44 protein-coding genes are annotated in these 45,765 nt (G+C 64.9%); 19 read left to right on the forward strand and 25 right to left on the reverse strand.

Features of this window, described 5'->3' with window-relative positions:
• The 7 genes from A8G08_RS07415 to A8G08_RS07445 all read left to right on the forward strand — a co-directional run.
• Nucleotides 1-750: MlaD family protein (locus A8G08_RS07415; protein ID WP_068272181.1), on the forward strand; the 750-nt coding region annotated here is incomplete at its 5' end.
• Nucleotides 751-754: 4 nt separating this feature from the next.
• Complete coding sequence (locus A8G08_RS07420; protein WP_068272184.1) at nt 755-1,768, forward strand: MlaD family protein; 1,014 nt, start codon at nt 755-757, stop codon at nt 1,766-1,768.
• Nucleotides 1,768-2,814, forward strand: coding sequence for an MCE family protein (locus A8G08_RS07425; RefSeq protein WP_068272186.1), 1,047 nt, complete (start codon nt 1,768-1,770; stop codon nt 2,812-2,814). The genes A8G08_RS07420 and A8G08_RS07425 overlap by 1 nt, the downstream gene beginning before the upstream one ends.
• A 26-nt stretch (nt 2,815-2,840) precedes the next feature.
• Entirely contained in the window at nt 2,841-3,863 is a 1,023-nt protein-coding gene (locus tag A8G08_RS07430) for an MlaD family protein (RefSeq protein ID WP_157108454.1), read from the forward strand.
• A complete protein-coding gene (locus A8G08_RS07435; protein ID WP_068272192.1) occupies nt 3,860-4,810 on the forward strand; it encodes an MlaD family protein in 951 nt (316 codons plus the stop codon). The genes A8G08_RS07430 and A8G08_RS07435 overlap by 4 nt, the downstream gene beginning before the upstream one ends.
• 58 nt (nt 4,811-4,868) lie before the next feature.
• A complete protein-coding gene (locus A8G08_RS07440) occupies nt 4,869-5,528 on the forward strand; it encodes a hypothetical protein (protein WP_068272193.1) in 660 nt (219 codons plus the stop codon).
• Nucleotides 5,529-5,558: 30 nt separating this feature from the next.
• Entirely contained in the window at nt 5,559-6,518 is a 960-nt protein-coding gene (locus tag A8G08_RS07445; protein WP_068272195.1) for an oxygenase MpaB family protein, read from the forward strand.
• A gap of 3 nt (nt 6,519-6,521) precedes the next feature.
• Here the strand turns inward: A8G08_RS07445 and A8G08_RS07450 are convergent, their stop codons facing one another.
• Nucleotides 6,522-7,157, reverse strand: a complete 636-nt coding sequence (locus A8G08_RS07450) for a TetR/AcrR family transcriptional regulator (protein WP_084436016.1) — start codon at nt 7,155-7,157, stop codon at nt 6,522-6,524.
• Nucleotides 7,158-7,318: 161 nt separating this feature from the next.
• On the opposite strand from A8G08_RS07450, the gene A8G08_RS07455 reads away from it, so the two are divergent.
• Together A8G08_RS07455 and A8G08_RS07460 are read left to right on the forward strand one after the other, a co-directional pair.
• Nucleotides 7,319-8,287 (forward strand): oxygenase MpaB family protein, encoded by a 969-nt coding sequence (locus tag A8G08_RS07455; protein WP_068272196.1) that lies wholly within the window; start codon nt 7,319-7,321, stop codon nt 8,285-8,287.
• Nucleotides 8,288-8,297: 10 nt separating this feature from the next.
• Nucleotides 8,298-9,146: an oxygenase MpaB family protein gene (locus A8G08_RS07460; protein WP_084436017.1), complete on the forward strand. Its 849-nt coding sequence runs from the start codon at nt 8,298-8,300 to the stop codon at nt 9,144-9,146.
• Between the two features lie 68 nt (nt 9,147-9,214).
• Here the strand turns inward: A8G08_RS07460 and A8G08_RS07465 are convergent, their stop codons facing one another.
• Genes A8G08_RS07465 through A8G08_RS07475 form a run of 3 tightly spaced genes read right to left on the reverse strand, consistent with a single transcriptional unit; the run spans nt 9,215 to nt 14,040 of the window.
• On the reverse strand, nt 9,215-9,943 hold the full coding sequence (locus A8G08_RS07465; RefSeq protein ID WP_068272202.1) for an ABC transporter ATP-binding protein: 729 nt from the start codon (nt 9,941-9,943) through the stop codon (nt 9,215-9,217).
• Nucleotides 9,940-12,744 (reverse strand): branched-chain amino acid ABC transporter permease/ATP-binding protein, encoded by a 2,805-nt coding sequence (locus A8G08_RS07470; RefSeq protein ID WP_068272204.1) that lies wholly within the window; start codon nt 12,742-12,744, stop codon nt 9,940-9,942. Before A8G08_RS07470 ends, A8G08_RS07465 begins: the two co-directional genes overlap by 4 nt.
• A gap of 48 nt (nt 12,745-12,792) precedes the next feature.
• On the reverse strand, nt 12,793-14,040 hold the full coding sequence (locus A8G08_RS07475) for an ABC transporter substrate-binding protein (RefSeq protein ID WP_068272207.1): 1,248 nt from the start codon (nt 14,038-14,040) through the stop codon (nt 12,793-12,795).
• A 333-nt stretch (nt 14,041-14,373) separates the two neighbouring features.
• Between A8G08_RS07475 and A8G08_RS07480 the strand changes: the two genes are divergently transcribed.
• Nucleotides 14,374-15,669, forward strand: a complete 1,296-nt coding sequence (locus A8G08_RS07480; RefSeq protein ID WP_068272210.1) for an amidohydrolase family protein — start codon at nt 14,374-14,376, stop codon at nt 15,667-15,669.
• Between the two features lie 79 nt (nt 15,670-15,748).
• Here the strand turns inward: A8G08_RS07480 and A8G08_RS07485 are convergent, their stop codons facing one another.
• From A8G08_RS07485 to A8G08_RS07500, 4 genes are all read right to left on the reverse strand, one after another.
• Entirely contained in the window at nt 15,749-16,825 is a 1,077-nt protein-coding gene (locus tag A8G08_RS07485) for an NAD(P)H-dependent amine dehydrogenase family protein (RefSeq protein WP_068272213.1), read from the reverse strand.
• A gap of 9 nt (nt 16,826-16,834) precedes the next feature.
• Nucleotides 16,835-17,830, reverse strand: coding sequence for an LLM class flavin-dependent oxidoreductase (locus tag A8G08_RS07490; RefSeq protein WP_068272214.1), 996 nt, complete (start codon nt 17,828-17,830; stop codon nt 16,835-16,837).
• Between the two features lie 73 nt (nt 17,831-17,903).
• Nucleotides 17,904-18,746 (reverse strand): SDR family oxidoreductase, encoded by an 843-nt coding sequence (locus A8G08_RS07495; protein WP_068272215.1) that lies wholly within the window; start codon nt 18,744-18,746, stop codon nt 17,904-17,906.
• Nucleotides 18,747-18,801: 55 nt separating this feature from the next.
• Nucleotides 18,802-19,911 carry an ABC transporter substrate-binding protein gene (locus A8G08_RS07500; protein WP_068272218.1) on the reverse strand — a complete coding sequence of 370 codons (1,110 nt, stop codon included), beginning with the start codon at nt 19,909-19,911 and terminating at the stop codon, nt 18,802-18,804.
• A 267-nt stretch (nt 19,912-20,178) separates the two neighbouring features.
• Here A8G08_RS07500 and A8G08_RS07505 point away from each other — a divergent pair, with 267 nt between their 5' ends.
• From A8G08_RS07505 to A8G08_RS07515, 3 genes are all read left to right on the forward strand, one after another.
• On the forward strand, nt 20,179-21,459 hold the full coding sequence (locus A8G08_RS07505; protein WP_068272286.1) for an amidohydrolase family protein: 1,281 nt from the start codon (nt 20,179-20,181) through the stop codon (nt 21,457-21,459).
• Nucleotides 21,460-21,598: 139 nt separating this feature from the next.
• On the forward strand, nt 21,599-22,876 hold the full coding sequence (locus tag A8G08_RS07510; RefSeq protein ID WP_068272289.1) for a TetR/AcrR family transcriptional regulator: 1,278 nt from the start codon (nt 21,599-21,601) through the stop codon (nt 22,874-22,876).
• 271 nt (nt 22,877-23,147) lie between these two features.
• Nucleotides 23,148-23,939: a lysophospholipid acyltransferase family protein gene (locus tag A8G08_RS07515; protein ID WP_084436018.1), complete on the forward strand. Its 792-nt coding sequence runs from the start codon at nt 23,148-23,150 to the stop codon at nt 23,937-23,939.
• 13 nt (nt 23,940-23,952) lie between these two features.
• On the opposite strand, the gene A8G08_RS07520 is transcribed toward A8G08_RS07515, so the two are convergent.
• The 6 genes from A8G08_RS07520 to A8G08_RS27410 form a co-directional block, all read right to left on the reverse strand.
• The gene (locus A8G08_RS07520) at nt 23,953-25,176 is read right to left on the reverse strand and encodes an alpha/beta hydrolase (protein ID WP_068272220.1); all 1,224 of its coding nucleotides are present in this window, start codon (nt 25,174-25,176) and stop codon (nt 23,953-23,955) included.
• A 137-nt stretch (nt 25,177-25,313) separates the two neighbouring features.
• The gene (locus tag A8G08_RS07525; protein WP_068272224.1) at nt 25,314-26,483 is read right to left on the reverse strand and encodes an RNA polymerase sigma factor; all 1,170 of its coding nucleotides are present in this window, start codon (nt 26,481-26,483) and stop codon (nt 25,314-25,316) included.
• A complete protein-coding gene (locus tag A8G08_RS07530) occupies nt 26,483-26,890 on the reverse strand; it encodes a YciI family protein (RefSeq protein WP_068272227.1) in 408 nt (135 codons plus the stop codon). Before A8G08_RS07530 ends, A8G08_RS07525 begins: the two co-directional genes overlap by 1 nt.
• A 130-nt stretch (nt 26,891-27,020) precedes the next feature.
• On the reverse strand, nt 27,021-28,226 hold the full coding sequence (locus A8G08_RS07535; RefSeq protein ID WP_068272230.1) for a cytochrome P450: 1,206 nt from the start codon (nt 28,224-28,226) through the stop codon (nt 27,021-27,023).
• A 40-nt stretch (nt 28,227-28,266) separates the two neighbouring features.
• Nucleotides 28,267-29,052: a spirocyclase AveC family protein gene (locus tag A8G08_RS07540; RefSeq protein ID WP_068272233.1), complete on the reverse strand. Its 786-nt coding sequence runs from the start codon at nt 29,050-29,052 to the stop codon at nt 28,267-28,269.
• The gene (locus A8G08_RS27410) at nt 29,049-29,186 is read right to left on the reverse strand and encodes a hypothetical protein (RefSeq protein ID WP_169823279.1); all 138 of its coding nucleotides are present in this window, start codon (nt 29,184-29,186) and stop codon (nt 29,049-29,051) included. Before A8G08_RS27410 ends, A8G08_RS07540 begins: the two co-directional genes overlap by 4 nt.
• A 123-nt stretch (nt 29,187-29,309) precedes the next feature.
• Between A8G08_RS27410 and A8G08_RS07550 the strand changes: the two genes are divergently transcribed.
• Nucleotides 29,310-29,972 (forward strand): TetR/AcrR family transcriptional regulator, encoded by a 663-nt coding sequence (locus tag A8G08_RS07550; protein ID WP_068272239.1) that lies wholly within the window; start codon nt 29,310-29,312, stop codon nt 29,970-29,972.
• Nucleotides 29,973-29,984: 12 nt separating this feature from the next.
• Here the strand turns inward: A8G08_RS07550 and A8G08_RS07555 are convergent, their stop codons facing one another.
• From A8G08_RS07555 to A8G08_RS07570, 4 genes are all read right to left on the reverse strand, one after another.
• Nucleotides 29,985-30,803: a mycofactocin-coupled SDR family oxidoreductase gene (locus tag A8G08_RS07555; protein WP_068272241.1), complete on the reverse strand. Its 819-nt coding sequence runs from the start codon at nt 30,801-30,803 to the stop codon at nt 29,985-29,987.
• A 62-nt stretch (nt 30,804-30,865) separates the two neighbouring features.
• Complete coding sequence (locus tag A8G08_RS07560) at nt 30,866-32,113, reverse strand: cytochrome P450 (RefSeq protein WP_222844247.1); 1,248 nt, start codon at nt 32,111-32,113, stop codon at nt 30,866-30,868.
• A gap of 48 nt (nt 32,114-32,161) precedes the next feature.
• Nucleotides 32,162-32,773, reverse strand: coding sequence for a TetR/AcrR family transcriptional regulator (locus A8G08_RS07565; RefSeq protein ID WP_157108455.1), 612 nt, complete (start codon nt 32,771-32,773; stop codon nt 32,162-32,164).
• Nucleotides 32,774-32,875: 102 nt separating this feature from the next.
• Nucleotides 32,876-33,538, reverse strand: coding sequence for a phosphoribosylanthranilate isomerase (locus A8G08_RS07570; protein WP_068272252.1), 663 nt, complete (start codon nt 33,536-33,538; stop codon nt 32,876-32,878).
• A gap of 91 nt (nt 33,539-33,629) precedes the next feature.
• On the opposite strand from A8G08_RS07570, the gene A8G08_RS07575 reads away from it, so the two are divergent.
• The 3 genes from A8G08_RS07575 to A8G08_RS07585 all read left to right on the forward strand — a co-directional run bounded on the left by A8G08_RS07575 (nt 33,630) and on the right by A8G08_RS07585 (nt 36,291).
• Nucleotides 33,630-34,403: an SDR family NAD(P)-dependent oxidoreductase gene (locus A8G08_RS07575; RefSeq protein ID WP_068272254.1), complete on the forward strand. Its 774-nt coding sequence runs from the start codon at nt 33,630-33,632 to the stop codon at nt 34,401-34,403.
• Nucleotides 34,404-34,513: 110 nt separating this feature from the next.
• Nucleotides 34,514-35,224: a TVP38/TMEM64 family protein gene (locus tag A8G08_RS07580; RefSeq protein ID WP_068272257.1), complete on the forward strand. Its 711-nt coding sequence runs from the start codon at nt 34,514-34,516 to the stop codon at nt 35,222-35,224.
• 116 nt (nt 35,225-35,340) lie between these two features.
• Nucleotides 35,341-36,291, forward strand: coding sequence for a DUF808 domain-containing protein (locus A8G08_RS07585; RefSeq protein ID WP_187344441.1), 951 nt, complete (start codon nt 35,341-35,343; stop codon nt 36,289-36,291).
• A gap of 28 nt (nt 36,292-36,319) precedes the next feature.
• On the opposite strand, the gene A8G08_RS07590 is transcribed toward A8G08_RS07585, so the two are convergent.
• From A8G08_RS07590 to rpsF, 7 genes are all read right to left on the reverse strand, one after another.
• Nucleotides 36,320-37,786 (reverse strand): glyceraldehyde-3-phosphate dehydrogenase, encoded by a 1,467-nt coding sequence (locus A8G08_RS07590; protein WP_068272264.1) that lies wholly within the window; start codon nt 37,784-37,786, stop codon nt 36,320-36,322.
• Nucleotides 37,787-38,254: 468 nt separating this feature from the next.
• Nucleotides 38,255-38,383: a hypothetical protein gene (locus A8G08_RS28255; protein WP_281182130.1), complete on the reverse strand. Its 129-nt coding sequence runs from the start codon at nt 38,381-38,383 to the stop codon at nt 38,255-38,257.
• 106 nt (nt 38,384-38,489) lie between these two features.
• Nucleotides 38,490-39,881 carry a replicative DNA helicase gene (gene dnaB, locus A8G08_RS07595; RefSeq protein ID WP_084436020.1) on the reverse strand — a complete coding sequence of 464 codons (1,392 nt, stop codon included), beginning with the start codon at nt 39,879-39,881 and terminating at the stop codon, nt 38,490-38,492.
• A gap of 576 nt (nt 39,882-40,457) precedes the next feature.
• Entirely contained in the window at nt 40,458-40,913 is a 456-nt protein-coding gene (gene rplI, locus A8G08_RS07605; protein WP_068272274.1) for a 50S ribosomal protein L9, read from the reverse strand.
• A 14-nt stretch (nt 40,914-40,927) separates the two neighbouring features.
• Entirely contained in the window at nt 40,928-41,185 is a 258-nt protein-coding gene (gene rpsR, locus A8G08_RS07610; protein ID WP_068272277.1) for a 30S ribosomal protein S18, read from the reverse strand.
• 48 nt (nt 41,186-41,233) lie between these two features.
• Nucleotides 41,234-41,761, reverse strand: coding sequence for a single-stranded DNA-binding protein (locus A8G08_RS07615; protein WP_068272280.1), 528 nt, complete (start codon nt 41,759-41,761; stop codon nt 41,234-41,236).
• A 111-nt stretch (nt 41,762-41,872) separates the two neighbouring features.
• The gene (gene rpsF, locus A8G08_RS07620) at nt 41,873-42,160 is read right to left on the reverse strand and encodes a 30S ribosomal protein S6 (RefSeq protein WP_068272283.1); all 288 of its coding nucleotides are present in this window, start codon (nt 42,158-42,160) and stop codon (nt 41,873-41,875) included.
• Nucleotides 42,161-42,446: 286 nt separating this feature from the next.
• On the opposite strand from rpsF, the gene ptsP reads away from it, so the two are divergent.
• Nucleotides 42,447-45,110 (forward strand): phosphoenolpyruvate--protein phosphotransferase, encoded by a 2,664-nt coding sequence (ptsP, locus tag A8G08_RS07625; protein ID WP_084436021.1) that lies wholly within the window; start codon nt 42,447-42,449, stop codon nt 45,108-45,110.
• A partial coding sequence (locus tag A8G08_RS07630; protein WP_169823280.1) for a PTS transporter subunit EIIC occupies nt 45,107-45,765 on the forward strand: 659 nt, incomplete at its 3' end. The genes ptsP and A8G08_RS07630, both read left to right, overlap by 4 nt.

The raw sequence follows: 45,765 nt of genomic DNA on the forward strand, positions 1-45,765 counted from the left end.
CACCAAGCCGATGTGATCGCGATCAAGTTTGCGAGCCTCACTGGGCAGCGCTACCTCTCCCTGGAGGAGAGCACCGAGCCGAGCCCGGAAATCGCACCGGACGTGGTGGTCACGAACACCGTCGACTCCTTCGACATCACCACTGTGTTCAACGGTCTGCGTCCGCTGCTCTCCGAGGCGGACCCAGCGGTCTACAACCAGCTTTCGCGAAATCTCGTCGCGCTGATCGAAGGCAGCGAGAGCGATATCAACCCCGTCCTCCGCGATATCGCCACACTCAGCCGGTTCGCGAGTGATCGGAGCAAGGTGCTGTCGATCATCTTGGACAACCTGACGTCGGTGTCGCAACAGTTGCGCGGCCGATCGGAGAATCTGGAGTACATCCTGGCCGTCTTCCATTCCACCGCAATGCCGATCGCCAACCGCATGACCGAATTCCTCAGCCTCACGGCCACGGGCTCGATCGAGATGAGCGAGATCGTGCGGACCACCGAAGCGCTTTCCAGGCTGTTTCTCGGCGCGGAGAATGCCCAGGACGATCTGACCCGCCGCATCGATGAGGCGATCCCGGATACCCGCGATCAGGTCCGCTCGCTCTCGATGCTGCCGGGACTCCTCGCCGGATTGAATCGCCTGATCCCGAGTACGGAGCCTGCCAAGGCCTGCCAGCACGGTGCCGTGGTGATTCCAGTCGAGGCGCAGGTGCTGCTCAACGGTCGGGCACTGACTGTGTGCAATGGGGGTGGCTAGCCCAATGCGGTTACAGCGCAAGCATTTCGAACTAGGCCCGGAGGTGCCCGCTCCGAGCACCCAGCGGTGGTGGGCGCTCGCCAGCGTCGTGGTGCTCGGGCTGGTTTTCGCCGTACTCGGCGCGCTCTATCTTCGCCCGCCCGGGTACTCCACGTACCACGCCCAGCTCGTCGAGTCCGGTGGCCTGAAACCAGGTGACGGCGTTCGTATTTCGGGCATTGTCGTCGGCAAAGTGACCGCGCTCGAACTCACCGATGACGCCGTCGACGTCACGTTCATGGTGCAGTCACGGCACCCGCTAGGTGACCAGACCACGATGGACGTCCGGATGTTGACTCCGGTCGGTGGGCTGTATGTGGCGTTGCAACCTGCCGGAAGCGTTCCGCTGGAGGAACCGATCCCCGCGGATCGGGTCACCCTGCCGTTCGTGGTCAACGATCTGGTGCCGAAGGCGAAGGAGCTCACCGACCAGATCGACGTGCCAGCCCTGCGCGCCAGCATCTCCGGCGCCGCCGGTGCGCTGTCGAACGCACCCGATGCGCTGCGCAACTCCGTGGCCGATCTCGAGTCGGTGGTCGGCGTGTTCGCCGAGCAGAAGAACCAGGTCGAGGGTCTGCTCGCGCTGTCGAACGAGTACCTGCAGACCGTGCGGGACAACGAGGACTTGGCCAAGGAATGGCTTCAGGCGTATGCCGTGGTGGGCCCGCAACTGGTCAATTCCCAACAACAGGTTGAGACCTTCGCCGACAAGGTCACCGCGGTCGTCGGATTGCTGTTCGACTTCCTCGCCGGCCCCTACGCCGACAAGGTCGAGCCGCTGCTGCCACCGCTCGAACAGGCGAAGGAGGCGAGTAATGACCTACTCGAGCGGACAAACACGTTGATGGATTCGATGGCCGAATCGGTCACCCGCCTCGCCGCTCTCGCCGGACCCGACGGCCAGGCCCTGGTGGACCAGAGTCGGCTTACCGCGCCCCGAATCGACGTCTGCATGCCGACCCCGGGACTCACATGTTGATGCCACGGGTAGTCCGGAGCAGGCCGCGCATCGTCGCTGTAGGCGCGCTCGCCATCATCGCCCTTATCGTTCCTGCGGCGACCAGCCTGGCGGCGGTGGACGAACCGACCGGTGAACGCCGCGACAGTCTGTGCGCCGACTTCCGCAATACCTTCGGGCTCTATCCCGATGCGACCGTGACGATCCGGGGAATCTCGGTCGGCTCGGTGACCGGTATCGAGCCGGATGGGGACAAGGTCCGCGTCACGATGGACATCGACAAGCGCGCAATTCCGGCCAGTATCGGGGCAGTCGTCGTCAACTCGTCGATTCTCACCGACCGCAGGGTCGAACTGCTCGATGCGGCCTACCGCGGTGGCCCGGAACTGCCAGAGGGACAGTGCATTTCGACCGAGCACACCGCGGTACCGGTGAGCGTGTCGGATGCGCTCGAGTCGTTCTCGAATATCGTTGGCCAGCTTGTCGAGCCCGCTGCAGACGGCACCCTGCCGCTGCAGACGGTGCTCGCCGCTGCCGATCGTGAGTTCGACGGCCTCGGCCCAACCATCAATCGCGAACTTCGTCAGCTGGCCGGACTGATGGCCTCCCCAGACGACTTCATGTCCCAGCTGGGCCAGCTTCTGGATAACTCCGCGGCGCTGAGTCAGTTCGTCACCGATCAATGGGGCGACATCAAAACCACCCTGGTCACGTTCGCCCCCGGCCTCGACCTGCTGCAAAAGATGCTGGTGGTGGTCAAGGTGCTGGTCGAGAAGCTCGCCACCGCGGTCGGCCCGATGGACCGCTTGTTCAACCAGCACTTCCCGTACCTGCTGGAGATGCTCGAGTCATCCGTGCCGGTGACCAAGTTGATCCGCACCCGGCTCGAGGACTCCAGCGATCTGTTGGGGAAGGTGCCCGGGATCGTGCTGATGCTGCGCAACATGATCGAGTCCACCCCCGGAGCGATCACGCTCAACTATCGCCCGCCGCTGCTCACGCAAGACGCAGCCGTCGCCGGGATACCGCTTCCGCAGCAGCTGCTTTCGACGATCGGAGGACGGTGATGAATTCGCGCCTAGCACGAACCGTGATGAGGCTCCGGCGAACGCGAATCGCAGTGCTGGGTGTGGCGGCCGCGGTGACGGTCGCGGGCTGTGGGTTCAATCCCAGCGACTACGCCATGCCTGGCAGCGGGGTCTCCGGGCCGACGTATCGGTTGAATGTCGAGTTCGAGTCGCTACTGAGCCTTCCTGCGGGTGCCGCCGTCCGTAGCGGCGGCACGAAGGTCGGGTCGCTGAGCTCCATCGAACTCGCTCCCCAGGCCGCCATCGCCCACATCGATGTCGGCGACGACGTGCAATTGCCGGTCGGCACCCATGCAGAACTGCGACAGACCACGGTGCTGGGCGACATCTATCTGGCGCTCTTGCCGCCGACGGAGACGTCCGGGGTGCCGCTGCTCGGTGACGGTGACACGATCCCGCTATCGGACACCGACACCGGCCCGCAGATCGAGCAGATCCTGCAGCGAGTTGCGGAATTCGTGAACGGCGGCAGCGTCACCCGGCTGCAGGATGCTGTGGCCCAACTCAACGAAGCGCTCCCGAGCGAGGACAGCGAGCTGCGCACACTCGCTTCCGATGCCACGACCAACCTCCAGGAAACCAGCACGCACATTCCCGATCTCGAACGAATCGTCTCCAGCACCGAGGCGCTGTCGGTGCGGCTCAACGACATGCGCGACCAGATCGGGTTCCTCTTCTCGCCGGTGGCACGCAGCCGGCTCGGGCGCGTTCCGTACTTCATGGATGCCGTGCTCAACGTGGTGATCGACGTCAACACGCTCACCACCGGGCTGGACTGGCTCATTCCTCGGCTGCCGCATATCAACGAGGCGCTGGAGAAGTCGGCGGTGGTGTTGCGCGAGCCGTCGCCGAGCCAGCACGAGATCAGGGGCAACGCCGGCGAGCTGATCAAGATGACCCAGAACGACCTCATCCCGTTCCTGCTCGAACCGGGTATCGATGTCCGGCAGATCAGCATCGCTGGGAACAAAGGCAATTCCACCAGCGATGCGATGGTGCTGCTGCGCATGATCGGAGTGCTGCGATGACCCGCATCCCCGCCTGGTTGTCCGGCCTGACACTGGCCATCGTGCTCATTCTGGGCGGCACTTATCTCACTATGAATGTGCTGCAGATGGATCCGCGCTCCGAGCGCAATCACATCGAAGTCGACCTGCCCGAGTCCGGCGGTCTGCGCGCCGGCTCGGACGTCGTCTACCGCGGCGCGAACATCGGTACCGTCGAGCGAGTCGAGGGCATTCCCGGCGGGGTGCGGGCGCGCATCTCTTACGACTCGAAGTACCAGATTCCCGAGTCGAGCGAGATGAAAGTGGAGAACCTGTCCGCGCTCGGCGAGCCGGTCTTCGCCTTCCTGCCGGCTTCCACCACCGGGCCGTGGTTCGGTGACGGCGCACACGTGAACCGACCGGTCATCGTCCCGGCATCGGTGCCGACACTGCTGGCCGGACAAGCACAGCTGTTGGAGCAAGCGGACCCCGTGGTCGTCGCGCGGATGGTGGATACCTTCCAGACCTCGCTGGCCGACCTCGATACAGCCATTCCGACGATCGGCCGCGGCGCGGAGATGCTGCTGGCGACGCTGATGCGGCACGAGCCCTCGCTGGATGCTGCGCTACGCAACCTCATGCGCGCTATGGCCGACAGCGACTGGATCGAGCCCGTACTCACCGCCGCGCCCCCGCAACTCGACGCATTCGGCGTGACCCTCGGCGCTTCCTTCAAGTACCTGTTCGTGGGCTCGCAGGCGCTGAAGGGAAAGGAAGTGCTGGGCTCCTGGCACGAGGAGGAGGAGCAGTTGGTCTCCTACCTGCAGCGCTCGTCGCCCGACATCGGCGCGATCGGGGTCGCGTTGCGGCCGGTGACAACCTCGGTGGGGCCACTGTTCGGCCTGATCGATTTCGGCGATCTGCTGGAGACGGCCCTACAGACCCTGCCGGGAGATTCGGTTCGGGTGGCGGTGCGAATGCCGAACTGAAGCACGTTGCTGGACAACGTAAACGAGATGTTTCACCGGTTCGACGACAGGACACGCGATGACGGATACCGGCACTCCCGACCAGACCGAGGTCGAGCAGCCCGCAGCAGAATCTTCGACACCTGCCGAACAAGGTCTGCGTCAACGGCTTTCGTCTCGCCCGGTCGTGGCGACGATCGCGGCGGTGAGCACGCTCGCGGCGGTGGTGTTCGCCGCGCTGTGGATTACCGATGATTCGTCGGACGAGCTTGCCGCGCTCCAGGAATCCCAAGCGGTGCAGGAAGCAGCGGAGAATGCCGCGTCGCAGTACGCGCTGGGCGTTTCCCAGGTCAACGCCGCCGACCTGGACACTTGGCGCCGGGCGCTGCAGGCAAATGTCAGCGATCAGCTGAAGCCGAAACTGGATGCGGCTGTCGATGTGGTCGGTCCGTGGCTGAGCGAGATGGACTACACCTCGACCGCGAATCTCCTTGCGGCCGATGTCCAAAAGCAGGATGGCGACACCTTTGTCGTGCAGGTCTTCGTGGACATGAACTCGAAGAGCCGGCAGAGCCCGAGCGGGGTGACCGCGACGGCGAGCTACACCGTGACCCTCGACCGGGCGAGCAACTGGACGATCACCGATGTTGGTGGCGTCGGTGCGGAACTGCCGGTCGATGCCGCACCACCGGCCGATACGGCACCACCCGCACCGGCACCGGCGCCGGCCGGCGGGTAGCAACACGAGAACTGATGATCAGGAGGAACCATGACAAGCACGACCGAACGGCCCTCGGCCGCACCCGCCGAAAGCACACCGGCGCCGGCACCGGAAGAGCCGATTGAGCTCATTGCCCCGGATTCCCTGACCGCCGAAATGGTCGGGCACTGGACCTATCTCATGCTCGAGGGCGCGGCATTCGCCATGCAGGGAATGCACCCGACCATCAAGGCCGTCACCGACGAATACTCGATCGCGAAGACCGACCCGATGGGCCGCGCGATCCGCTCGGTCGACTCGGTGCTGCGCTGGACCTACGGCGGCGAAGAGGCGATCGCCGAGGGCAAGCGGCTGCGGTCACTGCATCAGCCGCTGCAGGTGCGCGATCCCAAGGGAAAGCTGCTCAGCGCCCTCAACCCCGAGGCCTACCAGTGGGTCATCGCGACGGCCTTTGTCACCACCGCCAAGGCCGGACCGCTGTTGATCGGGCGTGAGTTCACGGGCCCTGAACTCGACGAACTGCTCGCGGACAACATCAAGATCGCGAAGATCGTGCGGGTGCCGATGAAGGGTTACCCGCAGACCCGCGCCGAGTTCGACGTGTACTACGAGCACATGGTCGCCGACGTGCTCACCGCCGACGACGAAACGAAGGAGCAGTTCCGTCAGCTCAGGACGGGCGAACTCGAGCAACTGCAATCGAAGCCGCTCGTCGTCCGCAAGGCACTGCAGTTCGCGATGGGCCCGATGCTGCGGTTCAACTACCTGTCCATCGTCGGCCTGCTGGACCCGCGGTTGCGAGACATGATCGGCGCCCCCTGGACCGAGGAAGACCAGAAGCAGCTCGAGAAGACTTACGCCTGGATCCGGCTGGCCTACAAGGTGCTGCCCGACCGGCTGACGTACTTCCCGCTCGCGTACCACGCACGCAAGCACCACCAGTGCATCGCGAAGATGAAGGAACGCGAACTGAAGTCGGCGGCATACAAGGTGCGCCCGAAGCAGTAGCGGTCAGCGCTGGCTGCGGTGGGGGGTAAGCAGGGGCGAAAGGTACTCGTAGGCGAAGTCACGCGCGGCCGTCGGTTCGCGCAGCGGCAGGATGCCGTGCGGGTTGGAGATGAACGACATCACCAGCCGCACGAAAATCTCCGCGACAACATCCGCGTCGAAATCCCCCAACTCGCCGCGGTCCTGCCAGTACCGAATGAAGTGCCCCATGAGGGTCCGGCCCTGCGCGAGGAACGCGTCGTCGCCGAGAAATTGCGCCATCTCGCCGGCGGCAGAGGACTCGCGCAGGTTCCGGACCAGCAACCGCGGCGCGGACGCCTCGGCGACGAACGCGGCGAACGTCTCGGCGAGCGCGCCGATCGGCCCACTGGATTTCGCCATCGCATCGTTCAGGACCATGCCGACCCGGACCGACTCGGCCATGAGCGCGTACCGCACGATCGCAGCTTTCGTCCCGAACCGTCGATAGACGGTGGCCACGCCCACGCCGGCAACATCGGCGATCTTGACCATCGTGGTCTCTTCGAAACCCACTTCGGCGAAACAGGTCCGGGCTGATTCGACGATCTGCCGGGATCTGGAGTCGAGCTGGCTCAGTTCAGCCCACGAGGAGGAAATCAGCTCGGGGTACTTCGTCAATCCAAGGCTCGATCCGGTTGCGGGATGGGCATGCCGTCAGATTCCCAACGCTACACGCCAGTAAACCTAAGAACGCGAGATCTTCTCCGCTCCAGTGGTTCTCTCGAGACCGTCGGATTGATAGTATGAGCCCGTTGAAACTATCACCCGTGGAGCGAAAAATGGCGCTGCCAGCAGAGACGCAGGCTCCGGACTACTCCGATGTCCGCCCTTGGGTCATCACCGAATTCCGTAAGCACACCGCGAGCGCCTTCGGTGGCCTATTCGGCGGTGCCGCATTCGATCAGGTCGCGATGCCGGCTGTGGCCGCGGCTGTCGATCGCACCGGACGATTTGCCGAAAACTTCGCCGACCGCGGGGTCCGTAGCGGCTTCTCGGCGCTGCTCGCGCTGTGGGGCGACGCCGAGGATCGTGCCGCCGAGGGCGAGTGGCTGAAGATGCGGCACCGAGAGGTGCGTGGCAAGGGTCAGGGCGACTTCGACGGCGTCCGATACAGCGCGCTCGATCCGGAGAACTGGGTGTGGATCGGCGTCAGCGGCGTCTTCGTCGCAATGAATTCCTTCACGCCGTGCACCGGCATCGTGCTCCGGCCGGCGGAGAAGGAAGCCGCCTACCAGGTGATGAAAGAAGCGTTCGCCGGCATCGAGTTGCCGGGGCGCTCAGGCAAGTTGCCCGCCACGTTCGTGGAGGCCTCCGCCTACTACGACCGGGTCGTCGAAACGAAACTCGAAGCCAATCCGTTCCTCGTCGAGCAGTTCGCCGGACTGACGAAGCTGCCACTGCCGACGCTACTGCTCCCGGACGGCGCGCGAGTCCTGTTGACGCCGTTCTGGTTTGCGGTGCGCCCGGCCGTCGGACACGTCATTCAGGTGTGTTCGTCGAAGACCATGCACCCCGGCGTGCAGAAGCTCACCGGATTCCGGCTCAAGCCGGGACACGAGGTGGAGTTCCGGATCTACACGCGAGCCATGCAGGTGGCGTGGCGCGTCCTGCCCGACAAGGTGCTGCTCGCTCCGCTGGCCTACAACCGGCTGCAGTACGAGAAGCTGGCCAGATTCCACCGCAAGTACGCCTTGGACTCGTTCGCACCGCCGGAGTCGCGGCGCGGCAGCGGCGGATGCCCGGTCTAGGGCACGCGGAATGACACCTACTCGAACCGAAACCGGTTCCGAACCCCAGTTGCGTCCGTGGGGCCCCGATTCGCTGAGCTGGTCCGCAGGTATCGACTGGCGCGCCGTGCTGACCAGCCGCGTCGCGATCCTCATGCAGGTCGCACACCCGGTGGTCGGCGCGGGCGTGATGGACCACTCCGAGTTCCTCGAGGATCGCTGGGCGCGCATCACGGCCACCGCGGCATCGGCGCGCCGGTTCAGCGGGCTCGAGGGCCCCGACGCGGCAATCGACGAGGGTCAACGGCTGCGCGAAATGCACGCCAACATCAAGGGCGTCGACGCGCATGGCCGCAAGTACCACGCGCTCAATGCCGACGCCTATCTGTGGGTGGCAGCGACGGGGTATTGGAGCAGCGCCACGATTCGGCGGGTGCACAACGCCGAACTCGATGATGCCCAAGAGGACATGCTCTACGCGGAATGGACCGACCAGGCTCGCGTGCTACGGATTCCGGATCGCGTCATCCCGGCGACCCGGTCGGACTTCTGGGAATACGTGGAGCACACGGTTTCCAATGTGCTGGAACGTAATTCATGCACGGACCTGCTCATCGAGCTCGACCGGCACCCGTTGCCGCGGCACCCGAAGTTCCCGCTTCCGACACCCTTCTGGAACGCCATGGCGATTCCGCTCGCCGCGCTGCTGCGGCTTGCCACCTCGGGCTATCTGCCCGAAGAACTGCGCGACCGGCTCGGGATCAAGTGGGACAGCGGGCGCGACCGGCAGTTCTCGACGCTGGTATCCATCACGAACGGAATGGACAAGGTCCTGCCCGACCGGGCCCGCCACCCGCTGCTCGCGCGGACCACTCGGTAAGACGCCCCGGGGGGCTAGGGCCGGGTAGCAGCGCACACGCGGTCGCTATCCGGCCCTCTTTTTCCTGGTCAGCTTGCCTGAGCCGAGGCGTCCGCACCGAGGTAGGCACGTTCGACCCGCGCGGGATCGGCGCGCAAGGCAGCGGCCGAATCCTCGAGCACCACTTCACCGTGCACGAGTACCGCCGCGCGGTCGGCCATGCCGAGCGCGAGATGGACGTGCTGTTCGACGATGACGACTGCCATCTGCTGCTGTTCGGCGAGCGTGCGTAGCACCGGCAGGATCTCGGAGACGATGACCGGGGCAAGGCCCATGCTCAGCTCGTCGATGAGCAGCACCTTGGGTCGCTGAACGATGGCCCGCCCGATCGCGAGCATCTGCTGCTCGCCGCCGGAAAGCCGGCCGGCGGCCACCTTCCCACGCTTGGCCAACGCGGGGAAGTACGCGTAAACCTCTGCCACCGCTTCGGATTTCGATCGTCCCCGGACCGCCAGCTTGAGGTTCTGCTCGACGGTCAACTTGCGGAACAGTGACCGGTCATCCGGAACGAGCACCAGGCCGGACCGGACCGCGTCGCGCGGACGCCCGCTCCCAATCGCGTGACCACCTACCCGCACCTGTCCGTCGAACTGCGGTAGCAATCCCGAAAGTGCCAGCAGCAGAGTGGTTTTTCCCGACCCATTCGGGCCGAGGATGCAGAGCACCTCACCCGGCGCGACTGTAAGGTTCACATGCCGAACGCAGGGGCGCTGACTGATGTAGCCGGTGCTCAGATCGGCGCATTCCAACCCGGTCACGAGATCGCCTCCTGCCCCTTGAGCGCGGGAACCGCCTGATGCTCGAGGTCCGTCGCCTCGGCCGGCAGGCCGAGGTACGCATGGATGACCGTGTCGTTCGTCCGGATTGTCTTGGGCGTTCCGGTCGCGATCACCCGGCCGAGGTCGAGCACGATCACACGGTCACAGATATTGAGCACGAGCTCCATGTCGTGGTCGACGAGCAGGATCGCCGTGCCACCGTTCCGGGCCGCGCGCAGCTTCTCACCCAGCCACTGACTCTCGGTGGAGTCAAGGCCGGCCGCGGGCTCGTCGAGCAGCGCCACCTTCGGCTTCGACGCGAGCACCCGCGCCACGGACACGAGCTGACGCTGGCCCTGGGAGAGCGACGCGACCGTCCGATCCGCAACGTCGGCGATATCGAGCAGCCGCAGCACCTCGTCCACGCGAGCATGCGCCTCGCGTGCCCCCGCGCCGTTGGAAGCGCCGACGGAGACGTTCTCGCTGACGGACAGATCGTCGTAGAGCTCAACATCCTGGAAGCTGCGACCGAGGCCGAGCCTGGCCCGCCCATGAGGCGCCTTGCGCTCCAACGAGATTCCACCCAGTTCGACGGTGCCGTCGGCGTGCGCGAAGCCGGTCAGCGCGTCGATCACTGTTGTCTTGCCGGCACCATTGGGGCCGATGAGCCCCACGATCTCGCCGGGATAAACCTCGAACGACACGTCCGCTGCGGCCTGCACCGCGCCATAGGCGACACCGACATCCCGCACTACGAGCAGTGGCTCGGCGGGCGCAGTGGCCTCCTGGGCAGGTGCTGCCGATGCAGTCGGTGCCCCTGGCGCCTCCGGCTCGAGCACTGCTCGCGCCGGACCGTCCGCGGGGCGTGTACGACCCGCGAACGACGGAATGGGAATGCGCGGTATCCGGCTCACGATGCCGTCCGGATTCAGCATCACGGTCAGGATCAGCAGCACGCCACTGATCAGCGTGTAGTAGTCACCGACGTTCAGCCAGCGGTCCGCGAGCAGGTAGACCACGCCGCCTGGCGCGATCAACCCGGCCAGAATGCCGCCCGATACCGACGTGATTCCGGCCGTGAAGAGCAGGGCGAAAATAGCGATGCCGTTGAAGACGGAGTACGAGTCGGCGGCGGCAACGGTCTGCTGGTATCCGAGCAGAGCCCCGGCGATTCCTGCGAGGAACGCGCCGATGGCGAAGGCCGCCAGCTTCGTTCGCGATACGTCGATGCCCGCCGCGGCGGCGGATCTCTCGTTTGCCCGGACCGCAAGCATCGCGGCGCCGAGCGAGCTGCGACGCAGCCTCGCGACCGAGATCGCAACGAGGACAAGCAGAATCAGGCACATGATGCCGAACGCGATGCGGGGGTAGCCCTCACCGAACCCGATACCGATGTCGCTGCCCAGGAAGCGCGGATTGTCGATGGTCGAGCCTTCGATTCCGCCGTTGAGCGTGGGGTTTCGGAACCAGAACGCCTCGAGGAATACCGCGAGTGCCAGCGTGACGACAGTGAGCGGAAGTCCGCGGATCCGGAGCGCGGGCAGACCGACGATCACGCCAACGACCATCGCGAACACGGCGGCGAGGAGGGGAGCCCACGGGAATGGAATGCCGAGTCGGTTGTTCAGCACGCTCACTGCGAACGCCGCGACACCTGCCAGGGTGAGCTGCGCGAGGGATACCTGCCCGGCGAAGCCGGTAACGACCACCTGGGACAGCGAGACGATGGCGAAGATAATGCTGACGATGATCGCGACCCGATAGCTGCCGGAGGTGGTGAACAGCGCGATCACTGCCACGAATACGCCGACAACGGTGGGGAACAGTATGTGTTCGGGCCGGGGCGCGCGGCCCAACGTCTGACGCACGACACCGCCGCGGTCCGGCAGCGGGCGTCCCTTCACGACCAGGAACACCAAAATCAGGATCAGCGGAATCGCTTCGCGGACTCCGTATTGCGGCATCCAGTCGTAGGTCGCTTGCAGCTTGACCGCTTCGGACTGCAGACCGCCGATGACAAGTCCGGCGATCACCGTCAGCGAGATGGACGAGAAGTTGCCGACCAGCGTCGCCGCCAGCGCGGGCACGATGAACATCGTGTAGGCGATAGGGTTCAGCGGCACCATCGGGGCAATCAGGATGCCGCCAAGCCCGGCCACCACCGAGGACAACGCCCAGTTGCTCACCGCGATTCGGTCCGGCGACAAGCCGGTGACGTATGCGCCCTTCTCCGACTCGGCTGCGGCTTCGGTAGCAATACCGAACGGCGTGAACCGGTAGACCAACGCCGCGCCGGCCGCGATCAGCACGATCAGCCCGGCCAGCCAGAGTCGGTCGGCCGGTACCACGCCCTCACCGATATGGAGCGCCTTCGCCTCGAAGATCGACTCCACCGCAATCGATTCGGTGCCCACGCGCTGAGCGATCAGCGCTTGGATCACCACCATGAGTCCGATCGAGGCGACGGCCTTGGCCACCGTGGTGGCGTTGCGCATCGGACGAAATATCAAGGCATAGAGCACAACTCCGAGAACAGCCGCGATAACGAGGGACAGCGCCATGGCCGGGATGACACCGAGCGGCCCACCGAGATCGGCCGTCCGGGGCAGCCCGGGGATGGGGATCATCAACCGGCCGTCCCGGAGCAGCGCATAGGTGTAGGCCGTATAGAGCGCGATGGCGCCGGTGGCGAAGTTCACCACGCCCGAGCTCTTGAAGGTCATCACCAGCGCGAGCCCGACTGCCGCATAGACGGCGCCGTTGCCGAGCCCCAGGACGAAATAGGTTGAAATATCTGACATGTCGCGGTCCCTCGTTATCGGCGGTGCTTAGCCTCTCCGTCCCTAAGCTCAGGCGCCGATGGGTGCGAGATCGACGGGCACACCGTCGGCATTGACCTCACCGACGAGCAGCGTGCGGCTGCAGATCGACTTCAACTGCGGGAACGACGTGCCGTCACAGGTGAAGGTGATGCCGCCGCCGGCGGGCAGGGCAACATCCTTGGTCGAACGCAGCGCCTCGGTGATCGCAGCCGGGGTGACGTCACCCTGGATGCCATTCGCCGCGCGGACCAGGCCGAGCACCGACTGGTAACCCGAGGAGCCGTAACCGGCCGGGCTCAGGCTCGGCGCGTACTTGGCCAGGACCGTGCGGTACAGCACCGAATCCGGGTCATCGGAGTTCGGGTCCACCGCGGTGAATCCGATCGAGTTCTGCATCGCGGTGGTACCGACGGCCTTGACGACGTTCTCTTCCACGCACGTCGGGACGAGGTACTTCTCCTGCGTAGGCGCGACCGTCTGCATGGTCCGGAGCACCGAAATGCACAGCGCACCTTCACCGAGGATGCCCACCGCGTCCGGCTGATTCGCCAGTCCGGCGGTCAACTGCGGGGTGGGGTCGGCGGTACCGGGCTCGATCGGGACCACCTTGACCTCGACGCCCTTCTCCTTGAAGACGGGCTCGGCGAAGGTCTGCACGATCGCGCCGACGCCGCCACCGTTGCTCACCGCGATCGCGAACTTCTTCGCGCCGTGGTCACCGGCGTAGGCGGCCCAACTGTTGATCACGCCCGGCATACCGGCGGTAAGCATGTACGAGTTGGGGGACATCATCTCCGCGGGGGCGACGCCGTTCAGACCGACGAACGGAATCCCCGCGCCCGTGAGGATCGGGAGGATCGCGCCACCCTGCGAGCCACTCGGGTGAATGACCGCGGCGACCTTCTGCTCGACCATCTGGTTCGCGCACGAGGTGGCGGACGCGGTGTCCTCAAATTCCTTACAGGTGATCAGGTCGATCGGATGCCCGGCGAGGCCGCCTGCGTTCTCGTTGACGTACTTGACCGCGGCCTCGGCGCCGACACGAATCTCGGGGATCGAGACCATGGGGCCGCCCTCGAGCGTGATGAGGCCGATCTTCACCGGCGTGCCGGTGGCCGGCTGGGCCGGCAACTCGGTGGTCGGGAGCGACGCCAGGTCACCGCTCTCGGAGCTCTCGTCGCTACTGCAAGCGGTGATGCCGAGCAGGCCAACCGCCAGCAGCGCACACGAGCTGAGGGCCGTCCGCCTCAGCCGTGCCGAATTGCGGATTCGCATTGAGAACTCCTTCTGTACGTACCTGGACGTAACGCCAGTGCTGTGCACCACATATACATCAGAGGGGTGACGCACATCACGCCGATGGTTGGCAGAAACCTACGCACGGATTTTGGACTTGTCAACTGTATAGACATGTGTCCAGTCGCCATGGCAGCCGACTCGATGCGGAATCGCCACTACCGCGAAATCACCCATACCGGGCGCTACCAGCAGGTCGCCGGACCTTTACATAACTCGCCCGCACTGTCACGATCGTCAAACCGGCACAGGAAGCCTTTTCGCATTCCGCCGAACCGCTCACGGAGTGCGTCCGCAGCGGAAGGAACGCGCGTGAACAAAGACGACATGATCCTGATCAGCGTGGACGATCACATCGTCGAACCACCCGACATGTTCACCAATCATCTGCCGAGCAAGTACCTCGAGGACGCGCCCCGCCTGGTCCACAACCCGGACGGCTCGGACACCTGGCAGTTCCGCGACACTGTGATTCCGAACGTCGCGCTGAACGCCGTCGCGGGCCGCCCGAAGGAGGAGTACGGTCTCGAGCCGCAGGGCCTCGACGAGATTCGTCCGGGCTGTTTCGACCCCAATGAGCGCGTCAAGGACATGAACGCAGGCGGCGTGCTTGCCACCATGAACTTTCCGTCGTTCCCCGGTTTCGCCGCGCGACTGTTCGCCACCGACGACTCCGACTTCTCGCTTGCGCTCGTGCAGGCCTATAACGACTGGCATATCGACGAGTGGTGCGCGTCGAACCCCGGCCGGTTCATCCCGATGGCGCTCCCGGCGATCTGGGATGCGGAGCTCTGCGCCGCCGAGGTGCGCCGTGTGTCGAAGAAGGGTGTTCACTCGCTGACCTTCACCGAGAACCCTGCAGCACTCGGATACCCGAGCTTCCACGACGACTACTGGACGCCACTGTGGAAGGCCCTCGTCGACACCGACACGGTGATGAGCGTGCACATCGGATCGTCGGGCCGGCTGTCGATTCCTGCGCCGGACTCACCGATGGACGTGATGATCACGCTGCAGCCGATGAACATCGTGCAGGCCGCCGCCGACCTGTTGTGGTCGAAGCCGATCAAGCAGTATCCCGACCTCAAGATCGCGCTGTCCGAGGGCGGCACTGGCTGGATTCCGTACTTCCTCGACCGCGCCGATCGCACCTACGAGATGCACTCCACCTGGACGCATCAGGACTTCGGCGACAAGAAGCCCTCCGAGGTATTCCGCGAGCACTTCCTGACCTGCTTCATCTCGGACCCGAACGGCGTCAAGAATCGCCACGACATCGGCATCGACAACATCTGCTGGGAAATGGACTACCCGCACAGCGACTCGATGTGGCCGGGCGCTCCCGAGGAGTTGCACGACGTTTTCACGACGTATGACGTCACCGATGACGAGATCAACAAGATCACGCACGAGAACGCGATGCGCTGGTACTCGTTCGAACCGTTCAAGCACGTGCCGAAGGAGCAGGCGACCGTCGGCGCACTGCGCAAGTCCGCCGAGGGCCACGACGTCTCCGTGAAGGCGCTGTCCCACCACCGCGAGAGGTCCGGATCCAGCTTCGCCGAGTTCCAGGAGAAGGCGAAAGCGGTCGCAGGCACGAAGGATTGATCGGGGGCGAAACTTTCGGCCCGTTTACACACTTTGCACCCGGTTGAGAGTGGCCCGGGGCGCGATCGCAATCGCGAAACTACTCGAACACGTGCCGCGGCAACGTGTTCGGCAGGTCGAGCGAGGTGAGCAAACCCGGCCGGGCATCAACCACGTACGGCACGGCGTTGACCACGCGCATAGCCGTGGCGGACATCGCGGCCCGGCCGGCGCCATGACCCTCGGCGGCGCCGAGTGTCATCTCGCAATGAATATCCGGGTCACCCTCGATGTCCACTCGGTAGGTCGCATCGTTGTCGACACTGAGCCAGTCGGGCGCGACGTCGCGTGACATCCGGATGATGTGCTCGATCACGATTGCCTCGCGCCCATTGACGACACCGGCGGCGGTGGTGCTCACCGCGCCGCAGGTGCCTGCTGGGATCGTGCCGAACGCGACCTCGATATCGCGGTCGGTCAGACGCCGGTCCAGCGTGCCGCGGATCTCCTCGACCTCGACGCCCAGTCCGTCAGCGATCAACCGGATCGGCGCGTTCCAGGCCAATTCGATGAAACCCGGTGTCTTCAGCATTGGTTCGAAGTCGAGCGGGCGGGCGAATCCCATCCCGTTGATCATGACGTCGGCGACAGGGTAGTGGTCGTTGAGCGAAACCTCGGTCACCTTGATCGTGCGGATGGACTTCGACTGCGTGGTCAGCAGCAGGGCGAGTTGGTCCGAACCGAATCCGGGAAAGATGCCCGAGGCATAGAAGGAAGCGTTGCCGCTTTTGGCGGCGACCTCGAGCCGGTCTCGCCAGTCGGGCAGGAAGTACGAGGCTGGGTACACCAGGCTCGTCGAGGTTGTCGACACGACATTGATGCCCGCAGCGAGCAACCGCTCGTAATCGGGTAGCGCGCCCGCATCGCGCTCGGGGCCACTGGCCGCGTACACCACGCAGTCCGGCTGCAACGCAATCAACGCGTCTGCGTCATTGGTCGCCGTCACACCGATCGGGTCGCGCCCGGCGAGCACTCCCGCGTCCTTACCGACCTTGTCCGGGTTGTGCACCCACACCCCGACCAGTTCCAGATCGGGCCGACGCTGCACCGCGTCGACCGCGTTCGAGCCGACGCCGCCAGTCGACCACACCACTACCCGTTTCGTATCCGGTCCCACGCTCGCTCCTCAGTTCGTGGCAGGTTCTTTGGATTGGCGGCTGCGCTTCACCGCGTTCGCCGCGTGTTCGAGGTAGCGCCAGGCGATTTCGGGTGCGAGCCCGCCGCATAGCGGGGCGAGCGGAAGCAGGCGACCGCCCGCGACAGTCTCGGCCGCCTCTGCAACCGAGATGATCCGATACGGGCCATTCTCAGCACGGAGTTCGGCGACGGTCCTGGCCCTCGAGATGCTGGCGACCGTGTCGTCGCCTGGCCGGTACGACGCGGCCATGAGCGCGTCGTGCTGCAGGTGCGGTCCCAGTTCGTCCCACGCGCGATCGATATCGTCGGCGACAAATACCGCAGTCGGACCGGTCGGATCGGGGAACTGCACGAAGCCGGGTTCGTGCCCGTGGGCGCGGCACTCCGCCTCGTAGATGTCTTTCAGTTCGGGCCGGTACGTCTGCGATACAAGTCCGAGCCCCTGTCGCGCCGCACGCCGGGCCGCGGCGGGGCTGCCGCCGGCGATCATCACCGTCGGACCAGCGGGTGTGCTACAGGACGGTGTGACGGTGATGCGTCGGCCGTCGTAGTCGACCGAGTTGCCGCGCAGGAGGTCGAGCAGCAGTGGTAGGTACTCATCTGCCATCGCACCACGGCGATGCGGGTCGATCCCGAAATGCTCGTATTCCGCTGCGCGATGGCCGATTCCGAGCGCGTAGATCACGCGACCCTTGCTGATGAGATCGAGCACTGCCATTTCCTCGGCGAGGCGAACCGGGTCCCATAGCGGGAGAACGACGGCGGCCATGATGATCGACAGCGTGGAGGTCCGTGCGGCGATCGCGGAGGCGAGCAAGGTCGGCGCAGGCAGGTGCCCGTCGTCGGCGCCATGATGCTCGGACAGCACCGCGAGCGCCGCGCCGCGCGATTCGGACCAGGCGCACATGTCGATCGCCGCCGCGTAGAGGTCTGCCGCGGGTGCGCCGAATGCAGGGGCGCGCAGATCGAAGCGAAGCGTGAACATCGATCCCTCTCGATGAGTAGGGATGGCTCGGTGCCATATCGCACCGAGCCACCGCTTCCGGCCCCCCGGGTCCTTATCCGAACTTCACTTTGCCCATGAGGATGTCCATGATCGGCTTGCCCGGCGCGTAAGAACCGGTGATCGACGACATGGCGTGACCGCTGTCCACGATCAGGGTGACGCCGCTGATCCCGCTCGCCGCATCGCTATTGAGGAAGATCATCGCGTTGCCCTGCTGCTCGGGCGTATGAACCGGCGCACCGGTGGCCTCGCGGTAGTCCTTCGCGAAGCCGAGCCACAGGTCTTCATTCGCCCGCGCGAGCGGCGTATCGGTCGGGCCGGGGCAGATCGCGTTGATGCGGATTCCCTTGGCTCGCAATGGATAGGCCTCCATCGCGACGTAGGCGTTGATCGCAGCCTTGCTGAAGCCGTAGTGAATGAAGCCGTCCGACTCGTGCGCAACGCACCACTTGTCCGCCGATTCGAAATCGGGGTTGGCCAGGAACTCCTGCACCTGCTCCAGGTTCTCCTCCCACGACATCCCGGCTACCGAGGAGATGAAGCAGATAGCCGAACCCGACTGCACACGGTCGGTGGACACCAGGCGTTCGATGAGGTGCCGGTGGCCGATGAAGTTGGCGCGCATGAGATCCGGCCCGTCTGCGATTCCCGCTGCAGAGAAGACGGCATCGAGCGTCCCGTCCAGGTCGTCGATCGCGGCATTGATCGACTGCGGGTCGCGCAGGTCCATCTCGATCGCTTTGTCGACGTCGTACGTCACCGGCGCAATGTCCATCACGGTGACGTTGGCGCCGAGGGATCGCGCGGTCTGCGCGGCAGCCGCGCCCATGCCGGTGGCGCCGCCGACGACGAGCACCCGCTTTCCGGCGTATCCGAATAGATCCGCAACCGTCATCGTTTTCTCCCTGATTTCTCGTCGGTGGATATGAACCGTCTCTGGTGTTCGGCGGCTATTCGCCGAACCGGTCGATGAGGTGCGAGGTCCACCCATCGGAATTGAGCTGTCTGGCAACGAGATAGCCGGGCCCCATCCAGCCACGGCGGGTCCAATTCCCGAACGAAATACGCGTGCCGGGTGCTCCGGAGGCGGCGGGCACCATCTTCACGCGCTCGAGCGCCTCCTTGACCCCCCGCGGGCTCAGCGGATGCGCGTTCGCCAGGGCACGCAGGATGGTCACGGCGACATCCCGATTGACCACCGGTACACACCATTCGGGGCGACGGCCGGTCACCGTCGCGAATTCGTCGAGGAACTGCTGGCCGACCGGATTGTGCTCGTCGTACTGGTCGACGCCGGTCCAGCCCATGAAGGCGTTCCACATAACGGGATTGATCCAGGCATTCTGGAACGCGGTGCCTGCGAATCTGGGCGGGTCCCAATCCAGCTCGGCCAGCACCGGGTTGACGAAGACGATGCCGAAACCGAAGCCGCAGTGCACAATTGCGCCGGCCTTGGCGTCATGCAGGGCTCGCACCGCCTCGCTCGTGTCTTGAGCGGTTTGCGCGATAGTGATCTCGGCGGTGATCCGGATGCCGCGTTCTGCACAAGCCTTGCGGAAGTTCGCGATATAGGCCTCGCCGACAAGGGATTTCTCCATCAGCACGCCGACGTCGTTGTGACCGCCCTTCACGAGCAGGTCGGCCCAGAAGATCGGCTCGTCGAAGTGCGATCCCATCGGCAGCGCGAAGAACCACTCGCTCAAGGCCTCGTCGGAGCCGGTCACGCTGAGTGCCGGGACCTTGAATTTCTCGCCTAGTACTTCTCGGATCGCGACCGCGTTGTCGCCGATATGGGGACCGAATATGACGAGGCACCCTTCCTCGACAAGCTCCTCGTAGGCATCGATGACCGCCTTGACCGACCCCTTCGGCAAACCCTCGACCTCGCGGTAGATGACCTCGATGGGCCGGTCGATCAGGCCGCGCTCGAGTGCATCGGCGAAGACCATGTCGAAGGGGATCGTCAGGTCGTCTCGCCGTTCCTGCGGGTAGTCGTCGGACAGCACGAAATCCATCAGATAGCCGACTTTGATGGGCTGCGCAGCGCTCTCGTAGGACATGCCACTCCTTGGTGGATGAAACCTAACTTTTGTTGCACATTAGCCAGAGCGGCTATGCCCGTCAACGGTTCTTCCTGGTCTCAGAGTCGGTGCCGCCCCAGTTCGCCTCGTTGGGCGTGCGGGCATTGACCTAAATTCTGTTCACTCGTATCGTTCAACGCACCGACAAACGAGTGGGGCGGGGCCTCGCCGCGAGGTCGCTTTCCGCCCCGCCGCCTATTCGCCGTAAGTGCCGTGAACACCCGTTGCGAATACCAGGAGCGCAGCATGAATATGGATGACTTCGTCCTTGTCTCGGTCGACGATCACCTCGTCGAACCACCCGATCTGTTCGACAACCACATTCCCGCGAAGTACAAGGACGACGTACCCAAGCTGATCACCCGTGATGACGGCACCAACGCCTGGGTGTTCGAGGGCCAGGAGGCGACCAACGTCGGACTCAACGCCGTCGCCGGCCGCCCGCCGGACGAGTACGGCGCCGAGCCGACCAAGCTGAGCGAGATCCGCGAAGGCTGCTACAACATCGACGAGCGCATTCGCGACATGAACGCGAACGGTGTCGCCGCGTCGCTGAACTTTCCCTCGTTTCCGCAGTTCACCGGGCAGTATTTCGCCCGCGCCAAGGACAAGGACCTCGGCCTCGCAGTCCTGAAGGCGTACAACGACTGGCACCTCGACGAGTGGTGCGGGGCCCACCCCGGCCGCATGATCCCGCTCGCGCTTCCGCCGATCTGGGATCCGCAACTCATGGCCGACGAGGTGCGCCGGGTCGCAAAGAAGGGCTGCCACGCCGTCACGTTCTCGGAAAACCCGGAGAAGCTGGGTTACCCGTCGCTGCACAGCGACCACTGGGATCCGTTCTGGCAGGCCTGCAATGACGAGAACACCGTCGTCTGCCTGCACATCGGCTCGTCGTCGTCCGTCGTCATCACCTCGCTCGACGCGCCGGTGGACACGATGATCACGCTGCAGCCGATGAGTATCGTGCAGTGCGCTGCCGACATCATCTGGTCGCCGCTGCTGCGCAAGTTCCCCGACCTGACCATCGCGTTGAGCGAGGGCGGAATCGGCTGGATTCCGTATTTCCTCGAGCGCATCGACCGCGTCTACACGATGCACCGGCATTGGACGCACCAGGACTTCAAGGGTCGTCTGCCCAGCGAGGTGTTCCTGGAGCGGATCGTCACGTGCTTTATCGACGACGGTTTCGGCATCGAGAACCGCGACAAGCTCAATGTCGACATGATCACGTGGGAGTGCGACTACCCGCACTCGGATTCGACCTGGCCGCTCGCACCCGAGTCGCTCGCCAAATACGTTCAGGGCGTGTCGGATTCGGATATCAACAAGATCACGCACGAGAACGCGATGCGACTGTTCTCCTTCGATATGTTCTCGAAGATCCCGAAGGACCAGTTGACGGTCGGTGCGCTGCGCGCGCAGGCCACCGATGTCGATCTCGGATTCCGGTCGTCGGAGCGACTCAAGAAGGTTGGCACCGACACCGTCAGCGTGCTCGACCTCGCGAAGAGCCTGCCGTCCTGACCGATCGCGGATGGCCCGGTCGCTCCGCTCCCGCGGCCGGGCCGTCCGGGCGTGACCCGTTCCAAGTGCACAATGGCTGAATGACCACGGACCCGACCGCTGTGGAGGTGTTGTGGCGCTCCAGCATCCAACCGATGCGGTGACACCGGCCGTGGCAGCCGACGCCGCCGATTCCCGGGAGACCAGTCGGCGCGAGGAGATCCTGCAGACCGCCGAGGCGCTGATCGCCACGTCTGGCCTGCGCACGTCATTGCAGGAGATCGCGAAGGCCGCCGGCATCCTGACCGGCAGCCTGTACCACCATTTCGATTCCAAGGAAGCCCTGCTCATCGAGCTGATTCGCCGATATCACGGCGAGCTGACCCAGGTTGGCGAGGACGGCCTACGCCGCCTCGATGCGGACGATTCCGCAAGCGTCGACGACCGGGTCGTCGAACTCGGTTCGGCGATCGCGCACTGCGCGGTGCGCAACCGCGCCGGGCTGCAGATGTCGTTCTACGAGGCGCCCACCGAGAGCGCCGAGCTTGTCGAGTTGCTCGCTCAGCGGCCGCAAACTGTGCAGGACGCGATGGTGCAGACCTTGCGCGCCGGCCGGTGGAGCGGCTACCTCCGCCCCGATCTCGAGTTGGGCCCGCTGGCCGACCGGATGTGCCAATCGATGCTGCACGTCGGCCTGGACGTCATCCGGCGTGACGCCGAACCCGACGAAGTCGCCGCGATGCTTGCGCGAATCATGCTCGACGGGTTGGCCGGCAGGATCGTCGACGACGCCGAGTTGGACTCGTCGCCCGCGATGACGTCCGCGGATTCGATCATCGCGACCTGGGCGATCAGCGACTCCAAACCCGTTGCCGATCGGACCGCGCATATTCGCGCGGCGGCTCTGAAAGTGTTTGGGCGCAAAGGATTCGAGGTCACGACGATTCGAGATATCGCGGCGGCGGCACAGCTCAACCCAGCCACGGTGCATCGGGTGATCGGCTCGAAGGACGAACTCCTCGCCTCGATCATGCATGCGTTCGGCGAGAAAACGAGCACGGCTTCGATCGCCGTCCTCGAATCCGATTCCACGTCGATCGAGAAGCTCGACGCGCTCATCTGGATCCATATCAACGCAGTGCTGCAGTTTCCGGACGAGTGGAAGATTCAGCTCGCGTGGATGCGCCAGTCCCCGCCGGACAACCCCGATCCGGGGCATGCGTTCGGGCTGATGATGGAATGGTTGGAGCGCCTGCTCGCGGCCGGAATTGCCGATGGCGATATTCGGATCGACGCGGCGGATCTCGCATTGCTCTCGCGCTGCGTAATGGATGTGCTGTGGATGCCGGAAAGCATCATTCGTGAGCTCGGGCCGCGGCCCGCGCTCGTGCTTGCGCGCGACACGGTGATTCGGGGAATCGTGCGCCGCGAGGCGTGAGAACCGACTCAACCAATCGGTCGCTTGGGCGACAATTGTTGTGTCACTTCAATTCTGACACCTTCGTACCACTTGATCGTTGGGGTTGCGAAACCGCGACACAGCCCGCATTCTGGTACTGGTAGTAGCGTTTCGTCCCGGGGGCAGGTGACGGCGCACGCACGGCGAAATATCGGGGGATGCATCGCCGCGGCACACGCTGGCATTTCGAGTGGTCCCCTTTTGGGTACAGGACAACTACCGGCCGATGTTGACGACGTTTGGAGGGGGAATGACCGTCTCGGAGATCCGCCAGTGGGATCCCACGGTGACCCAGCAGATCAAATACTGGGCCGGACCAGTGGTGAAGAAGTGGTTCAGGACCGAAGTACGCAAGATGGACAAGATCCCGTCGCACGGGCCCGCATTGGTGGTGTCCAATCACTCGGGTGGGATGTTGACCCCGGACGTTCTGGTCTTTGCGCCAGAGTTTTACGAGCATTTCGGTTACAACCGGCCGCTATTCACGCTGGCCCATTACGGCGTATTGCTCGGACCGACCTCCACGCTGCTGAACAAGCTCGGTGTCATCCACGCGGACCGCGAGAATGCCGCGGCGGCGCTGCGGTCGGGCGCGGTTGTGCTGGTCTTTCCCGGCGGGGACTACGACTCGTACCGGCCCTCGTTCGATCACACCATCGATTTCAACGGTCGGACCGGGTACATCCGCACCGCGCTGGAAGCCGATGTACCGATCGTTCCGACCGTCTCGATCGGTGCGCAGGAGGCCCAGCTGTTTTTGACGCGCGGCAACTGGCTCGCCCGGAACCTGGGCCTGAGCAAGCTGCTCAGGTTGAACATCCTGCCGGTGAGCGTCGGATTCCCCTTCGGGCCCAGTGTGCTGTTCCCGCTGAATATGCCGCTGCCGACCAAGATCGTCGTCGAGGTGCTCGACCCGATCGATATCAGAGTGCAGTTCGGCCCGGATCCGGATATCGATGAGGTCGACGCCTACATTCGCGCGCAGATGCAGGAGGCATTGGACGCATTGGCGAGCGAGCGCCGCTTCCCCGTGATCGGCTAAGCGCGCACCCGAATCAGACGACCTCGCCGGCGGCCGCCACGCGGCGGGACCGCACGATGCTGTTGAGGAACAGCCCGACGGCGATATTGACTGCGGCCGTGCGTGGGCCGTCGAGGAGATCGAATCCGTGTCCGGCGCCGGGCAATTCGAGGTAGCCGACCTCGCTCTTTGAGTGGGAGCGGAGTTGCTCGACGAAGGCACGCGCCTCGCCGACGGGGATCAGACCGTCCCGGCTGCCGTGCACGACCAGGAACGGTGGAGCATCGGCACGCGTGCGGACTACCGGTGAAGCCTCCCGGTAAAGCTGGGGGTGCCGCGCCCGCGTGCGCTTCACCACGACGCGCTCGAGGAACTTCACGAAGCGCTTCCGCTCGACCGTCGAGTTGTCGGCCCAGTCGTAGCGTCCATAGAGGCTGACCACCGCATCCACCGACGTATCGGCATCGGCCGGCAATTCGGTGTCCCACTGCGGATCGTCAGGAGTGAGTCCGGCGAGGGATGCGAGATGACCGCCGGCCGAACAGCCCGCGATCGCGACGAAATTGGGGTCGCCGCCGTACTTGCGAGCGTTCGCGCGTGCCCAGGCGACGGCGGCCTTCACGTCCTGGATATGGCGCGGCCAGCGATGCTGCGGGCTGGTTCGGTACTGCATACCGAGACAGACCCAGCCCTGTTCGGCGAGGTGGGACATCAGCGCGTGGCCCTGCAGGATCCGGCTGCCGACCACCCACGCGCCGCCCGGGACGTAGAGCAGGACGGGCGCCGGCTTCCCGGGCAGCCGCTCGCGCCGCCACACGTCTAGCTTCTGGGACGGATCGTCGCCGTACTGCACCGCCTGGCGGTAGACGTACTTGCGCTGGCCACGCGCTTCCACCCAGGGCGCGGACTCGCTCGGCGCCGGCCACGGCTGGGCGAGCTCATCGGGCGCCACGATGCCCTGCAGGGCGGCGAGGGCCAGTTCCGGCGCCTGCGCTTGCTGGCTCCGCTTACGGTCGGCTCTGTTGGAACCCTTTTCGGACTTGCGTCGCGTCGCGAGATTGTCCGGCAGATAACGAGCACCCCACACGCCGAGCGCCGCGACCCCACCCAGCGGGGCAAGGCTTCGGCCGATGACGGGAAGGGAGGACGGCGCTGCGCTCAGCTCGATCAGGTAGTCCGCGGGACGGGCCCTGGCAATCCATTCGGCATACGCGCGCACGGTTGACCTGCGGTTCTGCTGGGCAGAATCACTGCTCATTGCACTTCTCCGACGTTGGAGGGCGGCTACACGGGCGGCCGACTGGTCACAATATACAAACAGCGTCCAGGTTTAGATCGGCGACCATCCCGAGCTGTTACCCATCGTGGCGGAAATGATGCATTGCCGATTCCGGCTCAGCCGTCCGTGCTCGAAAGGCGTTGCCGGAGAGTCGCCGCCTGGAGCGTGAGGTGGTTTCGCTCGGCAATGTTGTGCGCCTGCGCGGCGGCGTCCACGTAGAGCTCCGCGGCCGTTGCCGTGTCACCAGCCCGTTCATGCAGGTAGGCGGCAGATGCGGTGTAGCGCGGAAGTTTCGGGTCGAGTTGGGCGAGCGCGGCCAGCCCGGCGTGCGGGCCGTCGGCCTCACCGACCGCGACGGCACGGTTGAGCCGCACGATGGGGCTGTCGGTGATGGCGACCAACTCGTCGTACCACTCGACGATCTGCACCCAGTCGGTTTCGTCGGCGCTCTGCGCGTCGGCGTGCAGCGCGGCGATGGCGGCCTGTGCCTGGTACTCGCCGAGCCGGTCACGGGCCAGCGCCGCCTGGAGTATCGCGACACCCTCGGCGATCAGGTCGCGCCGCCACAGGTCTCGGTCCTGCTCGCCCAGCGGCACAAGGCTGCCGTCCGCGCGAGTGCGTGCCGGGCGCCGGGCGTGGTGGAGCAGGAACAGTGCGAGCAATCCCGCGACGTCCGGATCGTCTGTTGTCGAGGCCAATTGACGGGCGAGGCGGATCGCTTCGGCGGCGAGATCGACGTCGCCGCTGTATCCCTCGTTGAACACCAGGTACAGCACCCGAAGCACGGTGCGCAGGTCACCGGGCCGGTCCAAGCGAACATCGCTCACGATCCGCTTGGCCCGGCTGATCCGTTGCGCCATAGTCGCTTCCGGCACCAGGTAGGCCTGTGCGATCTGGCGGGTGGTGAGCCCCCCGACTGCCCGTAGCGTCAGCGCCACGGCCGACGCAGGCGTGAGGCTGGGGTGCGCGCACAGGAAGTAGAGGTGCAGCGTTTCATCCACGGACGCTGCCGGTCCCGGCTCGGGCTCCTCGAAAACGCGAACCTCGCGTTGCTGCCGCGCCGTGTCCGAGCGCGTGAGATCGATGAAGCGTCGCCACGCCACGGTGATCAACCAGCCCTTGGGGTCGTCGGGAGGTTGGTTCGGCCACGTCTCGACGGCCCGGAGCAACGCTTCCTGAACCGCGTCCTCGGCGGTCGCGAAATCGGCCCCGCGGTGAACGAGGGCGCCAAGGACGCTCGGGATCAGCGCCCTGATCTGCCCCTCGTCCACCGCACCGGCGGTCATCACTCTGTGAAGGTGGGCGCACCGGTCATGAATGGCCGGAGTTCGAGCCATTCGTGGATCGGCTTGCCACCGGCGCCGGGCGCCGCGGACAGTTCGCCGGCCAATTCGACGGCACGGTCGTACGAGTCGACGTCGATGATCATCCAGCCCGCGATCAGGTCCTTGGTCTCGGCAAACGGGCCATCCGTGACCGCCGGCTTGCCCTCGCCGTCGTAGCGAACCCAGGCACCCGTCGGCTCGAGAGCCTGTTCGCTGACGAACTCTCCCGTGCCTTCCAGCTTGGTCGCGAAATCGCGCATGTACTGGATGTGCGCCTGGATTTCGGCAGGTGCCCACTGGTCCATCGGCGCGTTGTTCACCGAAGCCGGAGCGCCTCGGTAGTGCTTGAGGAGCAGGTACTTCGCCATGACATTCTCCCTTCGAGTTGCGACCCGTGTTGGTCGCGTACCCCTGGGACGGAGTCGTTGCGGCGTTCTCGACATCCGCTGGCGAAAGCTTTTCACGCCTCGGCGACTGGGGCTCTCAGGTCGCTTGGGTTCATCGGATCCTGACCGGCATCTGAGCCGGGCCGCGCACGCTCGAGGTGTGTCCCATCTTGATGTTGGCGTGGTCAACCTCCCAGTCGGGCCAGCGCTTCAAGACCTCCTCGAACGCCACCCGCGCCTCGAGCCGCGCCAACGCCGAGCCCAGGCAGAAGTGAATGCCCTGCCCGAAGCTGAGATGCCCCTCCTTACGGTGGATATCGAAGCGGTTGGGATCGGTGAAGCGTGTTTCGTCACGATTGGCCGATGCGTTGAGCAGCAACATGTATGACCCCTCGGTCACGGTGTGCCCATAGTGCTCGACATCGCGGGCGACATAGCGCGCCTGCACTGGTGATGGCGGCTCGAACCGCAGGGACTCCTCCACCGCGCCAGGGATCAGAGATGGATCGGCGACGAGTTCGTGCCGTTGATCGGGATGGTCGCCAAGCAATCGCCCCATAAATCCGATCAGCCGCGCAGTGGTTTCATTCCCGGCACCGGCGATCATCGCGGTGTAGGCAAGAACCTCGTTGCGGTCGAGCTTCCGAATCGTCCCGTCCTGCTCCTCCACCTCCGCGTTGAGGAGTTCGGTCATCAGGTCGTCCGATGGATGCGTCGCCCGCCATTCGATGTACTCGGCGAACGCCGTTAGCGACTCCGCAAATATCTCCAGGCTGATGTCGGCGCTGCCCTCCTCTCGATGGCCCACGTCGATGCTTCTGTCGGTGATATCCCGGATGTGCTCCTGGCCTTCCTCGGGGATTCCGAGTAGGTAGCCGATCGTGCGCATCGGCATGATCGCGCCGAGGTCGCGGACGAAATCGAACTCGTCTGCATCGCGCAGGGGATCCAGTGCGCGCGAACAGAATCCACGCACCAGATCCTCGACGGCCAGCATTCGTCGCGGCGTGAACACCCGGGACAGTAGGCGCCGATGCAGATCGTGGATAGGCGGGTCCTCCCACAGCAGAATGCCGGGCGGCACCTCGAGGCCGCTGAACAACATGTCGGCTGTCGTGCCGCGCCCCGACCGGTACGTCTGCCAATCCGGCAGAGCCGGCGCGACGTCGTCATAGCGGCTCAGCGCATAGAAGTTGTACTTCTCGTTGTAATAGAGCGGAGCCTCCGCGCGCAACCGCTGCCAGGCGGGGTACGGATTGTCGTCGATATCGGTGTCATAGGGGTCGTAGTACACATCGACAACGGGATCGGTAGTCATTTTCGGATCGGCCTTCCGATTAAAAGAGTTGCTGTACAAGCTATTTAGGCTGATTCGGCACATCCGGGAACAACTGCTCCGTCGGCCCGGCGGTCACATATCCGCCCATCTTCGTCGCGAGGTGGGGAGCGAAAACTGCTCCGTACACGAGGTTTCCGATGATGATCACGGCAAAGACGGACACAACGCCCGACTGCATCTTCGTCGTCGACACGCGATCGGAAAACATCTCGATGACGTTCCGTCCCTGTTCGTCCGTACGGCCGAGGAGGTAGGTGAAGACCATCACGAGGATGCCCATCGCGATGGCGTCGTAGATCGGGTACTGGTGCTTGGTTCCCTCGAAGATGGCGAGACCGGGAAGCACATATCCGTAGTAGAAGACGCCGATCCGGGCGCCGAGGACCCCGTTGAACAGCAGCGCCCAACAGAATCCGACCATCCAGCCAACGGTCAGCAGGGCGATCGGCCGGCGCCATTGGAACCGCGCGCTCAGCCGGCGTCCGAGCGCGGAACCGACGACGGCGGGCAAGACGAAGTAGGCGATGTAACCGACCGGCACCGAGGACGGCAGCCCACCCCACGTCTTGTTCAGAGGCCACCACGACGGCATGCGGGGGATGGCGGTGGGGAACTGCGCGTACATCGCCCAGTCGTACGGCGCCTCGATCCACGAGATGGAGACAGCCGCAATCGAGACGAGAAGCAGCGGGTGGATGCCGCGCCGGCGGATGCTCAGGTACACGCCGAAGCCGAGGAAGAGGATGCCGCCGACGTAGGCAAAAGCAATGGCCCCGATGAGTACAGGGGTCAGTCCTTCACTCATCCGTGGAGCTCTTCGCTGACTCGGGTGTCCTCGTTGCTCGCGCTACGACGTGCCTCGGGATCGAAGTACAGCACCAACCCGAATATGAGGACTATCAGCCCGAACAGTGTCGAAAGCATGATGGCTTGGCCCACGACCAGCCTCCTTTCACGCGAAAAGCGGATGTTGATAGTGCACACTATTATGCGAGTCGGGTCAAGGCCGCTATCGTGGGATTTCGTCAACCGCCGAGTACGGCCCGTCGGAAGCGAGGAACCGTGCCCGGGGAGCGTTCTTCCAAGAAGCAGGGGACCGCCGAGGTCGCGGGCCGAACAGCTCGTCGAGCACCCGGGGAGGCGCGCAAACTTCTGCTCGACGCCGCTCGAAAATTATTTGCGCGCAAGGACTACCGGACTACAACCACGCGCGAGGTCGCCGAGGCCGCGGGTGTCACCGAATACCTGCTCTTCCGCCACTTCGGTTCGAAGGCAGGCCTGTTCCGGGAAGCGCTGGTTCTTCCGTTCACCGATTTCATCGACGAGTTCGGCAAGACCTGGCAGGCCGTCGTCCCCGAGGAAGCCGACGAGGAGACGCTGGCGCGACAGTTCGTCGGCCAGCTCTACGACATCCTCGTCGAGCATCAAGGCCTGCTGCTGACTCTCGTCGCCTCGGACGGGCTCAGCGACGAGGAGATGGAAGCGGCCGGGATCGCCGATGTCCGGCGGGCGATCGCCCTGCTCGGCCAGATCAGCACCGAGGGCGTCACCCTACGCGGAATGCATTCGGGCACACCGGATCTTCCCGCCCACTCAACCGTCGCAATGATCGTCGGCATGGTTGCGCTGCGGTCGACTTTCTTTGGCGACAAGCCGCCGGCCCGGGACGCGATTGTCGACGAACTGGTGCAGGCAACCCTGCATGGGTTCCTGCACCGCCCGTGACATGCGGTGGGCCTACCGCTTGTTCAGCTGGCCCGCGTCCACCGGGACAACGGTGCCGGTGATGTAGCGTGCGTCGTCGGAGACCAGCCACGCGATCGCGTTCGAAACATCGATCGGTTCAACGAGATCCACCGGCATGGCGTTGGACAGTGCACGCGCCAAATCCGGCGCGTGTTCCATGATGAGCTTCAGGTCTCCGTCGGCCGCCATTGGAGTCCGCACCGCCGTCGGGGCAACGCTGTTCACCCTGATGCTATGCGGGGCAAGGTAATTGGCCCAGGACCGCATCAGTCCGATGACGCCGTGCTTGGCGGCGGTGTAGCCAAGGAACCCAGCGGTCGGAATCCCGACACCGATCAGTCCGCCCGTGGAGCTGGTCAGCACGATGGATCCGCCCTGGCCCCGTTCCACCATCGAAGGGATAGCGACGCGCCCGGTGTTCCACACGCCCGTGAGGTTGACGCTGAGCACCTCGTCCCATTCCTGCTCCTCGCTGACCCCCGAACCGCCGGCGCCGATACCGGCGTTGGCCAGGACGATGTCGACCGGACCCAACTCGGCAACGCCCTCTTCGAAGACTTTCCGTAGTTCCGCCACGTCACGAACATCGGCCTGGCGGGCAATGATGCGCCGATCGAGCTTTTCGACCTCCTTGACGGTCTGCTCGAGTTCCTCGGCAGTGCCCATCGGGTAGCGCACCGAGTCCAGCTGGGAGCAGATGTCGACCGCGATGATGTCGGCGCCTTCCTCCGCCAGCCGGATCGCGTGGCTGCGGCCCTGTCCACGGGCTGCCCCGGTGATGAAAGCGATTTTGCCGTCGAGTTTTCCCACTACTTCTCCTTCGAGTTCGAGCGAATCACGCTGCCGGATAGCGGAATACAGCGATCTGTCAGCTAGCCGACGATGATCGGTAGGTTTTGCCAGCCGCGGACCGTGGAGGTCGGCGACAATTCGAGTTGATCGCCGTCGACATCCCAGCGTGGGAAGCGCGCGAGGAATTCCTCCATCGCGACTCTGGCTTCGAGACGTGCCAGCGACGCGCCCAAGCAGAAGTGGATGCCGTGACCGAAGGTGCGCAGGTTGCTCATCTTGCGGTGGATATCGAAGCGGTCCGGGTCCTCCCAGCGATCCTCGTCGCGGTTGCCCGATGCGACCATCAGCATCATCGCGCTGCCCGCGGGCACCGTGGTGCCGTGGACCTCGACATCGCGGGCGACGTAACGCGCAATTGCATGCCCGGTCGGCTGGAACCGCAGTGCTTCCTCGATGGCCTTGGGGATGAGAGCCGGGTTCTCCACGAGTTCGGCACGCTGGTCGGGGAATTGCGCCAACAACGAACCGAGCCAACCGAGCAGTCGGGCAGTGGTCTCGTTGCCCGCGCCGGCCACGACTGAGATGTAGGTCAGGATCTCCGGTCGGGTGAGCGTCCGTGTCACGCCCTCGGTGTCGACGAATTCCGCGCGCAGCAAATCCGTCATCAGATCGTCGGACGGGTGGTCGGCGCGCCAATCGATGTACTGCGCGTATAGCTCCGCATGCGGAACTGCCGTGTCCCCCACCTTCATCTGCTCGCCGGGCTTGGTTCGCAGGAACGCATCGGTGTGGTCGCGAATTCCCTCCTGGTCGTCTTCCGGGATCCCGAGCAGCATCCCGATCACGCGCATCGGTACGTCGTTTGCGAATTCCGTCATGAAATCGAAGCGGTCCCGCCCGGCGAGCCGGTCCAGTGTGCGGATACACAGCTGCCGAACCTGCGGCTCGAGCGACATGATCCGTCGCGGGGTGAACACACTCTTGAGAAGCGCGCGGTGGTTGTCGTGGGCGGGCGGATCCTCCATCAGCAATGTGCCGGGCGGGATTTCGATGCCGGACTTGATGATTTCCAGGATTGGGCCGCGCGAGGACGAGTAGGTCTTCCAGTCGAGCAGCGCACGGTCGATGTCGTCGAACCTGCTCAACGCGTAGAAGTCGTGCTTCTCGTTGTAATAGAGCGGAGCCTCGGCGCGCAACCGCTTGTACACGGGATAGGGATCGCGGGCGATGTCTCTATCCCAGGGATCCCAGTAGACGGGCCCATCGTGATTCACGGGCGGAGCAGTTGCCGTCGCTGCGATAGGACGTTCGGCGTGTGTTTCGGTCATCGCTGCCTCGTTCTTCTTCTCGGGCTGATCTGCAAATCTGCGTCGCGGCTACATCTCTTGGTGAGTACGGGTGGCTTCGTAGCCGGAGGTCAGCCAGAACACGGTGCGATCGATGGCCGGCACGATGTCGGTGACCTCGATCTCCCCGGCCGTGAACCGCCCCATCAGCCCGTACACGAGGCTCTGGAGGATCGCGTCGATGTCCTGCACGAACTCGATATCGACGTCCACCAACGCCGCCATCGCAGCGGGGAAGACGGCTTCGAGGCCATGACTGACCAACATCTCTCCGCGGGTCGATGCGCGGACGCGGAAGTAAGCGGCGAGCAGCCTCGGATGGCGCTCCAACGGCTCGAAGATCGGACGCAGTACGCGCATGAGTGCGACGTGCAGTGACTCGCCTGGTTGCGCAGCGTGCTCGGGCAACGAGGCGTAGGCGTTTTCGGCCATCCACCAGTTGATCGCGGCGAGGATCAGTTCGTCGCGAGTGCCGTACAACTTGTAGATCTTGCTTAGCGATACCCGAGCCCGCCTCGCCACCTCGCGCACCTGGATCGCGTCGTAATCCTCGGTCTCGAGCAGCTCGACGACAGCCGCACGAATGCGCTGCTCGCCGTCGCCCAGGGCCGATTCCATAACGGCATCACGACTTACCGTCATTGGATCGACTCCCTCCACATCGGGGGCATTCGAGCTGTCACCAGCGGTAATGAAGTTACCACCGAGAGAGAGGCGTGTATAGGTATGCGGAAGTCGGGTTGTTCAGCGCTCGGCGGAGTGAGCGCGCGAGACGAACGCTCGGCACAGCCCGGTGGACTTGTCGCCTCGGTCATCCTCGAGCCCGCTGTTGGCGTCGACCGCGAACGGCCCGACCACCGATATCGCTTCGGCGACGTTGGCAGGCGTCAGCCCGCCGGCCAGGATGACCGGGCAATTCCGCTCAGCCAGCGCTTGCACGATTGCGGCGCTGACCGACCAGTCGTGCGTGAAGCCGGTGCCGCCGAGGCGGTCATCGGTGCGGGAGTCCAAATGGACGGCGCCGCAGCTGTCGGCGGCGGCGACCGCGCGATCAAGCGCTTCCGCGCCGGTCACGTGTACCGCCTTGATCACCTGTCGACCGCTCGCCGCGTTCACCACGGCCCTGACTGTCCCGAGGCTGACCTCGCCGTGAACCTGAATCGAGTCGGCGTTAACTTGATCGGCCAGTCGCAGAATCGCGACCGCGTCCTGAAGGTGCGTGACCAGGACGCGGGTGACGTACGGAGGAACTTGACGAGACAGGTTTCGGGCAGCTGCAGCATCCAGCCCGTCTTCGGTGAAATGCGTTGTGCCCGCGATGAACCCAACTGCGTCCGCACCCGCGGCCACTGCGATGGCGAGGTCGTCTTCCGATCGGATACCGCAGATCTTTACCCGTACGGTCACCCGATAGACCGTATCGGCTGCGTGGACACAGAGGGGGGAGCCCGGGGAACTGCGGCTTTACAATCCCACCCCAATCTGGAAAGAAAGCTGTATGGAAATCTCGGGTAAGAAGGCAGTCGTTGTCGGAGGCGCGTCCGGCTTCGGCCGCGCCACAGTAGAGGCGCTCGTCAAGCGCGGTGCCAGCGTCGCGATCCTGGACCGGCCGGCGCCGCATTCGAAGGGTCAGGAGGTGGCCGACGAGATCGGCGTGCCGTTCTTCGCCACCGATGTCACCGATTTCGCGGGCACCGAGCAGGCACTTGCCGACGCGGTCGCCGCACTCGGCGGTCTGCACATCGCCGTCACCACGGCCGGTGGCGGCGCAGCGATGCGCACCCTGACCAAGGAAGGGCCGCACGACCTCGACGTCTTCCGTCAGGTCACCGACCTCAACCTGATCGGCACGTTCAACATCAGCCGCCTGGCCGCCGCACACATGAGCAAGAACGACCCGGTCGACGAGGAAGCCGAAGAGCGCGGCGTCATCATCAACACCGCATCCATCGCCGCATTCGAGGGCCAGATCGGCCAGGTCGCCTACACGGCGTCGAAGGCCGCCATCGCCGGAATGTGCCTGACCATGGCGCGCGATCTGGGCAGCCTCGGCATCCGGGCCACCGCCATCGCGCCGAGCCTCTTTGCCACCGGCCTGACCCAGGGCATCCCCGACGAGTTCGCCAAGGCGCTCACCAAGGACGCCGCCTTCCCGAAGCGCCTCGGCAAGCCCGAGGAGTACGCCAAGCTCGCGCTGGCGATCGTCGAGAACCCGATGCTGAACGGCCAGTGCCTGCGCCTCGACGCCGGCCAGCGATTCGCCCCGAAGTAAAGGGCGCTAAGCACCAACGGCGGTTCTTACGAGCCCGGACACCGTCGGATCGCGGAGCGCAGCTTCACGATTCGACGGTCCCGGGCGGGTGCGGAAGTATCGCACCTGACATGGCAAGCACAATCAGTTCACCCACGACGTCGCGGCGGCGGCACATCGTCCGACTCTGCGTATTCGCAGCGGCGCTGCTGACGCTGTTCTACATCGTCGGCGTCGCCGGAGTGATCGACGTCGATGATGTGCGCACTGCGGTGGCGGCGACTGGACCGGCCGCACCGTTGACCTACGTCGCCGTCTCGGCGGCGCTCGCCGCGGTGTTCGTGCCGGGTCCCGTGCTCGCTGCCGGAAGCGGCATCCTCTTCGGACCCGTACTCGGGACTGCGGTGACACTCGGCGCGACGGTCGGCACCGCGATAATCACCAGCCTCCTCGGCCGGCGCGCGGGGCGCGAAAGCGCCCGCGAAGTCCTCGGGGCACAGCGGGCCGACCGGCTCGACGACCAACTCGAACGCAGCGGCATATGGGCCGTCGTCGGTCAGCGCTTCATCCCCGGCCTGTCGGACGCGTTGGCCTCGTATGCCTTCGGCGCGTTCGGAATACCGTTGTGGCAGATGGCCGTCGGCGCATTCATCGGCTCGATGCCGCGCGCGTTCGTCTACACCGCATTAGGCGCATCGATCGGCGATCTGTCCGCGCCGCTGGCGTACACGGCGATCGCAGTATGGTGCGTAACCGCAATCGTCGGCGCGATCGCCGCGCACCGCAGCTACCGAAAGTGGCGGCAGCCTGACCTATCGAATTCACCACGATCGCCGCGATAATCTCGGGCACCGAACACGACCTGGGAACACTCGATCGCCTGAGTAACACCGGCTGGGTACCGTTCGAGTGAGCAGCGCCGCGTCGGCAGCGCGACCAAACACAAATGGAGGTTCCCGTGGCTGGTGGTCTCGTCGCGCTACTGGACGATGTCGCCGCGATCGCAAAGGTTGCTGCGGCGTCCGTCGACGACATCGGAGCGGCCGCCGGTAAGGCCAGCGTCAAGGCGGCCGGTGTTGTCGTCGACGACACCGCCGTAACGCCGCGCTACGTGCACGGGTTCTCCCCCAAGCGCGAACTCCCGATCATCCGCAAGATCGCCATCGGGTCCATCCGCAACAAGCTTCTGATCATCCTGCCGGTCGCGATGATCCTCAGTCAGTTCCTGCCCGCGGCGCTGCCGTATCTGCTCATCGCCGGCGGCCTGTTCCTCTGCTACGAAGGCGCGGAGAAGGTCTACGAGGCGATAACCGGCGGACATCATGTGGAGGACCAGCAGGCTGCGGAGGGGCAGAGCGGACCCGAGCACGAAAAGACGATGATCCGTGGCGCGATCCGGACCGACCTCATCCTCTCCGCCGAGATCATGGTGATTTCGCTGTCGTCCGTCGAAGACGAACCGTTCCTGACCCGCCTGTTTGTGCTCATCGTCGTCGCCGTCCTCATCACCGTCCTGGTGTACGGCGTGGTCGCGCTGATCGTGAAGATGGACGACGTCGGCCTCGCACTTGCGCAGCGCAACTCTGCAGTGAGCCAGCGGATCGGGCGGGCACTCGTCGCCGGGATGCCAATGGTGATGAAGGTGCTTACCGTCGTCGGGATCGCCGCGATGCTGTGGGTGGGCGGCCACATCCTGATCGTCAACGTCGGCGAGGCAGGCTTCGAATGGCCGGCGGACCAGCTACACGACCTCGAGCATTGGTTCGGCGAACTTGTGCACGGCGGTTTCGGCGGGGTGCTGTCCTGGACCGCCGGAACCGTTGTTTCCGCACTCGTCGGGCTCGTCGTCGGCGCGATCGTCGTGCTCATCATGCACCTGATTCCGAAGCGGAAAACCGCGTCGCACTGACAACGCGACGCGGTTGTAGCCATGCCTCTCAGGAGACTTGGGCAGGCTCCATGGCCGCGACGTCGAGCGCCGGATAGGTGGGGTACTCCACGCCGGACAGGTACTGAACTGTACGCACCACCTGGCACGAGTAGCCGAACTCGTTGTCGTACCAGACATAGAGGATGGCAGTGTCGCCCTCGACGATTGTCGCGTTCGCGTCGACGATGCACGCCGCACGCGAGCCGATGAAGTCGCTCGACACGGCGTCGGTGGCAGCCGTGTAGTCGAGGTTCCGGCTCAGCGCACCGGTCAGCGACTCTTGGCGGAGGTGCTCGAGCACCTCTTCCTTCGTGGTCTCACGATTGAGCTGCAGGTGCAGGATGGCGACGGACACATCCGGCGTGGGTACGCGGATCGAGTTGCCGGTGATCTTGGCCTTCAGATCGGGGAGCGCCTTCGCGACCGCCGAGGCGGCACCGGTCTCGGTGAGCACCAGGTTGAACGGCGCGGAACGACCTCGACGGTCGGCCTTGTGGTAGTTGTCCAGCAAGTTCTGGTCGTTGGTGAAGGAATGCACCGTCTCGACGTGACCTCGCGAAACGCCGAACTCGTCGTCCATCGTCTTGAGCGGCGGGACGATGGCATTGGTGGTGCAGGATGCGCACGACACGATGCGCTCGTCCAGGTCGAGGGCGCGGTGGTTGACGCCGTGCACGATGTTGGGGACGTCACCCTTGCCGGGCGCGGTGAGGACCACCTTGGCGACTCCCGGGCGGAGGTGCTTCGACAGCCCGTCGCGATCGCGCCAGATGCCGGTGTTGTCGATCAGGATGGCGTTGTCGATGCCGTACTCGGTGTAGTCGACGCTGGTCGGATCGTTGCTGTAGATGAACTTGATGACGTTGCCATTGGCAATCAGGGCGTTGTTATCGGTGTCGACCCTGATCGTGCCGTTGAACTGCCCGTGGACGGAGTCCCGGCGCAGCAGCGAAGCGCGCTTGACCAGGTCGTCGCTGCCGCCCTTGCGGACCACCACGGCGCGCAGGTTCAGTCCGTTGCCCGAACCGGCCTTCTCGATGAGCAGTCGAGCCACGAGTCGGCCGATACGCCCGAATCCGTAGAGGATCACGTCCTGAGGCTGGGCAGGGCTCGTATCGGCGCGGCCGACCAGTGCGGCCAGGCTCTGTGCAACGAAATCCGGGATAGAGGCTCCGTCCCCGTCGGCCCGGTAGGCCATCACCAGCAGGCCGAGGTCGATCTTCGCGGGCGGCAGATCGAGGTGGGTCAATGCCTCGAGAAACGGGAACGTCTCCTCGACGGACAGTTCGTCGCCGCTGATCTGCCGGGCGAAGCGATGAGTTCGCAGAATGCTGATAACCGACTTGTTCACCAGTGAGCGACTGTGCAGAAGAATGGTTACCGAGTGTCTGCGGTGCAGGCCACCGATGATCGGGATCATCGCTTCGGCAAGCGCTTCCTCGGAGTTCCACTGGGTCAGTTCCGTTTTGCTCACTGTGCTCTTGGGCCTTTCGGACTCACGCGGCGTGTCCCTCGGTTCGGGATGCCGGCTGAATGAGAGGCACGTCACTGGGCCCATTGGCATTCCGAATCGCTGAGCACCGTTCGTGACGGGCACAGATATCGAGATGCGCACCGTCAGCATATGGAAGCGCTTTTCGGGTCGACAACGCGGTAGCCGAATTCGTTATCACAGTTGTCGGGCGTGCGCTGTGAGGACCAGAGCTCGCCGTGAAGCCGGACCTGTTGCTGCGCGCCAACTTCAGTGCCACGAAATCGAGAACCGATGGCGCGTTCACGATCGACGAGCCGGGCACGCTGCGATTGAGGAGAAGACCGCTCGCCCGTTCCCAACTCGCGCTGACGGCTCCATCGCCGCGCGCCGCGGCTACCGAAAAGGTGGCGGCAGCCCGAATCGCCGAGTTCGGCGCCGTAGCTGTCCCGGTCTCGTCACGCGGCGGCGTCAGCCTGCGCCGCGGTCCTCCACTGCGGGTTGTTTGCTCGGGTGGTCGACGGTCAAGAGCCAGACCACGCGCGCAGCGAGCACGGCGAGGACGAGAACACACAAGATGATCGAGAATGCAACGGACATAACGCATTACCTCGGGGCAATCGGGTACTGCCGAATCAACTTTCCTGTGGTGACGTGCGCCCGCACGCGCCGTTGCGTACGGACCCGGTTGTGGCGCGGGAGTTGATCACCCGCGCGCCATGTCGACGAATCTGCTCAAATGCAGTTGGTGCGCAACGGTAATCGTGGCCGTCGGCCCGTTTCGGTGCTTGCCGAGGATGAGGTCGGCCTCGCCACCGCGCGGATCGTCACGCTCGAAAGCATCGGGGCGGTGGAGCAGGATGACCATGTCGGCGTCCTGCTCGAGCGAGCCGGACTCACGAAGGTCGGAGACCATCGGCTTCTTGTCGGTGCGCTGCTCGGGGCCACGGTTCAGCTGGCAGATCGCGACCACCGGAACCTCGAGCTCCTTCGCCAAAAGCTTGAGGCTGCGGGAGAACTCGGAGACTTCCTGCTGCCGGGATTCGACCTTCTTGCCGGACGTCATCAGCTGCAGGTAGTCGACCACCACGAGCTTGAGACCGTGCCGCTGCTTGAGCCGGCGCGCCTTGGCGCGGATCTCCATCATCGTCAGGTTCGGCGAATCGTCGACAAACAGTGGCGCCTCACTGATTTCGCTCATGCGCCGCGCGAGCCGGGTCCAGTCGTCGTCGCTCATCCGGCCCGAGCGCATATCGCCGAGCTTGATTTTCGCCTCGGCCGAGAGCAGTCGCATGACGATCTCGGTGCGGCTCATTTCGAGCGAGAAGATCACGCTCGGGAGGCCGTGCTTCACCGAGCACGAGCGCATGAAATCCATACCGAGCGTACTTTTACCAACACCAGGCCGCGCCGCGACGATGATCATCTGCCCCGGGTGCAGCCCGTTGGTGACCTCGTCGAGCTCGGTGAAGCCCGTCGGCACTCCCGCCGAGATTCCGCCGCGACTCGCGATGGCGTCGATCTCGTCCATCGTCGGCTGGAGTAGCTCTTCGAGCGGGACGAAGTCCTCGGCGGTGCGGCGTTCGGTGACTTCGTAGACCTCGGCCTGGGCGCGGTCTACGACCTCGTTCACGTCTTGGCCATCGGCACCGGAGTAGCCGTACTGGACGATGCGGGTGCCGGCCTCGACGAGACGGCGCAGGATCGCCTTCTCCGCGACGATGTTGGCGTAGTAGGCGGCATTCGCCGCTGTGGGCACCGTCTGGGTCAGGGTGACCAGATAGGGGGCACCACCGATGCGGCGTAGCTCGCCACGGCGGTCCAGCTCGGCCGAGACCGTCACCGGGTCGGCGGGCTCACCGCGTGCATAGAGGTCCAGGATCGCGTCGTAGACGCTCTGGTGTGCGGGGCGGTAGAAGTCGCCCGGCCGGAGCACCTCGAGGACGTCGGCGATCGCGTCCTTGCTGAGCAGCATGCCTCCGAGTACCGACTGCTCGGCAGCCATGTCTTGAGGCGGTTGGCGTCCGAAATCTTCCCCCGCGGACGGCTCGGGCTCTTCAGCGAACGCCGGACGTTCAAGATCATCGACAACAGCCACGCGCTCTCGACCCCTCTCGCCGGCACCCAAGATGCGCCCATCCGTATGGCTGTTGTTGTACCGCCCGACACCGACACAAAGCTCTCGAGCAAATCACCGATCAGCCATGTTCAGAACGCGCTCCGATGAGGCTAGGGATCGCGTTCGGCGGGTACAAATCGCATTGTGGATGGATTTGGGGATTGTTTGGGGATTCGTAGGGCAAGTCGTGTGCACCTGGTGTGGACAACCTGAGGACAACTCGAGCAGCGAATCACATAGATGCTGCTAGATCGCTGTTTTAGAGTTGGAAACCTTGTGGATGAATTTCTTTTCGGCGTGTCGCGAAGGTTTACCTTTCGGGCGTGTTGAGTAAACGACCGGTGAATGCAAGTATGATTTGCGTCACGATTTGTTCACGTTGCCATAAGAACCCCATACCGCAGCTGCGCCGGGCGTCCACGCCGTGACCGGCCGCAGTTCTGCGTTCCTGAATATCTTGGGCAACTATTCAGCAAACTCATATAGCGGCACACGAAAGGGACCCCGCAGGCATTGCCCACGGGGTCCCTAAGTCGAATCCGAGTTCGGGCGGCGTCAGCCGCCGACGACCTCGAGGTCGAAGTTCGCGGTCACATCCGGGTGCAACCGCACGGCAACAGCGTGCTTGCCGGTGGCCTTGATATGCGCCTTCGGCAGCTCGATGCTGCGCTTGTCGACGACCGGGCCGCCAGCGGCCTTGATCGCAGCAGCGACATCGGCAGCGGTGACCGAGCCGAACAGCTTGCCCGAATCGCCGGCGGTCTTGACCGTCAGCGACACGGACGCGAGGCCGTTGATGGCCTGCTTGAGCTCGTTGGCGTGATCCAGGTCGCGGACCCGACGAGCATCCTGCGAGCGGCGGATGCCCTCGACCTGCTTCTCGGCACCACGGGTGGCAACGATCGCCAGGCCGCGGGGCAGCAGGAAGTTGCGGCCGTAGCCGTCCTTGACCTCGACGGTGTCGCCGGGGCCACCGAGGTGCGCAACGTCAGCGGTGAGAATGAGCTTCATGGTCTGCCTCCTTCTCAGCGTGCCGTCGACACGTAGGGCAGCAGCGCAACCTCACGCGAGTTCTTCACCGCAACCGCGATGTCCCGCTGATGCTGGACGCAGTTACCGGTGACGCGACGGGCGCGGATCTTGCCGCGGTCGCTGACGAACTTGCGCAGCAGCGCCGTGTCCTTGTAGTCGATCTGCGCGTTGTCGGTCTTGGACTTTTCAGCCTTGCAGAACGCGCAAGCCTTCTTCTTCAGTACCTTTTCGCGCGCGGGCGCCTTAGGCATGTTCTTCTCCGTGTTTCTAGGTATTCGATCGATCCGAGTTGTTGCGGATCAGAACGGCGGTTCGTCGTCGTGCGAGCCCTGGTAGGAGCCCGCCGCGGGCGCGCTGCCCCACGGGTCTTCACCCGCGGAGTCCTGGCCGCCGCGATTGCCGCCGCCACCGCCCGATCCACTTCCAGAGGAACCGAAGCCCCCTCCACCACCGCCACCGCCGCGGCCAACCTTGTTGACCTTTGCGGTTGCGTAGCGCAGGGACGGGCCGATCTCATCGACCTCGAGCTCCACCACAGTGCGCTTCTCACCCTCACGTGTCTCGAACGACCGCTGCTTGAGCCGGCCACTCACGATCACGCGGGATCCGCGCTGCAGACTTTCGGCGACGTTCTCCGCGGCCTCGCGCCAGATGCTGCAGCGGAGGAACAGCGCTTCGCCGTCCTTCCACTCATTCGTCTGGCGGTCGAAAGTGCGGGGCGTGGACGCAACAGTGAAGTTGGCCACCGCCGCACCGGCCGGTGTAAATCGGAGCTCGGGATCAGCCGTCAAGTTTCCGATGACGGTGATGATGGTGTCGCCTGCCATGTGGTTCCTCCCGCAGTGTGCAGTCCGTTAATCCGCGCTGTCCGTTGATGTCACAGCCGTCGCAGCGAAAGCCTAGGCTGTGACACCGACCTCCAGCGGGGAACGGTCAGCTCACTTGTCCTTACGCAGGACCTTGGTACGAAGCACCGACTCGTTCAGGCCGAGCTGGCGATCCAGCTCGTTGACCGTGGCGGGGGTGGCATTGATATCAACCACCGCGTAGATGCCTTCGGCGTGCTTCGCGATCTCGTAGGCGAGACGGCGCTTGCCCCAGACATCGACCTTGTCAACCTTGCCGCCATCCTGGCGAACGACGTTGAGGAAGGTATCCAGGGACGGGGCAATGGTGCGCTCGTCCAGGTTCGGATCGAGAATGACCATCAGTTCGTAATGACGCACGGGACCTCATCACCTCCTATGGACTAAGTGGGCCACGGACGTTCCGTGGCAGGAGGGTCGTTGCGTCAGCAACCTTTGCAGGGTACACGACGTGCCCCTGACCAGCGAAATCGCCGCCACCGCTCGCCGTGCTCACAACGTTTCGCCGCAGCGGGTAACGGAGTTCTAACGTTGGGCCGATCTCCCGCCGGTGTGGGGTCGGCGCTTCTAGTGTCTCATTCGCGGCACCGCTCGCGGTGGCGCGACCTTGCTGGTGCCGCGTCATCGCCGATCGACGGGAGTCGTTGTGGCCGAGTCGACCATCCTCACCAAGCTATCGCTCCTCGCGCCGGTATCCGGCGTGCTCGTACCTATCGAGACAGTCCCGGATCCGGTGTTCGCCGGAAAGATGGTCGGGGAGGGCGTCTCGATCGACCCGTTCGAAGGGGTGCTGGTCGCGCCTTGCAGCGGGCAGGTCATCAACATCCACCCCTCCGCCCACGCGCTGAGTATCCGCACACCCGAGGGGCTTGAGGTGCTCACGCACATCGGCCTCGACACGGTCCAGATGCGCGGCGAGGGGTTCGAGGTTCTCGTCGCCAATGGTGACGATGTCACGGCGGGTCAGCACCTGATCACATTCGACCTCGATCTGGTGGCGACCCAGGCCAAGAGCCTGCTGACGCAGGTCGTAATCGCGAACTCCGATGTGCTCGCCTCGTTCGAGCCGGCCACCGGAGTCGTGTCGGCCGGGGAAGATGTCGTCGCCGTCGCCACGCTCGGCGCTGCCGCCGACACAACGGCGGGCGCAGGGGAGGCTGGACGGAAAGTCACCTCCCGCGCGGTTGTCGTCCCCAATCCCCAAGGCCTGCACGCCCGCCCAGCCGCCGTGTTGTCGAAGACAGCCGGCGAATACGACAGCCACATCTGGATCGCACGCGGCGACGACAAGGCCAATGCGAAGAGCGTCATGGCGATCATGGGCCTCGAAGTGGGCTACGGCGACACCGTCCGGATCGTCGCCAGCGGATCGGATGCCCAGGCCGCGGCGGACGAACTCATCGATCAACTCGAGCAGGGTCTCGGCGAAGAGGGCGTCTCGGCACTGTCGCCCGAGGCCGCGGCGGCGCTCGCGTCCGCAGCGGCAGCCGAACCGGAACGGCAACCGGAACCGGAGCCCGAACCGGAGCGCCGGTCGGAGGATCCGAACCTGCTCATCGGGGTCTCCGCGTCACCCGGCATCGGCGTCGGCCGAATCATCCAGATCCGCCGCGAGGACATCGTCGTCGCCGAGTCCTCGAACGACCGCCACGGTGAGCAGCGCAAGCTGAACGACGCGATCGATCGCGCTCAGGTGCAGTTGAAGGCGCTGCGGGACCGCATGGCAGAAAAGGCCGACACCGAGCGCGCGGGGATCTTCGACGCGCACCGGGAGATCCTGCGCGACCCCGACCTGCTCGACCTCGCGGTCAGCGGCATCGACAAGGGCAAGACCGCTGCCTTCGCGTGGCGCGGTGCATACGAAAAGTACGCCGAGCGTCTGGCGAAGCTCAAGAACGAGTTGCTGGCCGGGCGGGCGATCGACGTGCGCGACGTCGGCCAACGGGTGCTCGCGGAACTGACCGGCGCAGCGCGCGACGAGGACGTCATCCCCGAGGGCAGCATCCTGGTCGCCGAGGATCTCACGCCGTCGGACACCGCGGCGATGGATCCTGCCCGGGTCGCCGGATTCGCCACGACCGGAGGCGGCGCGTCCTCGCATGTCGCGATCCTGGCCCGCTCGATGGACATCCCGGCCGTCGCCGGCATCGAACCGGCAGCACTACAGGTCGCGGACGGCATGCAGGTCGTGCTCGACGGCACCCGCGGCACCCTGCGCCTGAACGTGACCGAGGACGAGGCCGACCAAGTCCGCGAGCGGCAACAGCGAATCGCCGCCCGGCGCGCCGAGGAACTCGCGCACGCCGACGAACCTGCCACGACGATCGACGGGCACACCGTCGAGGTGGTCGCGAACATCGGCGGCCTCGACGACGCCCAACACGGACGGACGAAGGGCGCCGAAGGCGTGGGCCTGCTCCGGTCGGAGTTCATCTTCCTCGAGCGGCGCACCGCGCCCGACGAGGAGGAGCAGACCACGCTCTACACCGATATCGGCGCGGCGCTGCGGCCCGGCCAGCCGTTTGTGGTGCGCACGCTCGACGTTGGCGGCGACAAACCACTGTCCTATCTGCCGATCCCGCCCGAGGAGAACCCGTTCCTCGGCGAACGCGGCATCCGGGTGGGGCTGAGCCGACCCGACGTCCTCCGCACCCAGGTGCGCGCGATCCTCCGCGCCACAGCGTCGGGCGCCCGCGTGCACATCATGTTCCCGATGATCGCCACCGTCGAGGAGTTCCGGCGCGCGAAGGCCGTCGTCGAAGCGGAGCGGACGGCGCTCGGCGTCGATCCGGTGCCGGTGGGCATCATGGTCGAGGTCCCATCCGCAGCGGTGATGGCGTCACAGTTCGCCGAGGAGGCCGACTTCTTTTCCGTCGGTACGAACGACCTCACCCAGTACACACTCGCGATGGACCGCGGTCACCCCAAGCTCGCCCCGCAGTGCGACGGACTCAACCCCGCGGTGCTCGGGCTCATCCGGCTCGCTGTTGAGGGTGCGCATGCGCACGGCAAGTGGGTCGGTATCTGCGGCGGGCTGGGATCGGACCCGCAAGCGGTGCCGATCCTGCTCGGCATCGGCGTGGACGAATTGTCGGTGAGTGTGCCCGCCATCCCGTCGGTCAAGGCCCAGATCCGCACACTGACACTCCCGCAATGCCGGGAGTTGGCGGACCGGGCTCTCGCGGCCCGATCGGCAGCCGAGGTGCGCGCACTCGTTCATCTCGACGACGGCTCGGAGACGGCCGGTGCCGAGGCCTCCAGCAAGGCAGAGCAATCCTCCACCGAAGCGCGAGAAGGGGACGTGCGATGAGCACAGACTTGCTCTCCCAAGAGACGACATCCACGGAGCCGCAGGAGAGTCTCGGCAGCCGAATCTTCGGTGTTCTGCAGAAGCTGGGCAAGTCCCTCATGCTTCCGGTCTCGGTCCTTCCGGTCGCCGGCATCATGCTCGGCATCGGTGGGGCGTTCACCGGGGATTACAAGCAAGAGGCCCTCGATATGGGCTACTGCACGGTCCCCGACCCAGCGAAGGTCGGCGAGGTCATCACATATGCCGGTGATGTGGTCGCCTGTCAGGCCTCCGACGCGGTCGGTGACCCGCTCGCCGCGGACATCGTGTGGGAGCCGTGGTACGTATTCCTCGAGGTTCTCAAGGGAGCAGGCGATCCGATCTTCGCCGCGCTGGGCCTGATCTTCGCGATCGGCGTCGCGCTGGGCTTCACCAAGAACGACGGCGTCTCGGCTCTGGCGGCCACCGTGGGCTACTTCATCATGAACGCGACCATCGGCGTCGTCGCAAGCGCACGCGGCATCGACACCAAGGCGGTACTGGGTGTCGAGACCCTCGATACCGGGGTGTTCGGCGGCATCCTGATCGGCCTCATCGCCGGGTACATGTTCAATCGCTTCTATCGAATATCGCTGCCGCCCTATCTCGGATTCTTTGCGGGCAAACGGTTCGTACC

Origin of the sequence: Aldersonia kunmingensis (assembly GCF_001646865.1) — a bacterium.
Lineage (GTDB): Bacteria > Actinomycetota > Actinomycetes > Mycobacteriales > Mycobacteriaceae > Aldersonia > Aldersonia kunmingensis.

Excerpts from the sequence above, each read along its gene's own strand:
- A8G08_RS07615 (WP_068272280.1), bottom strand. The coding sequence starts at position 41,761 with ATGGCAGGCGACACCATCATCACCGTCATCGGAAACTTGACGGCTGAT.
- A8G08_RS07525 (WP_068272224.1), bottom strand. The coding sequence starts at position 26,483 with ATGACCGCCGGTGCGGTGGACGAGGGGCAGATCAGGGCGCTGATCCCG.
- A8G08_RS07490 (WP_068272214.1), bottom strand. The coding sequence starts at position 17,830 with ATGTTCACGCTTCGCTTCGATCTGCGCGCCCCTGCATTCGGCGCACCC.
- A8G08_RS07430 (WP_157108454.1), top strand. The coding sequence starts at position 2,841 with ATGAGGCTCCGGCGAACGCGAATCGCAGTGCTGGGTGTGGCGGCCGCG.
- A8G08_RS07440 (WP_068272193.1), top strand. The coding sequence starts at position 4,869 with ATGACGGATACCGGCACTCCCGACCAGACCGAGGTCGAGCAGCCCGCA.
- A8G08_RS07435 (WP_068272192.1), top strand. The coding sequence starts at position 3,860 with ATGACCCGCATCCCCGCCTGGTTGTCCGGCCTGACACTGGCCATCGTG.
- A8G08_RS07445 (WP_068272195.1), top strand. The coding sequence starts at position 5,559 with ATGACAAGCACGACCGAACGGCCCTCGGCCGCACCCGCCGAAAGCACA.
- A8G08_RS07505 (WP_068272286.1), top strand. The coding sequence starts at position 20,179 with ATGAATATGGATGACTTCGTCCTTGTCTCGGTCGACGATCACCTCGTC.
- A8G08_RS07420 (WP_068272184.1), top strand. The coding sequence starts at position 755 with ATGCGGTTACAGCGCAAGCATTTCGAACTAGGCCCGGAGGTGCCCGCT.
- A8G08_RS07540 (WP_068272233.1), bottom strand. The coding sequence starts at position 29,052 with ATGAGTGAAGGACTGACCCCTGTACTCATCGGGGCCATTGCTTTTGCC.
- A8G08_RS07475 (WP_068272207.1), bottom strand. The coding sequence starts at position 14,040 with ATGCGAATCCGCAATTCGGCACGGCTGAGGCGGACGGCCCTCAGCTCG.
- A8G08_RS07500 (WP_068272218.1), bottom strand. The coding sequence starts at position 19,911 with ATGTCCTACGAGAGCGCTGCGCAGCCCATCAAAGTCGGCTATCTGATG.
- rplI (WP_068272274.1), bottom strand. The coding sequence starts at position 40,913 with ATGAAGCTCATTCTCACCGCTGACGTTGCGCACCTCGGTGGCCCCGGC.
- A8G08_RS07460 (WP_084436017.1), top strand. The coding sequence starts at position 8,298 with ATGACACCTACTCGAACCGAAACCGGTTCCGAACCCCAGTTGCGTCCG.
- A8G08_RS28255 (WP_281182130.1), bottom strand. The coding sequence starts at position 38,383 with ATGTCCGTTGCATTCTCGATCATCTTGTGTGTTCTCGTCCTCGCCGTG.
- A8G08_RS07515 (WP_084436018.1), top strand. The coding sequence starts at position 23,148 with ATGACCGTCTCGGAGATCCGCCAGTGGGATCCCACGGTGACCCAGCAG.
- rpsR (WP_068272277.1), bottom strand. The coding sequence starts at position 41,185 with ATGCCTAAGGCGCCCGCGCGCGAAAAGGTACTGAAGAAGAAGGCTTGC.
- A8G08_RS07530 (WP_068272227.1), bottom strand. The coding sequence starts at position 26,890 with ATGGCGAAGTACCTGCTCCTCAAGCACTACCGAGGCGCTCCGGCTTCG.
- A8G08_RS07470 (WP_068272204.1), bottom strand. The coding sequence starts at position 12,744 with ATGTCAGATATTTCAACCTATTTCGTCCTGGGGCTCGGCAACGGCGCC.
- A8G08_RS07560 (WP_222844247.1), bottom strand. The coding sequence starts at position 32,113 with ATGACCGAAACACACGCCGAACGTCCTATCGCAGCGACGGCAACTGCT.
- A8G08_RS07575 (WP_068272254.1), top strand. The coding sequence starts at position 33,630 with ATGGAAATCTCGGGTAAGAAGGCAGTCGTTGTCGGAGGCGCGTCCGGC.
- A8G08_RS07535 (WP_068272230.1), bottom strand. The coding sequence starts at position 28,226 with ATGACTACCGATCCCGTTGTCGATGTGTACTACGACCCCTATGACACC.
- A8G08_RS07580 (WP_068272257.1), top strand. The coding sequence starts at position 34,514 with ATGGCAAGCACAATCAGTTCACCCACGACGTCGCGGCGGCGGCACATC.
- A8G08_RS07455 (WP_068272196.1), top strand. The coding sequence starts at position 7,319 with ATGGCGCTGCCAGCAGAGACGCAGGCTCCGGACTACTCCGATGTCCGC.
- A8G08_RS07520 (WP_068272220.1), bottom strand. The coding sequence starts at position 25,176 with ATGAGCAGTGATTCTGCCCAGCAGAACCGCAGGTCAACCGTGCGCGCG.
- A8G08_RS07565 (WP_157108455.1), bottom strand. The coding sequence starts at position 32,773 with ATGACGGTAAGTCGTGATGCCGTTATGGAATCGGCCCTGGGCGACGGC.
- A8G08_RS07425 (WP_068272186.1), top strand. The coding sequence starts at position 1,768 with ATGCCACGGGTAGTCCGGAGCAGGCCGCGCATCGTCGCTGTAGGCGCG.
- A8G08_RS07495 (WP_068272215.1), bottom strand. The coding sequence starts at position 18,746 with ATGACGGTTGCGGATCTATTCGGATACGCCGGAAAGCGGGTGCTCGTC.